We start from the raw sequence: 56738 nt of genomic DNA, 5'->3' as shown, positions 1-56738 counted from the left end.
ACTTTGATATGATCAAGATAATCCTCATTATCCTGTTCAGTTTTTATCTCTTTATCCCAAAGACGGCTCGGGGGGGTACCCGCACCTTGTCTTCAAGTGTCATTTTATAATACATGTAATCACCCGTCTATCCCCCCCGAATTATTTCGAGCCTCTTTTTCTCACGCAGATATATCACATCAATATGCCGGCTGAGCAGTTCTTTCCGGAGATGCCTGTCGTTCGTCACCACGACACAACGATGCTCTTCGGCATACCGGACAATCCGGTCATCCACCGCCAGATCCTGATGTGGGCTTCTCTCCACACAGCACCGCGCAGCGAGCGTGACACCCACCCGTGCCGCAGCCGCATCACGGCCACGACCACGGGAGAGTCCGGTAAGCTCATCTTTCACATCCTCCAGCGTCACCGGTTCAAAGGCACCGACGAGTTCCTCCACTCCGGTGAAGATATCCACACCGAACTGAACCGGGATCATCAGTGCATTTGCATCGAAGAGGACGAGCACTAAACCAGTGTCCCCCCCATCCCAATCAGCCGCCAGCGGCCGCCAACCTGACGTGATATTGCAATCTGTGATCCGACAGCTGCGCATACCTGACGTTTCAGGACGACTTCCACCACGTCTTTCTTTGTATTTACGACCACACCCACCGTCACTGCAGTACCAACCGAAAGCATCAGCGGTTCCTTATGGCGGAGTGGGTCAATGGTGAATTCATCATCCGAACCGACAACCCGCTCCATCAGCTTTACGGTAAATGCCAGTCTGTCCCACACCGGAGGAAGATGACCGATATGGCCTACCACCTGTCCGGAAAGGCGTCACTCTTCGTCAGCGCCGGATCCAGTTTCGTACCCACCCCCCCAAGCAGACCGCCGGGAGTTGCCTCCTGCACGCGTTTGGAACCGGCATTGATTGTGGTCACCTTTGTCTGAATGGGCTCCCATACTGTCTGGTTTTCTACCTGCAACTTCAGCCCGGGACGAATCTCAATTTCATCGCCGTCGTGAAAGAGCCCCCCCTGCGTCAGGGATCCTCCGATCACGCCACCCTTTACATCACGCCAGCTGCATCCTGGTTTATTGATATCAAAGGAACGGGCAACCAGAAGAAGAGGGTCATCATCAGGGTTACGGTTCGGTTCAGGTATATACTCATTGAGTGCCTGGACAAGTGCCCCCCCGAAATTTATTTTTTTCTGTGCCGAAACCGGGATAACCGGTGCGTTTTCAGCAATGGTTCCCTTTACAAACTCGCGAATCTGCCGATAATTCTTCATTGCATCGGCCTGCGAGACGACATCGATCTTATTCTGGACAATCACGATGTTTTTGATACCCACAAGCTCCAGCGCCATCAGGTGCTCTTTTGTTTGTGGCTGCGGGCACCGTTCATTTGCTGCAATAACAAGCATTGCACCATCCATCAGGGCAGACCCTGAGAGCATGGTTGCCATCAGTGTCTCATGTCCTGGTGCATCCACAAACGATATGGTACGGACAGGCTCGCCCTTTGCCCCCCCACATTCACATTTCTGTGACGTGGAATATGCCTCCGGGCCTTCACATGACGAACACCGGTAAAAAGTGGCATCCGCATATCCAAGCCTGATGGAGATCCCACGTTTGATCTCCTCACTGTGCCGGTCCGTCCACAGACCGGTAAGTGCTGAGACAAGCGTGGTCTTGCCATGGTCAACATGTCCGACTACACCGATGTTGACACTGGGAATCAATGGATCACTCAATGAACTTCAAACCTCACTATTAGTATACAACCGCCCTACTTATACCTACTCGGTGTGCAGTTCCCGTATCATCGGGATATTTAAACAGAACCGGTCACGGACCGGATCACTGCATTGCCTGACACCAGCAGGGACGAATAACACAGAGTAAGAGGAATATTAACCTTTGTAGTTAATAAGTACAACAGAGAATAACAACTTGTTTTTGAGGAACATACATGTCAAACGAATCAGACCTTTCACGAATCGGAATTTCCCTGCCAAAAAATCTTCTTGACAGATTTGATGAAATACTGGAATGTCGCGGGTATTCATCCCGTTCAGAGGGGGGGATACGCGACGCTATACGGAATTATATCACATATTATAAATGGATGTCAGATGTAACCGGTGAACGACAGGGAGTAATAACAATGGTCTATGATCATGAGCATCGTGGCCTGCTGCAGGTACTCACCGAAATACAGCATGACTATCTCAACGTGATCCAGTCATCCCTTCATTCCCACGTCAGCCATGACCGATGTGTTGAGATCATTCTCCTTCGCGGGGGGGATGGTAAGATAATCAAGGATATCGCCGAACGTCTGATGTCACAGAAAGGGGGGGTGGAATCAGTGAAACTTACCACCATCCCGATTGAAGAGTGACACCACTCTTCCGTCCCGGTTACCCGGCACCAACGCCGGTAACCTGATCATATTTTTCCTGCATGTCGTCTGATGATTCCGTCTCCCTGAGACGCTCATAATCGGTAATATCAGATGATTCATGCACTTTTTTCGGTTCTTCAACCTCTCCTTCAATGGGCACCAGCTGATCGGTCCTGTAGAGAAGCCCTGTTGTATCCATCTCAGCAAACATGTTGCCGCGTATCTCCTCAATTCGTACAACAGTGCCCGCCGTGCCGGTGCGCGGATAGCGTACCCGCATCCCCGGACGTATGGCCACGTCATCCATATACAAAAGAAAGGACGGGCCAAGATATAAAAAAACTGGATCGCAAATGGTAGAGATAATGAACCGGTTCGAAGTCAGCCGCCATGAATACGTCTCCACATCCGGGGGGGTCCCGCGCACCCGTACAGCCGAAAAAACATATGAGACAGCAGTTTCACTCACCGAAGAGACAGGAATTGGAGACTTCCTGGAAATTACCCAAAAAGACCACCTTGGGATTCCGGTCTGGTGTAGCGTCCGTCCGAGAGAACGACTGGGAAAAGTGACGGCAGGTGCAGGGATCACCGCAGCAGAAGCCAGATGCGCTGCGATGATGGGAACAATAGAACGTTGCAGTTCAACCTATTCCGGGGGGGGTTCCATGGATATCGCATCGTACGAAGAAGTGGGACTGACGCGTGCTGTTGATCCGGAAGAACTGATACTCCCGCGAAAACCTGAGATTGGAGAAAAATTCCACTGGGTGCCGGGACAGGACATTCTCTACGACGAACGGGTATACATCCCGGCAAATGCCGTGTATCATCCCTACGACCCTGTTGGTATGGCAAATCAGCTCTTCCGCAGTGATCCAAATGGTCTGGGAACAGGGAATGTCCCGGAAGAGGCAGTCATCCATGGCATCTACGAAATCATCGAACGGGACGCACTGAGCCGTGCAGAAAAGAACAAATCTCTGGGAATACGCCTTCTCCCGGAACCGGGAACGCCGGCGGCAACACTCATGGAGACATTTGCTGCTGAAGGCATTGAAGTCACCATGTGGCACTTAAATAACGCATATGGCATCCCCCACCGTTGCAGCGGTTGCCGATGACACGGTTACACAAGATCCCTTCATGATCATGATGGCCGCGTCCACGCATCCGGATCCCGGTGTGGCAGCTGCATGCACGCTGCTGAAACTGGCACGAAACCGCGCGTCACAGATCTTCACCGAAGAAATCGGCATCCATTCCGGACGTTCCGCAATGGTGGAAAAGGCCGGGTATGAACGCTACAAACGTATCAACCACATCTGGTTTGCTGATGCCCCCCCCGTAGTATCCGCAGCAGATATCCCGGCGACGCGCTACTCTGCAACGGATGAAGAACTCCATGCAGCAGTTGCGGCGGTCACCCCCCCCTATACGGACCGCATCTGTGTGGTCGATCTTACCCGAACTCCCCCCCTGCCGGTCTGGCGGGTTGTCATCCCCCCCGGGTTTGAGGTCTCATATATGGATCCGTCACGAACAAAAAAGAGAAGAAATTCTTTCCTGTCCTAAAAGGACAGAATGATATTATTTTTAGATCTGTTTTCCTGACTGAATGTCAGACTCGGTGACCATGAATGTCTGATCGGTTCCGGTAATGGTATACGGCCCGAGGGTGGTGATGCCAGACACCGAACCGTCTGTGGGATAGGGCACGACAAAGGAACCGTTTACACTCTCCTGACGGTAGGTGAACTCACGACCGGTATTGGTCTTCAGCGGAATTTCAATGATGCCGTCTCCTTTGATTACCGCCCCCCCAGGGACATACTCAAAGATCTTGACATACTTCAGGTCGCCAACCGCCTTATTTGCAAAGACATTGGTATCAGACTCATGAACCAGCCGGTAATGCTGCAGCGCGGCCACCGGTTTGAGCGGAGAGAGAGTCATATAGCTGTAGGTCTTTCCATTATTCTCAAAGTGATATGTCTCATCCGGTTCTGCCATTGAGCCGTCAAAATTATGCAGACGCGAGACCATGGTGTTGAAGTATTCCTCTGCGTATATGTAGCCCTCGTTTCCGCTCTGGTCACGGATTTTGTTCATATATGGGGCACCCCCCCCACATCAGGGTCATACCAGGTGGCCATCGCCCAGAATTTGCCGGTGTCCATCTCAATGTCGGTGATGATGTAGCGGGTGCCGACATTGTCCATTATGGTGTCTGCGTCTGCTTCATTTTCCTGCAAAAAGAATGCAGCAGCACCGTTCGGCCCGGCTACCCCATGCTGGAACGGATTGGCATTGGGAATCCGCTTTGATACAAAGGTGATGTAATGCCCGTAATCCCACCACGACATCACGCCATACGATTCAGGAGGATAGGTGAAGGTCTCTTTGTCATATATCCCATAGTAGTCAACTCCGGTGTCAGGAGAGTTTTCCCCGAACCATTCGAGGGATGAGTGCCAGTCCGGCTGCATGCCACCGTATGCCATGCTACGTCCGATATCAAAGTCAGTTGCAACCGAGGATGAGATAAAGAGCAGGGAAAAGATTACCCCGACAGCAAACGGGATGATGACCACAGATGACAGTGCCCCCTGTTTTGTCTCCTTCACATCTTTCTTTGGAGGCTGACGTTTTCCTTTCTTCACCTTTTCCGCAGGCAACGGAGCATCCTCCGTTGCTTTGTCCCCCTCAATACCTGTCATCTCCAGAAGCCGGCCCTGTGCTGCCGAAAGAGTCCGGTACATGAAGTAGGCAGCGAGGAGCACAATATTTACTGCAACATAGTATTCATACCGCACGTGCTGCATGGTTGAGAAGAGAATGATGACAGACCAGACCAGCACAAAGAGGTGTTCTGCACGCTCTTTCCGGATAAAATCCCAGATCAGTGCGGCAAACCCGCCGAACATCAGGATAAGACCAAAGCCGTATGAACTCCACGCATTTGCCGCTTCCCACGGGCGGGCTTCCTGAATGGTCATTACTGTTGCGGACTGACCGAAGAATGCAAAGAGGTTTCCAAGAAGCATCCGGGAAAACTCAGGTGCGACAACAGAGAGCACGATGTAGGCGGCTGCAATGGCACCGACAATGACGGCAGGGTAATACTGCCAGGGTCTATCCCTGAGAACGCGCTGGAGAGACCACAGGATAGCAGTGCCAATGATCAGCAGCAGGTAGGCAATCGCCTGTCCCGGAGAATACCGTGCCATGGAAAAACCTTCACTGTTAAACCCGATAACAAAAAGACCAGCAATCGCACAGAGAAATACCCCCGTGTTTACCAGAAATAGTCCATCACTATTCTGTTTTTTCCAGGAATCCCGTACAAACTGAAAGACCGTGAAGATTGCCACAATCATCGCAAAGAGGATCATGGTCGGCATGACAGCAAGACCAAGATAAAAGGCAACACCTGCCGCAAGAGCAAAGAGAGCCGGACGTTTTAGTGAATCCAGATCAGAGAATGATACCGGGTTCTTCCGGATCTCCATCAGGGCAAGAATATAACAGAGACAAAAGAGTGTCCCGAAAAGGGTCTCTGCAATATGGTGGTCCACAAATCCAAACAGAGAACGGTAGAAGTATTGTCCTGAAACAACCGCCCCGAATAAGGCAGCAAACAGACCGCACTTCCAGTCAGCAATCCGCTCACCTACGGCATAAAGCAGGGGGGGAACCATCGCCATACCCATGAGAGGAGGCACCCAGGCCGCCACATACATGATCTCAGGCCGGGTGGCAGCACCCGTAACTATTGCAAGGAGGGAGATGATCTGCACGAAAATCGGCCCCCAGTGAATAACATTCCCGGTAGGGAATTCTGTCATTGGATCAAACCAGAGATAATCAGGGAAATGGGCGACCGTCACCTCTACCTGGCGGAGATTATACCAGGGATCGTTTCCCAGCAGGTTTACCCCCAGTTCGGTGACCAGACCCTGCTCAGGGAGCATTCTGAGCCAGAGAGATAAAATAGAGAGTAAGGCAATGCCTGCCAGTATTCCATATATCCGATATTTTCGAAATGCCTCATATTTCATGTACTTCAGATAAGCATCATAACCTGAGAGTATTAATACCTTTTAATTTGCCTGATCTATAAATTTTCTTTGATTACCCTTCGAAATATCGATTCAAACTCTTCTGCCTTCTTCTTCCAGCTATATGCCCGCACATCAAGGTTGAATTCAGGAACTCCCGTGGAAAATCCCAGACAGAGATCAACAAACTCTTCATAGGTGGTGTACGGGAAGACATTTCCCTGTTGTATTCTCATCACATCGGGCACAGGGGGGGTGGAAAGAATCGGTTTTCCGCATGCAGAATATTCAAAAAACTTGTTGGGAAGAGAGTGGGAGACCCAGTCTTCATCCACATACGGGATACAGCAGACGTCCATTGCTGATATATAATGAGGCAGATGCGAATAGGGCACGGTTCCGGTAAACTTCACGACATCCTCCAGTCCCAGATCAATGACAAGCTGTTTAAGCTCAGCTTCATAATCAGTGAAGAGCCCGCCGCCGACGATCAGAAGGGTGGTATTCTCCTTCTGCACGACAATCTCTTTCATTGCAGAGATCACCTTGTCAAGAGCAAAAAACCGTTCAATGCTTCCCTCAAATCCTATCACGAACTGATCCTTCGGGATGCCCAGACGTTCGCGGCATTTCGCTCCGTCCATCGGCACAAAAATATCAGTATTTACCCCCCCATTGGTAATGAGGCGGGATTCAAATCCCCCCCGTTCTCTGAGGAGATCCACAAGCGAGGGGGAGACGGTGACAATCTCTGAAGAATGTTTCAGATTATATTTTGTAATCTCCCAGACACCTTTTCGGAGTACATCTTTCACCAGACCCGATTTGTAATATGCAGCAGCAGATTCAGGAAGCCAGTCCTTCAGGTCAAACACTACCGGCACATTATGCTTTTTTCCGCTCCGTATTGCTGCAGTACCTGCAAGGATATGCCCGGTGACGATGACGTCAATGTCATTATCCCGGACAATCTCTTCAATCACCTTAAAATGGGTAGGGCTGTTGAAGAGATAATGTTTCAGCGGAGATTTCGTGTAATATTTCGTCGCTTCGTGAACATGCAGACGGGTATCGCGTTCTTTTCCCTCACTCACATGAAAGTGAGGCACGTGAACCTCATGCGTCTTTGCAAGTTCTTCGAAGATATAGTGGTGCCGTGAAGGCACCGGATGGTGGATATAATCCTGTGTTGAAATAAGAAGAATATTCATATCATCAATTGTTCCGTTGTATCATCATTCAACCGTCACACTCTTTGCAAGGTTCCGGGGGGGTTTGTCAATATCCCGCCCAAGGGCAAGCGCCGTATAATATGCAATCCGCTGCATAATAACCGTCACCGCAGCCACCTGCGCATATGCGTCCCTTTGGGGGGGACCGGAATGCAGACATCGGCCACATCCTGCAGGTCAATGTCATCTCCATAGCCGATGCCGATGAGAGGAGTCCCCCGTGCCTTCATCTCCCGGAGGTTGCCGAGCATCGACTGATACCCGTCTCCGGGCAGGCAGACAGCGACAGCGGGCGTATCTTTTGAAAGAAGGGCAAAGGGGGGGCCGTGTTTTATCTCACCCGCCGCATACCCCTCGGCATGGATGTAGGAAATCTCCTTCATCTTGAGGGCTCCTTCCAGGGCAACCGGATAAAAGATACCCCTGCCGACATAGAAGAGGGTTGATGCCCCAACACAGAGACTGACCGCCTCATTCACATCCGTGAGAAGGGACTCCTCAATGGCCTGCCGGACGGAACGTTCCACAGCAGACATGTCAGAACAGCTCATCCCGGCAAGCAGGCCGACAAATGCTGCATACTGGCCCATATACGATTTTGTGGCAGCCACGCTGATCTCAGGCCCGGCCCCCCCGGTATAGATGGTATCATCTGCTGCACGAGTAATGGAACTCCCCCCCTGCACATTGGTAATTGCAATGGTTGCACAGTTTGAAGACGCCGCTTTTTTCAGGGCCGACAGGGTGTCGGCAGTCTCTCCCGACTGGGAGACCGCAATCACGATCTCATCACCCGGTGTGGAGAGATACCGGTACTCTGAGGCCAGATCCACCCGGACAGGCACACCACATTCTTTCTCGACAAAATACCGAAAGAGCAGAGCAGCATTATACGAGGTCCCACAGGCGATCACCGAGATTCCACGTGCACGGCTGAGGAGCATGCTGATGCCATGATGTTTACATGCCAGGCGGAATGACTGCTGGAAGACATCGGGCTGCTCAAAGATCTCCTTGAGCATGAAGTGTTCAAACCCGCCTTTCCGGGACGCTTCAACGTCATAGTCAATATACGTCGTTTCACGAACGACGGTCTCCCCCCCATTCTCCACCGCAACTGAACCACGCCGTATCACTGCCAGATCCCCCGTCTTCCATGACCAGAATATTCCGGGTATATGCGACAATGGGGGGGTTGCGTCAGAGCAGGCAAAGAATTCGTCGTCACCAAGACCTAACACCAGCGGACTGCGTTCCCGTGCGGCAACGACCTCATCAGTATCTGCACAGAGCGCAAGAATCGCATATGATCCTTCCAGAAGCGGAAGGACACCACGGACTGCAGCGGCAAAATCTCCCTCCCATGCCTCCTCAATGAGATGGGCAATCACCTCGCTGTCCGTATCAGAAGTAAACCGATGGCCACGCTCCTCCAGCCCCCGCCTGAGTTCAGCGTAGTTTTCAATAATACCATTGTGGACAATGGCAAACCGTCCGCTACAGTCGGTGTGTGGATGGGCGTTGCGGTCATCGGGCAGACCGTGGGTCGCCCACCGGGTATGACCAATCCCACGGGTGCATGGCAGCCCGATACGCAGTCCGCCTGTTCAGAGATACGTCCTTTCCGTTTGGCCACCATAAGACGGTCTGTTCCGGTGGCAACCCCCCCAAACGAGTCATACCCTCGGTACTCGAGACTTTTCAGCCCTTCGACAAGCATGGGTGCAGCGTCACGCCAGCCGATGTATCCGACAATCCCGCACATCTACATCACCACTCTCTGATCCGGAACATACCCGGTAATCGTCCGGCCAGCCGTCTCAACAACCACATTATTGCCGACAACAGCATTCTTCAGCACCGTAAAGGGTGCGGTCTGTACCCGGTCTCCCATAATCGTACCAAGCACACCGGAGACACATCGACCCGGACATCTGTGGCAAACTCTCCACAGACGGATACGGTATGGTCTGCAAGACTGCAACCTTCTCCAACCACACTCTCTCTGAGACTGGAATGCGACCCGACCGTCACATCATCCATCAGAATACTGCGAGAGATATGTGAAAAGGGGGGGCCACCGTCACGCCCGACCCGATTGCAGTCCCGGCTGATATACAGGCATTCGGGCCAATGATACAGTTCGAACCGATGACCGCAGGTCCGGTGATCACAGTGCCCGGGAGAATCTGTGTCCCGCGACCGATTGAGACCCGGCCTTCCACTGTGGCATGCCGTGAGATCGTTCCGGCTGAGAGGGAGACCGTCTTCTTCAGCAATAACCGGTTCAGGGTGAGCAAATCCCATGCAAAGACCGCATCAGACCAGCCCTCCGTGATACGGTGCGACCGGACACCAATGCCGTCGGCGATCATCCGGTTGATCATACCGGGGGGGAGTTCCAGCCCGGGTTCATGATAGCTGAATACCGAAGGGTCCAGTGAGAAGACACCGGTTGAAACCAGAAATGATTCGGCCACATCCGGCTTTTCGGTTATCTCCTCTACAAATCCCTCATGAGTCTGTACCACTCCAAAATCCGTCGGTTGGGAATGGGTGGTGGTGAGGAGAGCAGGACCACCGTCTCCACAGAGAGGGCGGAGGGCCGCCGCCCTGATGACATTGTCACCGGGAAGCAGAAGGAACCTGCCGGAGACATGATCCTTTGCTGCCATAAGGGCATCCGCCACCCCCCCCAGTTGTTTCTCCTGTACGATGACATTCACCGGCACCGGAAGGTTTGCAAGGCAGTGAATAACCTGCTCTTTGCGGTAGCCGACGACGACGGTAATATCCCGCACCCCCCCTACCTCCGTCAGCGCTTCGATGACATACTCGATAATGGGCCGGTTTGCCACCGGAATCAGTGCCTTCGGGCGGTTGCGGGTCAGCGGGCGCAGCCGTGACCCTTCCCCCCCTCCTGCAAGAACAACTGCCTGCATGGTATCAGTTCCTCCCAAGAACGGACTCATCGGCAATCGTACCGCTGACCACCGTGTGCGGGCCGACCCGGACATCCCTTCCGACAGAGGCTCCCACATTGATCGAACAGTTGATGCCAAAGAGGACGTTGTCACCAACAACGGCCCCCCCGAACTTCTTACGTCCGGTGGAGACACCCCCCCTACCTTCACCGGTTCCTTGTCATGACGAAGGTTGGCCACCTTTGTCCCGGCACCGAAATTACACCCGGAACCAATGACACTGTCACCGATATAACTGAAGTGCGGTATCTTTGTCCGGGGGGGAAAGATCACCGAATTTTTTAGTTCACTGGCATGGCCAACGTGGCAGTCGTCTCCGATGACCGTACTGCCCCGGATATAGACATGCGGGCCAATGGTGCACCCGGTCCCGATCATACAGGGCCCTTCAATATAGGTTCCGGAGCGGATGACGCTGCCCTCTGCAAGCACCACCGCACCTTTCAGGGTGACACCTCCTCCACTTCACCCCCCCGGATACCGGGAGCCATGCCGGAGAGTGCATCCTCATTTGCCTCTAAAAGATTCCACGGGGCACCGATATCACACCACGACACCAGCGGCACCGCATACAGTTCACTGCGGGATATGCAGGTAAGAGGGCATCGGTCAGTTCATATTCCCCCCCGCGGGGCGAAGGCACAAGGCGGTCCGCCTCTGCAAAGATATCATCATCAAAAAGATAGATTCCCGCATTGATCAGGTTGCCCGGCGGGTTCGACGATTTTTCATAGATGCCGGTGACCTTCCCTCCGGTCTCCGTGATCACCCCCCCGTACTGTTCCGGGTGCTCGCTCTCAACGACACCAACCGCCGGTGCAGAAGAAGCACAGATACGCCTGACATCGTCGGCAGTTACGATCATATCAGCGTTCATGAGCAGGAACCGTCCCTTCACCAGTCCCTTTGCTGCCCGGAGGGCGTCACCGGTGCCGCTCTGGGCTCTCTGGACCGTATAGCGAATTGAGACCCCCCCCACTTCTCACCATCACCAAAATAGTCACGGATCTCCTTCTCACGGAATCCGACAACGATAATAAACGTGTCGATGCCCGCATCACGCACTGCACAGATCAGGTGTTCAATCATCGGCCGGTTCGCGACAGGAAGCATCACTTTCGGGCGGGTTGCGGTGAGAGGAGCCATCCGTTTCCCCCCCTCGCCCGCTGCAAGCAGGACACACAGCATAGTCAATCAAATGATATTTGCCCTGTATTAATGTATAAGTTATCCCACACAGATGAGAGCTTCCCCCCCTTTCTGTGCCATTTTTTCCGCAGACACTGTATCGCGCCCTTCGGCGGTGACACGAACCTTTGGTTCCGTGCCGCTTGCCCGGATCAGACACCAGCCGTCCTCCTCTTCGATGCGGATGCCATCCGTCGGATTATCTGCACCCAGCGCGAGAAGCAGGGCACGTCCGTCTTCGCGACGGAATGAACGGCGTATGATGGGATAGTGGGGGGGATATTCTGCTATCTTCTCGGCGACGTCCCACTCTGCTGCCATCGCACAGTAGAGGGCCGCGGCATACGGCCCGTCCGGACAGAGAGAATGGGCAGGGAAGATCCAGCTTCCGGATGGTTCACCGCCAAAGTCCCCCCCCTGCCACCAGTGCTTCTGAGACAAACGAATCGCCGACCGGTGTTCTTCTGACGGTCGCCACCTCTTCTATGGCCATAGATGCATCAACAGTGGTCACCACCGTCTTTGCACCGGTCCATTCGGCAAAGAGCATGAGGAGATGGTCACCGCTGATATAATTTCCCTGATTGTCAAATGCCATGAACCGGTCAGCATCGCCATCGTGAATAAGGGCACCTGCGGCACCAGACTGTTTCACCATGGCGGGGATGTAGGGCAGATTTTCTTTCAGGGGGGGTTCGGACGGCCGGGCAAAAAAGCCCTGCACCGTGCAGTTAATGCCGGTATATTGTATGCCCGCACGCCGGAGAAGGGCCGGTGTGACACGGGACGCCGCACCGTTTCCACAGTCAAGCACGACATGCAGACCTTCCGGGAGAGAGATGGCATCCTGTATCACATCCAGATAGGGCCGGATAATATCTGTTTCAGCTGTCTCACCCTGTTTGTTCCAGTCGGTAATATGTGGCAGGGCATGGGTCTCCTCAATCTCCTGCTGGCGTGCCAGAGAGAAGGCGGAACCATCCGGGTTCACCAGTTTGAGCCCGTTGTATTCCTCAGGATTGTGGGAAGCAGTGATCATACAGCCGGCATCATGGTGCCGTGCGGCATATGCAACGGTGGGAGTAGGGGCAACACCCCCCCCGGAAATCACCCGGCATCCGGCCGCAGCGGCGCCAGCGGTAAACGCTGCTTCCAGCAGGGGGGGACCGGTCGTGCGTGCGTCACGACCAATGACAATGGAAGAACAGGAGGCGCCGACACAACCGCCGACCTCCCGTGCAGTTTTTATCAGTTCAGATCCGAACGGACGGCGTATGCCTGAAGAGCCAAAGAGCATACAGGTACCATGAAAAAGAGGAGTATTCAATCTATCTGTTTGCTGCCGCTCACCGGGCAAAGGGGGGGCACCAGTGTTCTTCGTTCAGGAATGTGGCAACACCTGCGGTAGCAGGACCGACAAAGATCATTTCTTTTTTCCCCCCGGTAGTGGTCTGTCAGTGCAAGACCTTCCTCTGAGAAGAGACCATCGCCGCCCACCGCGATCACGTCCGCGTCTTCCGGTGAGGAGACAGAACTCTTCCCCAGAAGACGGACAAGGTCGGGGGGGAGATTTCCGTTTACATAGATCTTTTTACCATCATAGACTGAACGGAAATTCGTGAAGCACGCATCATGATCTTCGGGGCCGCATGCCTGCGCCCTCCTGCAGAGACAGAGGAACCGTGCCACCACACTCAGTATCCCACAGGCAGCGGTCCGCTGTTCCGGTGATTCGAGTGGCGCACCGAACATAAACGGGATCCGGGTGACCGTCTCTAACGGATACTGCGTGACCACATCTGCCGCCGCACCGCCAAACCCGACCTTCAGGTTGACACCCCCCCGCACATATTGGCACATCGGTGCATCCGGCTGGCGTTCAATCTTTACATTACAGTCGTGGCACCCGGTGCCCCCCCGGGTTACCTTTTCCATCTCTTCTACGGCGTCAGTGATACAACTCATACATCCTCCTTTTGCACAATGACCCGGGCCGGTGCCCCGTCGCCATCAGTAATCTTCAGTGGCAGGGCGATCATATAATAGTCTCCCTCGCCGACCTCGCTGAGATCGAGGTATTCAATAACCGGGATGCCCGCCCCCAGAATCCGGCGGTGCACATCACCAGTCCCATCATAGGCCTCAATGGACGGGGGGGTATCAATGCCGATAACCCGGATACCTGATGCGGCGACAAGGTCTGCGGCATCCTGATCAAGATATGCATATGCAGGATCAAATGACGTTTTTTCTGAATACCCCGTCTTGATGATGATCCGCTCTGCATCCATCCCGGTACGAATATCCTCAGGATGGATGGCTGACCGCCGGTGGCCGAGATCAACGATCGTCACCGGGCCGATAAACGTCTCGGACGGGATTTGGTCAATGGTCAGCCCGTCTTCGATGTAATGGGCGGGCGCGTCGATGTGAGTCCCGCTGTGGCTGCCTGCCACCACTACTGAGACACGATAGCCGTCCCTCTGCACTCTGCGGCACTCCGGGACACAATCGCCGGGATACGTGCAGGCGGGTTCGGGAAAGGAACGGGTGAGGTCGATAAAGACCATACCCTTCAGAACCCGTCTTCTGCAGCGTCAATCGCGGCATCGATCTGCCGCTGGAGTGAATCCGGCAGGCCCTGTATCTTCACGTCAAGGAACCCGCGAATGATGGTTGCCGTTGCCTCTTCCTCATTCAGACCCCCCCGGGCCATCAGGTATTCAATCTCATCGCGGGCGATTTTTCCCACTGCCGCCTCATGGGAGAGTTCGGTATTGGTGAGCCGCCCCCCCTCGATCTCCGGGATTGCATGGATAATGCCGTCCTCAAGAATGAGACCCTTGCACTCGATATGGCCGCGGGTCTCCTCCGCCCCCCCGCCGATGATGTGGGCTCTCGCGATCACATTGCCGCCACGGGTGATCACCCGGGACAGGAGTTCGGCACTCGTACCCTTCGCTTCCAGAATGGCACGCTGGCCGAGGTCAAGTTCCGAACCCTCCGGTGCAAGCACAACCGAACTGAACCGGGCCACGGAATTCTCACCGCTTAACCGGGCTTCAGGGTACATCTGGACACGCTTCACCGGTTTCATGCTGATATAGTTGGAGAGGAACGTGCCGTTCTCCTCCACCCGTGCTGCACTCCGCGGGACGACCTCAACATCCTCACCCCCCCAGGTATGGATCATCGTCGTGCTGATGAGAGCATCCTTACCCACATAAAATTCCGTGATCCCATAGTGTTTTCCATGGCCCACGGAGTGGCTGGAGACACATCCGGTTATGAGGTGCAGTTCAGCCCCCCCTTCCTCGGCAACGATAATGTTGTGGACCGTCTGGATATCGTCCGTTGCCATGAACAGGCAGGTCTGGAGGGGGGGAAGATATTTTTGCTGCCCTTCTTTGCGATGATAGTATATCCGCGTGGCTCCTGCGCTGCAACATACCGGGTGTATTCGTCCTTGTCCTTATCAATAAGATTCCAGTAATAATCCTTGAGCCAGTCGTATTTTTTGAGTGCTTCTGCTGTCGGAAGCATCTCAATTCCTTCATATGTGCAGGACGTGTGTTTGACATCCTGGTCTGCCTGGAAGAAACTTCCGCACCGGTTCTCGGAGGAGAGCATCATCCCGGATTGTTCAAGACGTTCCTGATCCTCAGACGATAGGTCCTCAAATCCTTCTACAGCTTTGCGCATTCAATACACTCCTGATATCCGTGTTCCTGAATTACCTTCAGTATTTCCCGCGGGTTACCCCCCGGCACCGTATCTCACCATTACAGAGCATGTGCCCGGCATCCGCTTCCAGATAATCCATGATAAACCCGGTGTGGGTAATGATCAGACCGGATTTCTGGCGGTTTATGATATGCCGGTCCTTATCGACAAGCCGGGCAATCGCTCTCCCGATGAGTGCGATATTTTCGAGGTCCACACCGCTTTCCGGTTCATCAAGCATGACTAAATCAGGCTGCTGAACCATCAGCTGAAGCACTTCACTGCGTTTGATCTCACCGCCGGAAAAGTTTGCATTCAGGTCACGGTCCAGAAACGAACTCATGTTCATCATTTCAGCATATTCGTATGCCTTTGCAGGAGTGCCCCCAGACATCACATCCAGCAGTTTGCCGAGTTTGAGACCGGCAATCGTAGGCGGGCGCTGAAACATCATACCCATGCCATAGCGTGCCCGTTCGTGCAACGGCAGTTCGGTGACATCATGTCCCCGGAAGGTGATCCGTCCTTTGGTCACCGTATAATTACTAAATCCCATTATGGAACGCAGAAGGGTAGTCTTCCCGGACCCGTTCGGTCCCATCAGGACATGTGTCTCCCCCCCTTCCGGGATACGGAGGTCAACGCCGTGGATAACCTCTTTTCCTCCCACTTCAACGTGAAGATTTTCAACATTCAGCATATCATCAACTACATCTATATCTGACCGGATTTCATATATCGGTGTCGTCATTACCTAAAGGGAAACGGGATGCGGGAAACAGATCCGGGGGGGACATACTGTATACCGGGAAGATATCGTTCACTTTCGGCCTGCACACGGTCGGCACCTTATATATCCTGATACGATTCTGGAGTATGTCACAGACATTTCAGTTCATCGCAGCACGGGCAAAAGAATATCCCCCCCAGGTTATCCGGAGAAATCAAATGTCCAAACAGGCATTCCTCTCCGGGAGGACAAACAACGAGGAGGGAGGAGAATGTATCCATCGATCAAATCCACGGACACATCTCCCGATTATCTCCGCCTGACGGGGGGGACGGAGAGAATACATGGTTCAGGCAGCTTCGCGTTCCCAGGCAGTGACTGCCTCTGAAAGACCGGGACGGTCATAAAGATGGGTGGCGACATAATTGACAAATTCAACATCGGCGAGATAGGCTGCATAACAGGCGCGGTATTCCTCCAGCGCCTCGTTGTAGTCGGCAACATGAAGGTTATAACCTGAAACCGCAGCATTGTAGCCGGAGATATCACCGGAATTCTTCAGGTGCAGAAGGGTAGCATTCTCTTTGTTCAGTTCCGTATTTTTCAATACCAGATTCTCCTCCATCGTAACAAGGGAGACCTTCTCTTCCTCTGTGCGGACCCGTGCTTCGGCCGCTGCCCGGTCAATCCGTCGTGTCTCGTCTGCCTTCCCATACCCCATCGTGCCATTCCCGACAGGAATGACAAAGAGATCGGACGTGAGCGATGCACCGTTCTCAAATATTTCAGTGGGAATGCCAATCAGGCTCACATTGGTCGTTTCAATAAAGAGGTAGCCGCTGTCACGGTATCCGGGTTCATCTGTTGCAACCCCCCCACCGCCATGTGGGAATCATCGGGGAAGTAGAAGAGTGATACATTGTAGTCCTCCCTTGAGAGAAGACCTGCCAGAAGAACGCTCTTGTCATCGCAGTCGCCCGCCTTCTCAATAACCGTCTCAACCGGGAATTTCGGCCCGGTTTCATCCGGACTGGTATTGTATGCCAGTGACTGCACATAGACGGTCAGGAATTCAATATATTCATCACTGTTCTCTGCAGTATCCGGTACACCTGCCCTCAGGGCATCGGCGGTGGCAGCATATACCGAATCCATCTGTGGATCCGTAAGATACGAGAGGTAATACCGGTGGTCCAGTCGTCATCTTCCTCCCATTCACCTAAAAGAACCGCACGTTTATCGGCATCTGATGCCGCCTCATACAGGCCCTGCGGCACCGTCACCGATACCGATACGGACCTCCCCCCCTGAAAAGGAAATGTCAGAGATGATGTCGCAAGTCTGCCATCATCCTCATAGGGCCCAACCTCAGGATAGTCCGCCGAAGGTCCGGGATTGAAGATATATGCAATGCACCCGCATGCAGCAACAGAGATAACAAGGACTGCCACAGCAAGCAGACACACCCCCCCGTGAACCTGTTTCATCGGTATCGATTCTGTCAGACGTGTAGAAAAAGTTCACCCTCCTGTCACCACAGGATCACTTCACCGGCACGCATCCGCCATCCTGCATCCGGTACTCCATAAAGATCCGGCGGTTGATGATACGCCACGCAAGAATCAGTTCCATTGCCTCTGTCGCGGTCACATACTCTCGTCCCGCATAGAGGGAGACCGGCCCCACACCGGTCTCCTCTTCCACTGCTTCCTCAAGCCGGCGAATCACCTCATAGCGGAAATCCCCATCAAACCGTACGGCACCCATTGTTCTTCCGTAGATCTCTTCAGACTGGAACCCGATAAGAAAATCCCGTTCTGCAAGGGAGGTCATGGCAAAGAGATCCAGGGGGGGGATGACAATGTTTTTGACGGTATTTTCAAACCGTTCCTGCAGGAGGCTGACCGCATACATGCCCCGCGACCCGGATACATCAAAGACCGAGGGGGGGTGATCCTGATGATGGCATCGGCATACTGTCTCTGTGGGGGGGCCACATATGCTTCATAATCCGGTTTACGTGCACGAATTTCTGCATTTACCTGATCATGGGAATACCCTCTGTCCCCCCCGACATCGCGGGCCATCTTCCAGGCATACTTCACCTCTTCGGCAGGGTCAACATAACAGGTAAAATCAAACAACCGGCGCAGGTTTTCTGTTGAAAAAGGGTGCAGACCTTCCACAATAACAATCTTCTTCGGCGAAAACGGGCAGGTGCGTCAAAGCTGCCGGTCGTATGGTTATAGGATGGTTTTGGTATGGTCTGTCCCTGCTTCAGGAGAGAAAGATGTTCCTCAAAGAGGGAGAGATTGTTTGCATCCGGGTGCAGGGGGGGGTGATGCCCTGCTCTGCACGGGCATCCCTGTCAAGAAGATGGTAATCATCCATCGAAAAAGCACAGACCAGATCAGGCCCGAAGATTGCACGAAATGCCTGAGTAAAGGTGGTCTTCCCTGACCCTGAATCTCCTGCAACACCGATAATATAAATGCAGTCCGATGCCCGTATGGTATCTCTGAAGTTCCCGGTTTCCATCCATGATACTTTTCACCGGGAAATAAAAAGTGCACTGTCACGGAGTGATGATACAGACAAAGAAAACGGTCTGCACAGATGTATGGCCGCAAACCAGTATATTTTTACGTATCAAAGGCGAGCAAAAAGATAGTCAGGTGAATTATGGCCGAAATCAGAAGTATCAACATTTTTTCATGTGCAAAGATCTTTGCCGCGGTATCCCTCGTGCTTGGATTCATCGCGGCTGTGCTGGCAGTACTGGTCGCCCTCTTTGGTGTTGCTGCAGCCCCGTTTTTTCCATTGCCCGTTGGAGAGATGACGCTGGTCTGGGCAATCGTTGCCATTCTTGTGTTGACGGTCATCTATGCCATCATTGGGTTTATCGCAGGCGCTATCATCTCTGTCATCTACAACCTTGCTGCCGGTATATTCGGTGGACTGGAGATTGACCTGACAGATTCCGTTGCTCCGCCGGAGATGCCCGACAGCGACCATGACCGCAGCTATGAATAATTCTTGTTTTCATTCCTTTTTTAGAATCTTCCGCTTTCTGTTCGGTTCCCTGTGTTCAGCTCAGCAAAAAGTACACCACACCGGTTGAGACGAACGCAAAGAGCGTGATTATCAGAGCCACCGGCCAGACAATCCCGACGCTCCCCCCCGTGACGATGCCTGCAAGCTGGGTGATACGCTGGGAACCAAAGACCACCACATCCGCACAGTGTGCGGTCCCGCCTGCACACTCTGCAGGAGCTGCATCCTCACGTGCAGAGTCCACCGCCTCACGGACAAAGGGCAAAAAGAGGGCAAGCGGCACCTTCCACCCGACCGGATTTTTGCCGGACGCCATATTGACCACATGGGTGTCGCTGGTGCTGATTTCACATTCCTCACATTTTTCACATTCCTGCATGAGGAGATCACGGAGTTCCTCACGGATACCGACATGGAGATTGTTGCCGTCAAAGACGAGCCATACGGTCTCTCTGTTCTCCACCACGGTCACCATCGCCATCACCCCCCCAAGATCTCCAAACCCCCCCTCTTCATGCGTGAAGGGCAAATCTCGTTGGGAAAACCCGACGGAATACGGATACTGCGGCTCGCCGGCAAGGGTCTCACACGCAAGAGCTGCCGCCTCCCGATAATCCTCTCCGATGCGACTGCCAAGGAGGACAGGCGGAGGAAGGTCAATGAAGCTGTTATGGGCATCTGCGAGGACAACATGCCGGAACCAGCGTTTGCCCTCCTCAATGATGGCAAGACCGACTGCATATTCCACATCATCAGTGATATCCGGTGACCGCGTTGCGGCAATGAAGATGGTATCGCCAAATGCCTGGGCAAGGACCGAGACCGAACCTGCCTGATACCGCCGTGCATGGGTCGCGGTTGCGTGCCAGTCGGGATTTCCTGTCTGCACATCACGGATGGATGCTGCTATCGTCTCCACTTCAGATGCAGATACCGGGTTAAAGTCATGGGTGGCCATCCCGTGGAATACCAGTGCCCGACCGTTCAGACTTTCCGTGAGCAACCGGGGGGGCAGAGCCGAACCTCCGATCTCCCCGAGTGGTCCGGGGGGGTGCAGGTTTGGGGGGGCGGTCACCGTCATCATATCCCGTCCCTTACGCCGAAAGAGCAGTGTCCCGAAGATGACCGTCACACCATCTCCCATCTGCCGGAAGAAATCCTCCAGAGCTGTTGAACCATAGATCATATGGGCCATAAACGCATTGGCAAACCCAAGGGGGGGTGAGAGGCCGAGGGCCTGTTTCATCGGCCGTTCCAGAATCCAGATAAAGGCCCAGGCAGCCAGACCAAAGAAGATATGCAAAGGGATCACAAACAGAGCGAATGCATCCCCCCCCAGAAGCAGGTAGCCAAAGAGCGAGGCAATCGCCGTCTGTGTCAGGGCAGGGAGCAGAATATGCCGGAGATGATGATCCACAATCGCCCCCCCAGAAGGAGAATCCTGAGGAAGAAGACAATTCCCATCGATGCGGCAAAAAAGAGGACAACAAGGTCTGTTGCAAGGAGCAGCACGGGTGAGAAGGTGATGAGAATGGTCGCAATACAACCACCCAGCGCAATGAGGGCTGACCAGTCAGGAGTGATGTCATTCCCACCCCCCCAGCGTACCAGGGGGCCGGTCACGGCAGCGGCAAAAAGAGCAGGCACGGTGAATACCAGGATCCCGGTATACGCGACCAGTTCAGATTGTCTGATACCAGCAAGGAGAAGCATCAGCTCAATAGCACCTCCAAAGAGACAGATCAGGAGAACGGACCGGCGCCATGAGGGAGCCTGCATAATCAGTGCAGAGAGGCCCTCAAGCTGGGAAGAAGAGTCAGCAACCATAAAAGTATGCGAACGTAGCATTTATACCATAAAATAGGTTTCGAATTATAATTTATATTGAAAAATTCAGAAAAATCACACATACTATTAAGGGTGGTGAACAGTAAGACCTGCATGATATCCATGGAGGGACTATGGGCATATCTGGGAATAGTGGTTGTATGCATTGCAATCGGCTGGGCAGGGGGGGGTATTATGGCATCTCATTCCACTTTCAAAAACGATTTCTTTCCGTAGCAGATGAATGCAGTGACGCTGATTCAATCGAACCGTTGATCAATGAGCTGGAACGGCAGAGCTGAACGGAGGAACAAAAAAGATGATTGAATTATTTAATGCAGCACTTATCGGGGTAGTGTCACTCTGTTTTGGCCTCCTTGCAGGTACCCGGATCGCACAGATTCATTACTCCCGGCGGCTGGCAAAACTAGCCAAACGCAGCGTCTATTCAAAGACGATTGCACCGGTTCTGGTTGCAGCAAAAGAAGGACGTGCCGGACAGAAATAGAGACGTCCGAACGACAATACTTACAATAAAACAGCCTAATCCATGGCAGATACCGGATGGAACTACCTGCTACATCAGTTGTCTGTCCCGACCATCATCATCACACCAACGTTCATTTTTATGGAACACGTTTTGTATCAGATCTCCGGTGCCTGTACGCTGGCATGACTGCCAAAAGGAAGAAGACCCCCCCTGTGATGGCTGCAACGAAGAGACCGATAAGGACAAAGACCGCCTCCAGCCCGAAGGCATCGGCAACGAGACCACCCACGAGGGGGGGCGATGATGCCGCTTCCCCCCCCTGATGGAATTATAGATACCCATCGTTGACCCCCCCATGCCATATACCGGCCGGCCTCCACCATGGTGGCACTCACCGCAGGGAAGAAGAAGAGGGCCCCAACGGCATTGAGGAACGACACCAGCAAAAAAGCGACCAGCGTCGTGCAGAGAGGAAAGATCGCAAGGGAGACGGCAAAGATGAGGCGCCGGGAATGATCAGCGCACACCGGTTGTGTCTGTCACCGATACGGCCAAAGATCATCTGGAGAATACCCGCCACAAACACGTTCAGCGAGATGATCAGACCCGCACCTGCAGGCGATATCCCGAAGAGCGGGACAAATAAGGGGGGGATGAAGACAAGGATGCCGATCATACCGAATTCACTCGCAAACGAGATCAGCATGGTACCGCCATAGACTGGGTGAAAAAGAAGGCCACGAAGTGTTTGCCAGTTCCACTTATCTTTTGTTTCAGAGTCTGGATTGCCAGCATCCCCCCCTCCACCCGATACTGCTGCATCAGACAACGGCAGAGTCTGTTCTTCAGGAAGAAAGAGCACAACGATCAGGCACGCAAGGCGGAAAATGCCATGAGGGCATAGAAGGACGCGGAGAAGCCGAATAGGTCATAGATGACACCGCCCATTAGAGGTCCCGCACCAAACCCGAAGAGCATCGCTGCCTGAAACCGTGACATGACGCGGGCTTCCTCACCTTTGCCTGCAATACTGCCCAGATACGCCATTGCAACCGGGGGGGCGATCATCGCGGATGCAATACCATGCACAAACCGGACAATCGTGAGGAGAAAAACCGTGGGTGCGATGATGTAGCCGAGTGAGATGAGGGCATAGAAGAAGAGCCCTGCCGCCATCATATGCTTTTTTTCATACCGGTCTGCCATCCGGCCAAAGAACGGCATGCAGATGGTTCGTGATAAGGCGAATGCCGCAAATACCACCCCGATCCAGAACGACGAGGCCCCCCCGAGGGTATCGGCGTAGACCGAGAGAATCGGCACGACCATGCCAATACCGATGAGTGAGATAAAGACGGAAAGCGAGATGACAACGATGATACGGGTTTTTACATGCGGGGGGGTTACCGGACACAGCGGTGCAGATGTGGACGTTTTCACGGGAATATCTCTTTGATGAAATGCGTGATTATTTTTTGTTCCCAACTATGATAGCCATACTCTCCGCAGCATTGCTGCATACCGACATCATTCATGAGCAAATCCATTCAGCTACACCCCCCCTTCAACACGCAGATGGGAACATGTGAGAGACAACCGGAGCTATCCCTTCCCCCCCATTCCCGCACCGCAGGAACTATTCTGAATAATTGTCCATTTCCGGATTTTTAATGAAGAATCCAATGACGAAGATCAGGATATACAACGATGTCGCCCACTCCGATGCCATGATGAATGCCGCACCAATGACAACAAGGGATACCACAGACACCAGCAGGCCACGGCGAATCCCGTTCCGTATTGCCACATCAGATATATCAGCAGCAACCAGCCGATGGCCCCGTGTGGCATAGGTCCAGCTGATGGTATAGGACAGGCTGATCACCATGATATTTGCCGCATAAACAGCGACTGCCAGAGGGTATTCGGAAAAGTCAGAGTTCAGGTTTGTGGTGAACGGGACGAGCGTAATAAAAAAGAGACTCACCATGTTCAGCCAGATATAGACACCATCGACATGCGAAATGCTGTTCATCTGACGATGGTGCGCAATCCAGAAGATGGACAACAAAAAAATGAGAGTGCATAATTGAATATCTCGGGGGGGATTGCTTCATTGAGGGCAGGGTAAAACGTGCTGCTATCAACCGACCCGGAATAGAGGCCGGTTCCGATCATCAGAACGGAGAGGGTGAGCACAATCGCGTAGATACCATCAGTAAGGGCTTCAATACGGTTTTTCTCGAGAAGATTGGTAAATTTGCTGATGTCCGGTCTTTTCATATTTTGATTCCTTTCTTGTATGCCATTTTGTTAATCCTGCATGAAAAGAAATGTGACGGTTCAGTGCAGGGACTCTGATTCTGCATCCCGGATGCATCCACAGCCGGACAGCAGGTGCGCAGTTCTGCCTTGGATTTGTTTCCCACCATAGAGAGGAGAATACCCTTTAGTATCAGGATAGCAGAACACGAACGGTGGACTCATTCAGCCATGCCTTTATCATTGCCATCCCGCTGCTTCTCGCAGGGAATGCCGTCCTCGTCCCCCCCTTCGCAGTGATTGGTGCGGTGATCCCCCCCGATATCGACGGAGTGTTCTTTCTTTTCCCGGATGACGAACCGTCCCGGTATATCTTCACCCACGGCGGCATCACCCACAGTATTGCGGGGGGCTTCCCTTCTCTCCCTCGTGGCGTTCATCGGCCTGTACCTTCTCTCCGGCATATCATGGTTTTCCCGGTTCTTCCCGGAAGGGGTCACGATGATGGCAGGCCTTGCCATTCTCGCGGGTGCGATGCTGCACATCCTCATCGACTATCTCGCCTACCCTGGCATCCCGCTTTTCTGGCCGTTTTCAACAGAAAAATTCACACTCGGCATCTTTCCGGGGGGGCCATCTCTTATGATCCTTATTCTGAGCCTTGGCCTGCTCACTCTCATCCTGACCGGGCGGGCAGGGGGGGTCAGGCACTACAAGACATATCTGATCCTGTGTCTGGTAATTTTTTTCATATACGCAGGAATTGCCCTGTATGCCAACACGGAGACCGAAGGTAGGGCGATTCCCACCATGGACCCACCCGCTGGATCACCATCGTTGAGACAGACGAATGCTTTGTCGTCCGACCCTATGACATCCTGTACGGCAGAGGCGAGGAGATATCCTACCGCAAATACACGAATATCACACCGGATGAACTGGCAGGCATTGCCAGACTCCCACAGGTACAACGGCTCTGCTATCACTCATATATTGTCACCGCAGAACGCCGGGGGGGAGACACGGTTATCCTCCGCGACCCCCCCTCAGAGAAGAGAAGGTCTTCCGCTATCCGCTGGATCATTCATCTCTGGTGATTCCACTACAGGAGACCCGGTCCGGACCACTGCCAAAGAATACTGACCGGCCGTAACACACCCCCCTAAGGTACCAAAAAAGGGAGAAATATATCTGATGCCGATTATCCGTCGAGTACACTTCTGACCGTGACAAAGATCGGGCCGCGGACATCCGTCTTCTTGTTGTTGTCCGTGATCGTACGCATCACGTAGTTCTCAATCTTGAGATTCACGTCAGACGGAATCTTTGCCATCTTGACCTGCACCCGGATGCCTTCCCCCCCGGCACAGGCCGCTTCCTCAATGCGTGCGGCGGCAAGGTTTGCCACCGCTTCCAGATACGAGATACCTGCGGCGGCCCCCCCGTTCTCTCTCACCTTGGCAAACTTTTTGGTGTCGGGCACACCGAGAATTTTGCCGTCTTCGACATAGATATCATTAAAGACCGCCGGGCCGCAGAGGCGTGAATTTTCTTCATCCTCCTCGACAAAGACATGAATCTTCGTGCCGCAGCACTCCCCCCCGGTCCATGCCTCGAAGGAACAGGGACTCTCCTCCTTTGCATGAACGGTGGCAACCTTCTGGATTGCCTCTGCCATGAGAATGCCAGGTATCGTCTGCGGGGGGGCCTCCCGCAGGCCGATGCCCGCCGCAAGGTCCGAATCGGAAAAGACCGGCGAGAAGAACTGCGGATGCGTGAGCTGACGGACATCATTTGCCTGGTACTCAATCATCGCAAGGCGTTCCACCCCCCCGAGACCCAGGTTCATCACCGGGACACCAACCCCCCCGTATTCTGCGAGAGCAGAGGGCGAGTACATACCAAAGGTGGCGACCTCGACCCAGCCATGCACGGGATGGCGGGCATACACCTCGGTCTGGGTGTCGGGAATATAATACTTGGAGCGCTTCTCATCCGGTCGGAACTCAAAGTCCTCAAACCCGAATGCTTTCAGCAGGGCTGCCGCCACCGCCTTGCCGTCCTCCACGGTCACATGCTCGCCTGCGACAATACACGAGGCGGAGTGATAGGTCATCAGGCGGGTCGGCCCTTCCTCCTGTTCCCGCCGGAAACAGCGATCGATGGAGAACTGGCGGATGGGAAGGGGCATACGGTCCCACATCGCCCCCCCAGAGAAAGGAACCAGCCGGAGGTCATGTGCGAGCGCAGCGTGGTTCGTGAGGACTCCGGTACCAGTGCACGGAACTCAGGAAAGACCTCATCCATCATGCGCACGACAAGGGCGTCGTCACAGCCGAGCACCTTTGCCAGTTCATAGGTGAGTTCGTCACCGTCCACCTCCGCCTTCTTGTAGGCATGCAGGGTTTCACGGAGGTGCTCTTCTCCTTCCTCACCCAGACTTTTGCCGAGGATACCTTCGATCTGGAGAATCCGTTCCCTGCCGATGCCCACATTCGGGCGTGGCAGACCGCCGAGATAAAAGACCCGGTCAAGAACCGCAGATGCTTCCGGCCCGAACTGGCGGTAGACATCCTTCTCATCGATAAAAAGCGGCACCCGTGCCTCGTCAAACCCGAGAGAGAGATAGGCCTCCCGCAGACGTGCGGTGGTCTCTGCAATGGGGTGACGGCGGGCGGATTTGTATTGGTAGCGAGGGTATTTGTCGCCTGCTCCGACCGGATCGATTATTTCCGGCCCTTTGTTCCAGGCATGTTCAAAGTCAGTACGTGCTAATTCCCGGTATTCTTCTGGATTAAATTTCATTATTACCGCCGTGTGAGACAGACCACCCGGGATACCGGGCTATCATCGTAGACTTCGTAATCACAGTATTTCGTAATTTCGTTTGCAAACGCCGCCACATACTCGTGGGACGGCATATGCGCACGGGTGAGACGGTTGCGTGAGTAGCCAAGATACATATATCCTTTCACCTCGACGTAAAGGGGCCCGGCATCCTGAATCAGGCGGGCATATCCCTCCGGACTGATGTCATTGAGCCTTTTACGACAGTGATACGTATCGCAGACCGCCTGCTGCCCAGAAGGGAGAGACTCTCTTTCACTTGCTCCCATGAATCCTCCATCGGACGGCAGACACGCTTGTATGTCTCCTCGTCCGGACCGTCCAGGGAGACATAGGTCTGATACGGGCTGCATTTTTTGACCATCTCCGGCCGTGTGCCGTTTGTGACGAGGAATGTCGTAAACCCGGCATCGTTCAGAAGATCAAACAGACGCGGCAACTGTGAGTAGAGCGTGGGTTCGCCGGAAAGGGAGACTGCCGCCATATCCGGAGCAAGGGCCTCTTCCCAGAGTTTCGGCTCAATCTTACTGTTTGCAACCGGATTGTACCCGGCAAGGGCCTTCTTCTGGAGCGGGTGCAGACGGTTCATGATGACCTCCGGCGGGCACTCCTCCTCTTCGACCACCTCATACTCCATAGACCGCCAGCAGAAGAGACAGCGCTGGTTGCACTTCAGGGTCGGGGGGGTCATCTGGACACAGCGGTGGCTCTCTATGCCATAGAACTGTGCCTTGTAGCACATATCCCCCCCGCCAAGGAGCGTGCGTTTATTCCACATACATGGCTTGAGGGCCGCGGACGATCGGGGAGAGAAAAACTGATATCCCTGTTTTATCAGGGATCTACATGCTTCTGATTGCATCGATACCAAGGGTTTCGAGCACTTCGCTCAGGGTATTCTGTGCCGCCCGGACAAGGGTTAACCGGGCATCCCCGAACCCCCCCTGCCTCTGCCTTGAGAACCGGGTCGGTGTGGTAGAACGTATTGAAGAGATCCGCAAGGTCACGGGCATATATTGCAAGGTGATGCGGACGGAGTTCCTCCACCACGGTCTGCAGCACCACGGGGAAGAGACCGATGTGCTTGGCAAGGGCAATCTCGGATGCGGTAGTGAACTCATACGCGGGAGTGAATTCTCCTGCTTTTGCAAGGATGGAACAGGCCCGGGCATGGGAATACTGAATATACGGAGCACTCTGGCGTTCAAAGTCAAGTGCCTGCCGCCAGTCAAAGACCGTGCTCTTCTCCTGCGAGACCCGCACGATATCATAGCGAACCGCACCGATGGCAACCGATGCGGCAATGGCCCGGCGCTCCTCCTCGGGGAGTTCAGGCCGACGGGTGGTCACCTCTTCAAACGCCTTCTTGGTCACCTCGTCGATGAGTTCATCAGCGGAGATGAACTTCCCGGCACGGGTGCTCATCGAACCTTCCGGAAGGCTCACAAACTCAAAGAAGACGATCTCCGGCACCTTCTCACCAAGGAGTTCCATTGTCGCCTGCAACTGGGCACCGATCAGCTTGTGATCCGCTCCCAGCACATTGATGAGCCGGTCGAAGTGTTCCCCCCCCTTCCAGACATGGTAGGCAAGGTCACGGGCGGCATACACGCTTGTCCCGTCGGAACGCCGCAGCACGTACTCCTTCTCAAACCCGAATGCTGTGAGGTCGACGGCAAGGATATCATCGTGGGATGACTCGGGGAGGGCCTCCACCCGGTCGAGAATCTCCACCATCGAACCGTCCTGGACAAATCCTGACTCCCAGACAAACCGGTCATGAGGAGTATTGAGGCGGTTGAGGGTGACCTTGATGCCCTCCGCACAGAGAGAGACGGCACGGCGGAACTTCTCTACGATCTCGGTATCTCCCTGTTCAATGAGACCCATGCGCCGGTCGATCTCTTCTTTGATCGCGGGGGGGTCTGCCGTGAGGGCACGATTTGCCGCCACGTAGACACGGGCCACATAATGGTCGTCCTTCTCACCTTCATTCTGGGGGGGTATATCGAGATAATCAAATCCCCAGGATACAATGGCGATCTGACGGCCCATATCGTTCAGGTAGTACTGAACATCGATGTCATACCCTGCCTTCCGGAAGACCCGGGAGAGGGTGTCGCCAATGACAGAGTTTCTGATATGTCCCACATGCAGCGGACCGTTGGGATTTGCCGAGGTATGTTCAATACAGACCCGGCCCGGCACCGCAGCCAGACGTCCATAGCCCGGTTCCCCGGCTACTTTCACCACACCCGCGACGTACGCGGGCCCGAAGATAAAGTTGATGTAGGGACCGGTGGTGGAGACCGTGATACCGGCAGCAGCCAGTGTATCCGTTATTGCTGCCGTAATCTCCCCCCCTGCAATCACCACAGGGCTCTTCTTTTCGGTCTTTGCGAGGGCAAAGGCAATGGTTGACGCAAGGTCGGCATGCTCGCCGCCGTCGCCGAGGAGCACATCTGCTGCTCCTGTTGCGTCTTTCAGGGCTGTTTCAACAGCCCGGTATGTTTCCTGGTACATTAGTATCCTGTCCTGTATCGCAGTATTGCGGCAATCCCGCCAAACGCATTGTAAAGGATTGATCCTTCTTCAAAGTCATCGGAGATGATCATCACCGTGGTCGAAGTTGCATCAGCAAGTTCGGTCAGTTCATCAATGATGTCGGTCTCTTCTTCAAGATAAAGCGGCGCGGTGCATTCAGGACAATTTCCAAGGGGGGGAATGTCCCCCTGCAGACTTGCCCGGATCCACCTGCACGGTCTCTTCCTTTTCATAATCACAGCTCTGACACCGGATACAAAGTCGTGATTTACGGAGGGTCTCTGAGAGCAGAAGGGTATCAACCGCACCGATTTCAAGGTTCTTGCGCACCGATTCCTCTCCGTATGCAGAAGCGCTGTCGTCTTTGATCAGTTCCTTTAAGAACCGGTCCATCACCGACTTCTCCTTCATTATCCCGACGCCACGGAGGGCTTCCTGTGCATTGTCCACCAGTTCACTCAGGCCGGACTCATTCGTGTATGACACATCAAAGAGACCGATGATCCGTTTCTGCAGTTCGTGATGGAGGTAGCCGCCGCTGGCAAACTCATCTTTCGTGGGCGTGGGACCACCAATAAGGACTCCCTTGAACCGATTAAAGAAGTCCGGTTCCGCCATGAAGACATCGGTTGCCCGGTCAGCAACCTTCTTGTAGTATTCATTGATGGCAATCAGGCGGAGTCGCTGAAAACGCATCGCTGACTGTCCACCCTTTCGCTGTTTTCCGGGAACCGTGGATGTCACGCCGGAGACCGACTCAATACGGTTTCCCCCCCGCAGAAATCCGAGAAATGATTCACGGCGGTCGAGAACCAGAAGCCCGTAGACTTCCTTCTCCACCAGCATCTGCTCCATCGGCTCAAGTTCGAAACGCGAGGAACATCGGTACATATAGAGCGGCACGACATCAGGGGGTTCGATAATGGTGCAGTCAAGGTCCGTACGGTCACCGCCGATCTTCACTGCTCCGCAGAAGATGGCAAGGCCACTTTCGGGGGGGGTTTTTGTAATACTTCAGGCGCGAGAGAATCGAAGAGATGGCACTCTGAACATTCGAACGTGTCTGCTTACTCTTAATATTGGAACACTGCCCGAATTCGTCCCGCAGTTGGGCGGTGACGTCATAGATCTGCTTGTCGGGAGGTATGTATATTGTTATCAGTTCAGTTCCGCTGCCCTCTTTCTGCCTCAGCCGTTCAAGGGTCTTTTTAAACTCATAGCGCTTTCGGGCGCTGTCCATCTCCACATCTTCTGCCATGCTTGGGCTTGCCTCCGGGTGGCAAATTGTTAGTATAATTCTCTTTCAGGAGCATTAATAGGTGAGTATCGCACCGGTGATCCTGATATCGATCACAAGTGACCCCCAGGGATGCCATTGAATACTTCAGAATCCTTAGATCTGTCTTTTGCTACGTTGAAGAGGAGAGAGAGAGAGAGAGAGACGTGTCGTTACGGGATAATGCAGCATCGGTCGGGGGGGAGAGAGATGATCACACCGGATGAAAACGGGTCTTTGCTACCGATGTGCTCCGGGGGGGCGGTGCATCCCGCACCCGAAATGAATCATCGATCCCATACCAAATCACTCCGGTGACGGGGGATTCATACGTTCATACGTTCGTCTGGCCACGGAAGTGATGATAGGCAAGGCAGATGGTCTTTGCATCAATGATACGTCCGTCCCGGATCATCTCTTCCATCTCGTGAAGGGAGACCTTCACCACTTCAATCTGTTCGTCATCATCCATGCCGTATGCATCCGAAGGTGAGAGACCGCATGCCTCAAAGAGATATATCACCTCATCGGTGTATCCCGGTGACGGGTATATCTTCCCCCCCCGGGGAATCAGGGTCTCTGCTGCCATACCGGTCTCCTCAATGAGTTCACGGTATGCGGTCTCTTCCGGTGTTTCACCGGGGTCAATCGTACCCGCCGGGGCTTCATAGATCCATTCATCGACAGCAAAGCGGTACTGCCGTTCGAGATAACAGAAATCTCCTTCAACGGGCAGCATCGCAACCGCGTGGCCCGGATGGACGACCCGCCGCTCCTTTACCACGCCGGACGGCAATGTCACCGTCACCGTCTCCAGGGTGATCTTCTTTTTTCCGGGAACCGGTGTGTTGGTTGTCATTTTTGCACCTCATAGGGTATCGGGTCTTCACGCCCCACCTCGCGAAAGGCCGCCAGACGGTAATGACAGGAGTCACAGGTGCCGCAGGCCGGTGCACCGGACCGGTAACACGACCAGGTGTCCTCATACGGCACGCCGAGAGCAAAGCCCTGTTTCAGGATCTCGGTTTTGGACATCGTGACAAACGGGGGGGTCATCAGTTTGATATGCGTGGTATCAGCAGTCCCGGTATCAATTACCTGCTGGAATGCATCAATAAACTGCGGGCGGCAGTCCGGATACCCGGCATAATCCGCTGCCTGCACACCGATGAAGATGGCCTCTGCCCCCCCGCGGGCTTCCGCAAGCGAGGTGGCAATGGCAATGAGATTGGCATTCCGGAACGGCACATAGGTATTCGGGAGGCCTTCATTATCTCCGGTATGGTCCCCGATGGCCAGTGCATCATCGGTCAGGCTGGACCCGCCGATACGCCGGAGATAGTCCAGGTTCACGGTGAAAAACTCCTCCGCATCCAGGGATGCAGCAATCTTTCGGGCACAGTCATACTCCGCATCTTCGGTCGGCTGACCGTAGCGAAGGTGCAGGGCGATGATACGATATCCCATGTCCCGTGCCACATAGGCAAGGGTGGAGGAATCCATCCCCCCCCGAGAGCAGGCAGACCGCTTTCATCTTATTTCACCCCCCCGATGGATTTGTGCAGCTGCAGCTGAAAGCGTGCTTCCATGCCCTCATCCAGGATAAAATCTGCAATCTCCCGGTAATTTCCCCCCCAGACCGGGGGGGAGATGAAGACTGTGCCTGCAATATCATGGGACTCGATGACCTGTTGCGCATACAGACAGTCGGTGCGGTCCATCACGACAAACTTCACCGAATCCCCGGATTTGATATCGGCAAGCAGAGTGACATCAGACTCCTCACCGGAAGACGGGCACTTGATGTCCATACTTACCGTGGCATATTCCTGCACATCCGTGAACGGGAGGGTACCGTTCGTCTCAATCTCTATGCGATAACCTGCGTCCCGGAGCGCGGCAAGAAGTCCGGTTAATTCCTCTTTTTGCAACAGAGGTTCTCCCCCGGTGATGATGACATAGCGGGGGGGCATACCTGCAGAGACGGCAAGGACAATCTCCTCGATACTCATCTCCGTTCCGGCACCCTGTGACTCAGGGGTATCGCACCAGGCACAGTTGAGGTTGCACCCGGCACAGCGGATGAACGTGGCCGGAAGGCCCTGCATAAGGCCTTCACCGGACAGGGAAGAGAAGATCTCGATGATGTTCATACCGCATCAAAGGTGAGCTGGGCATAGCAGGATATGGATTCCCAGACACGTATCTTTGTTACCGAGGCAGGGATACCTTCTGCCGTGCAGGATTCATCGATCATCCCTGCAATAATGCGTGCAAGGTTCTCTGATGTCGGGTCTCCTTCTGTGGTGATGACTTCCTGGAAGGCAGAGAGACACTCAACCATCGGGTCCTTGCAGTTGAGAATGACCTCGTGATCAAACCGGTTCACCACCTGTTTGATACAGTTGTAGTCCACGAGAATCTGTGACTCGGCATCAACCTCTCCGGTGATCCAGACTTCAACGCGCCACTGGTGCCCGTGCAGGCGGTAGCACTTGCCGGTATAATTGAGAAGACGATGACTTGCCTCAAAATACGTCTCCTTGTATATTGTCATGCTCATGGTGATGAAACAGCATGGGTGAGGATACTATATGATGACTGCCGTAGGGGTACCATCCCCCCCATGGCAGACCGTCCGGCAGCATACTGCGCCTGACCCACATGGCGCGCATCCCCCCCGGAGCAGAAAAAACACGCACCCACACGACAGTATTTATTAGTTACCCTGTGTAAATATATAGGCAGAAATCTGGTATGTCAGGTGACAGCGGCGGAGATGGATGGGAGATCACCCAAATATCTCAGAAATCAAGAATTTCAGGGAATGCGGGCAGGGATTGATTCTACCCATCTCAGTCACAATAGAATATCAATTTCGAACACAAGCGTGAGCTATCAGGTCATACTGAGGCCCATGCTAAAAACCGAGGTAAATTTAAATGGGAAATGGAAAATTTGCAGCACGTAAATGTAAACGCGTTGCCAAGGAGAACAGGTGGCGCGACACCAACTATGCTCGTCGCCAGCTTGGTCTCGACATCAAGTCAGACCCACTCGAAGGTGCACCACAGGGCCGGGGGGGCATTGTTCTTGAGAAGGTCGGAGTGGAAGCAAAACAGCCGAACTCAGCTATCCGGAAATGTGTCCGTGTTCAGCTGATCAAAAACGGTCGCCAGGTCACTGCATTCGCAGTCGGCGACGGTGCTATCAACTTCATCGATGAACACGATGAAGTCACCATCGAGGGCATCGGCGGACGTCTCGGCCGTTCCAAGGGAGATATTCCTGGTGTCAGGTATCAGGTCATTGAAGTAAACAATGTCTGTCTCCGTGAAATGGTCATTGGAAAGAAGGAGAAACCGCGCAGGTGATCATCATGACAGAAGAAGAAATTCAGGCAGATGTTGCTGTCGAAGAAGCAGTTGTGGATGCACCAGTTGAAGAGACACCAATTGTCCCTGGACACCTGCTCTTCAACAAGTGGGATCTCTCAGAAGTCGAGATCAAAGACCCGGGTCTGGTTCGCTATATCAGCACCCAGTCCATGATTGTACCACACTCCTGTGGAAAGCTTGCAGGCACTCAGTTTGCGAAGAGTCACATGCTCATCGTCGAGCGTCTGATTAACAAGCTCATGCAGACCGAGAAAAATACCGGCAAGAAAGAACTCACCACCCGCATCGTCAAGGATGCATTCGACATTGTCTACCAGAAGACAAAGAAGAATCCGGTGCAGGTTCTCATTGACGCCCTGGCAAATGCAGGTCCCCGCGAGGAGACCGTCCGTCTGAAGTACGGTGGCATCAATGTCCCCAAGTCAGTCGATACCGCTCCGCAGCGCCGTGTTGACACCGGACTGATGTTCATTGCACGTGGCGTGAGCCAGGCATCCCACAAGAAGAAAAAACCGGCAGCAAATGTCCTTGCAGACGAACTCATTGCAGCAGCAAGCGGTGATGTCCGGTGCTACTCTGTCGGAAAGAAAGAAGAACGCGAACGTGTGGCAAAGTCTGCACGATAAACCCCCAATATTCTTTTAGAGAATCACTATGACGCGAAGGCGAAAAATGGTCGAGCGGGTCACAACACTGATGAGCCAGCCGGAACAGATCCGCAACATCGGTATTGTCGCACACATTGACCACGGGAAAACCACCCTCTCTGACAATCTTCTTGCCGGAGCAGGGATGATCAGTGAAGAAATTGCCGGAAAGGCATGCTGGATGGACTCCGATGAGGAGGAACAGGCACGCGGTATCACCATCGATTCCTCAAACGTTTCGATGGTGCACGAGTATGAGGGAAAAGAGTACCTCATCAACATGATTGATACCCCGGGTCACGTTGACTTCGGCGGTGACGTTACCCGTGCAATGCGTGCGGTTGACGGTGCTGTTGTGCTTGTAGACGCAGTTGAGGGCACGATGCCCCAGACAGAGACTGTCCTGCGCCAGGCCCTGAAGGAAGGAGTCAGACCCGTTCTCTTTGTCAACAAAGTGGATCGCCTGATCAACGAACTGCAGGTTGACGAAATCGAGATGCAGATCCGTCTCGGAAAGGTCATCGACAAAGTCAACAAGCTCATCAAGGGCATGAACGAAGAGGCCTACAAAAACGGCTGGAAACTCGATGCAGCAGAAGGTACTGTCGCATTCGGTTCCGCTCTCTACAACTGGGCAATCTCCATCCCGTTCATGAAGACAAGCGGTGTCTCATTCAAGGATGTGTACGACTGCTGTAAGGCAGAGGACATGAAGACGCTCGCAAAGTCAAGCCCTCTGTGCCAGGTTGTCCTTGATATGGTGGTAAACCATCTGCCTGACCCCCCCTCGATGCCCAGAAGCGTCGTGTACCAATCATCTGGCAGCACGGAGACAAGACGACCAAAGAAGGTCAGTCAATGCTCAACTGTGACCCCGAGTCCTGCATGTCTGATGGTGACGGATATCTCCTTTGACCCGCACGCAGGCGAAGTCGCCACCGGGCGTCTCTTCTCTGGAACCTGAAACGGGGGAACGAGTTGTATGTCATGGGTACTGCAAAGAACGTCAACCGCCTCACCCAGGTAGGTATTTTCATGGGTGCAGAGCGTATTGAGGTCGAGTCACTGAATGCCGGAAATATCGCCGCTGTCACCGGCCTCAAAGACGCTATTGTCGGTTCCACCGTCTCATCCCTCATGGAGATGCAGACCTTCGAGGATCTCAAGCACTACTCAGAACCGGTCATGACCGTTGCTGTGGAAGCAAAGAACATGAAGGATCTCCCGAAGCTGGTGACCGTACTTCGCCAGGTCGGAAAGGAAGACCCGACGGTTCAGGTAAACATCAACGAGGAGACCGGAGAACACCTGATCTCCGGTATGGGAGAACTTCACCTTGAGATCATCACCCACCGTATCCACCGGGACAAGGGTGTTGATATTGTGACCACTCCGCCGATTGTGGTATACCGTGAGACAATCACCGGTAGCATCGGTCCGGTCGAAGGAAAGTCACCAAACCGCCACAACCGGTTCTACCTCGAGTTCGAGCCTCTCTCAGAAGATATCGTCAAGAAACTCAAAGATGGAGATATCTCCATGAACCTCCCTGCAATGGAGCGCCGTGACGCACTCCTTGAAGCAGGCTTTGACAAGGACGAGGCAAAGAACCTGACCGCAATTCAGGGCACCAACATGTTCTTCGACATGACCAAGGGTATTCAGTATCTGAACGAGACCATGGAACTTGTCCTTGAAGCATGGCGTGAAGCACTCGCCGGTGGTCCTCTTGCAAATGAACAGGTTCAGAATACAAAGATCCGTCTTGTGGATGTAAAGCTCCACGAGGATGCCATTCACCGTGGCCCGGCACAGGTCATTCCTGCTGTCCGTGGCGCAGTGAAGGGTGGAATTCTGATGGCCGGCGTTTCCCTTCTCGAACCCATGCAGATTCTCCAGATCACCGTTCCTCAGGATCACATGGGTGCAGCAACAGCCCAGATTCAGGGACGTCGTGGTCAGGTATTTGACATGAAGTCCGAAGGTGACACAATGACCGTCATCGGAAAGGCACCGGTTGCAGAACTCTTCGGGTTCGCAGGCGATGTCAGGTCCGCAACAGAAGGACGTGCCATGTGGTCTACCGAATTCGCTGGATTCGAGACAGTGCCAGGTGGCATGCTCAAGGAAGTCGTAAAGGAAATCAGGAAGCGTAAAGGCCTCAAAGAGAATATTCCTGAACCTTCAGACTACCTCGCATAATCTTTTTTTTCTGCATTCACCCCCCCGGTAACGACGGGATTGTTCTGTTGTATCCATCCGTATCGGATTGGTTTTAGTATCTCGCACGCAGACGGTATATGGGAGACACATCCATGAACTACCAGTTTGCACGCAGACTTGACGCCGCACCGGAGTCATTCCTTGACCGGCTTTTTGCGGTATCACGCGACCCGGAAATCATCTCCTTTGCAGGCGGTCTGCCGATTACCTCCCTCATTGATGTGGCGGGTATCCGCGATGCCGCCGCAGCCGTCTTTGCAGACGAGGGAGAGGCGGCGCTCCAGTATACGACCACCGACGGCTACCTGCCCTGCGGGAATATATTGCGGGGGGGCGCTATCGTTCCCGTCTGGGCATTCCCGCCACTGCAGATGAGATACGCATCACGAACGGCTCCCAGCAGTGCCTGGATCTGACGGCAAAGATACTTGTTGACCCCCCCTGCACCGTGGTTGGGATGGAACGGCCCGGCTATCTCGGAGCGATTGAGGCCTTCAGTTACTACCAGCCCCCCCGTTTCAAAACGGTTGCGGTCACCGAAGACGGGCCGGACATGGCTGCCTTTCGCAGGCTCTGCCGGGAAGAAAGACCTGCATTCTTCTATGGCATACCCAATTTCCAGAACCCCCCCTCCGGGACAGCATACCCCCCCGATGCCGCCCGGAGGGAGTGTGCAAAGTGCTGCCGGGAGACGGATACCCTCTTCTACGAGGATGACGCCTTCGGTGAACTCGCGTTCGATGGCAGACCCCGGATGCCGGTAAAGGCCTATGCGCCGGAATGCGGGATAATGAGCGGATCGTTTTCAAAGACGGTATCCCCCCCCGGCATGCGCATCGGCTGGATCTATGCACCGGCCCCCCCGGTCATTGAAAAGTTTGATTCCGTCCGGCAGGCAGCAGACCTCCACCCGAATGCACTCTCACAGGCAGTGATCTACCGCTACCTCACCACCCATGACTATGAAGGCCATCTTGAAACGGTGCGTCAGGTATACAAAAAGAACTGCCAGCAGATGTGTGATCTCCTGGATGACCTGCTGCCGGACGTCACCCATACCACTCCGGAGGGGGGGATGTTCATGCTTGCCACCATGCCTGAAGGCAAGGACTCGATGGCCCTCTTCCAGGCATGCCTCAAAGAAAAGGTGGCAGTACTCCCCCCCGGCGTGCCATTTTATGCGGAAGGCGGCGGCCACAATACCTTCCGCCTGAACTTCTCTGCTGCGACAGAAGAGGAGATCGAAATCGGGATGAGACAACTGAAACAGGCATACCACTGCGGCACGGTATAGACACCCCGTTTTTTGAGCGGCTGAACGGATGATATAAAGATCATTTTCATATAGCACTGCCAACATCTATGGGAAAATCATGGCAACGTCCTACAGTATTCAGGAATTAATGCGGATGATCGCCTCTGCAGCGGGCTCTATTGCAGATACCACATCCGACAAGGAAGGACAGCAGTTTATGCAGGCACTTCTGACCGCACCCCGCATCTATGTCGCCGGAGCCGGGCGGTCCGGGCTGATTGCAAAGGCGTTTGCGATGCGGCTGATGCATATCGGTATGGAGAGTTATGTCGTCGGCGAGACTATTACCCCGGCGATGCAGAACGGTGACCTGCTTGTAGTTTTTTCCGGGTCTGGTGAGACACATTCCATCACCGACATCTGTAAGACCGCCAAGGCAGTGGGGGGGGCACTCTCACATTGATCACGTCACGCAGGGAATCTTCCATGGCAGCGACAGCCGACCTGACGGTGGTTCTCGACAGCCGCCAGTATGACGATCAAGGGCTCTCTTCTGACTTTGCCATCCGGCAAATAACCGGGGAACACCGGTCAGGTGTGGCCTACAACCCGAAGGCGCCCACAGGCTCGCTCTTTGAAACCGCGGCCATGATCTTCTCGGATGCCGTTATCCTGGAACTGATGGATCTGCGACATACTGCTATCAGTGACATTGAGGACAATTACTCTAATATTCAGTAATTTCAGGAATATTTCTTTTTTGAAAACGGTGGCCGCCTCCTCAGGCCGGGATCTACGGTTCCCGCGATTCCAGAATTAATTTCCGCACCGCTGAGCGGATAATCGTTAAATAACAGATCCTGGGCCCCTATGCCCCGGAAAAATACATCCACACAGAAGCCCGGAGCGGCCTGATCTCAGTCGAAACATGCCATACATCCTCTGAAAATATCTGCTAATACAGGCCCCTTAATAGTCCATGATACACCGTATTTTTCGCAAATAACAGGCATTCCTGCCGTCATTTTCCGACAGAAACAATGACCCGAAAATACGTATATTCTGCCCCCCCGATTCCCCCCCATAATGTGGATCAAAAAGGTGGGTGACGGGTGACTCACAACAGGGAAGAAAGAGAGGGAAGGAGCGTTTCCCATATTCAGCCGGTGTTCTTTCACCTTTTCACACGGTTTCTTTGGTTATCACTTTGGCTAAATATGGGTACATCTCCTGGTTAAGATCATTTACACGTCGTTTTGACGTGCATATCATATCCATCCCTTCGTTTTCACTCATCCCTGAATCACAGGGACACAGACTTGCCCCGGCAAAATAATCAGACGTGCTGAATGTTCCCCCCCAAACGGATGAAAATATCCCTTCCTATCTGTACATATATCTCTATATTGTACTTGTTGAGAAGAATTAACTCCAATACGGGATTTGACCAAAGCCCCTTTGTTTTCATTTTGCGGGTGAAAGTCGGGTGAATAGATGAAAAGTTCTCCGGGGGGGCGGGAAGAAAAAGATACAGAGATTTACCCCCCACCAGGGGATCCCTGAAACCAGGCAGACGGATGGGGAGTACTGTGAGGGGCCATTCCGTCTTAAAATCCGAAGATACCCACAGAATCGCTCTTCGAGACAGCGACCACAATCTTCTCGGATGCTGTCATCCATGAACTCGTGAATCTGTGGCACACCGTAACAGGCGAAGTTGAGGACGATTATTCAAATATTCAGTGAATCAATTTTGACTTTGTGAACTCTCACTCTCTAAAGAGATTATCACCAATCAGTAATCTTCTTCATAGGCGAATATTTTTCAGAACCATCAAAAATATCATCCCTATCAAAATCCATTACAATTGCCACGCTATATTTGGCTCTTGTTAAACCTACATACAATTTCGCACGCGCTGAATTTTTCAACGGATAGTTGTTATTTTTAACCCATTTGACCATAGCAGCAGTTGGATATATCAATACACGATCAAATGTCAAACCTTTCGATTCTCCAAGATTCATTACTGAATAGGCTTCATTACATTCGGTTGCAGAACTCCAACGTAACTGGATGGGGGGGTTATACTTTTTTAGATAGCCATTAACATCTGATTTTTTAACGAAGAAAATTCCCTCATGATCGGAAGAATATTTTCTACATTCAGGGCAGTCACAAGGTGATGGAGTTGGAAAATCTGGATACAGTTTACTGGAATATGCGCAAATAAATTGATTATTCCTGTGTGAAACATTTAGTAAATCTTCGTCAATTGAACACTGCATCTTTTTTCCAAGTTCTTTGGAAACAAATTCTTTAATATTCCCTTCAGAATATATCGCATATTTCGATGAATGATGTGTTAAGTATGTAACTTGTCGGGGGTCTCCAACGAGTAAGACACGATTGGGCAGCTTAAACATGAGTTTGATCAGTTCCAAATCATATCCCGCTAAATCCTGTACTTCATCAATAAAAATGTGATCAAAAATCATTCCGATTCGATTTATTACCTGATCATCAGATCTCTTGTTGCAATCAAAAACAAATTTAGATATTTTGTCTGAAAAAATTTTATTGGATTTTGTAAAATAATGTTTTTTGAAATCCTCTTTTCCCCAATAACAAGGCCGCCCTCTAACCATAACAGCATTACCATTTTGATCAATCCTTTTTCCAGACTTCTCACTCGTTAAAAAAAAGCCTATATCCTCACTGTGAATCTCCTTATCCAGTATGCTTTGAAATGGTCTTACACCATGTTGTAACAAAAAAGAGAACCAAGTTTGAATCGTGATATTTTGTGGAATATAGCCCTTAATTTCAATTATCTTTTTCTTAATCTGAGCTTCATTCGCCTCTGTATAAGTTGTTATAAGGACGGTTTCGGATGTGGTTTCAAGAGCCCTGTTAACCAAGAAGGTTGTTTTTCCGGAACCTGCTGCTGCAATAATGAGTTTGTTATTATCCATTGCACCACTCAACAGCATCTTTTATGTATTTAGGATATACAACTTCTGTATCAGATTCAAATACTCTCAAAGCCCAAGTCGTCTTGTTATTAGTCATATAACCAGTGATTTTTTCAGCTGTATCATATTTTGAATGATCAAGTTGAATAACTTCACAAAGAGATCCAAGATAATTTTGATTTGCATCAACAAATTGAGGTTCAAGAGTTTTTAATATCTCCCTCTTATCAGCAAAAATTTTAATATACTGGTGATTTTTGTAGGCCTCATATTTATTCTTAATTTTAATATCGTAGTCACCATCATTGTCTGTAATAACAGCTACTTCTTTATCGATTTTTGCTGCAATTTCAAGAAAACGCTTAAACGTAAGCTTTACTGAAATAACATCAATACCATCTTCAATCGGCAACTTACCATTATTCGCATTCATATACGCCTTTTGGAAGACCAATTCGTCTGAATCTCCTTCTACAAGCACTGCTTTTTTACAAAATATTATACGAAGTGTTTGGTATCCAGGAAGTTTCTTAAAGAAATTGTATGTATCTTCAGTTAAATCTGAAAATTTCGTCACATTTTGATCATTAATTAATAACAGATTCTCTAAACCAAGTTTATTTGCAATGAAACTACTGTGTGTTGTGATTATTATCTGCTTGTTGACACAACTTTCAATTATATTTTTCATCAGCATATTAAGCTTTGAGTGAGATAAGTGACTCTCGGGTTCTTCAAGTAAAATTAGATTTGCTTCCTGACTTTTATGATGTTCCAAAGCAAGGTTGGTTTTAACAATGCATTGCTCCCCCCCCGTACCTATCTGATGAAAGGGTACTTCATCGAGATAAGTCATCAAAGCTGTTTCCCATGAATTTTGTGTGGATAGGTCAACAGAAATTTTTAATTTTTTTTCTGTCAGCTTAGATTTAGATTGAATGCTCTCATTAATATTTTTTACAGAACTTTCTCGCATAAATGATTGCTTCATTTTCCTGTATGCCTGAGATAATTCAACTTTCTCTTGATCTTTAAGATCATCATTTATTATACGGGAAATGTAGATATCAGAACCATTTTGATACCTATTTGAAGTAGAATCAATAATTACAGATTTTATTGGAATACTCCGAGATGACACAGATTCACGTGCAAATGATTTCCATGTGATTTTATAATACTCAATGGGAATTGTAGTTATTTCATCAGGCAAAGTCATTAATTCATTATATTCACTCTGGTAATCATTGTCAAACTCAATTTTGAGAACAACCCCGCATTCTTTCTTTCGTTCACTATTACCATTCCCTTCAAAAAGAGGGACATCATTATCATTAAAGAATATTTCAATGGTAATACATGGGAGTGGAGGTTTTTTTCCAGATTTTATCCCTTCAAGATACTCAGCTACGACATGGGTGTTAAACAGGTACTGACTTAGATTATTCTTTAAATATCTACCCCCCCTGAGAATACCCGTAAGTGCAACGTTTACAGCTTCTAATATTGTTGACTTTCCAGATTCATTATTGCCAACAAGGATATTTACATTATTATTAAATTCTAATGTAAATTTTCCATAGAAACATTTATAATTCTCAATATTTACCTTTTTAATATTCATTATATCACACCACATTATTTATTATTATGATAGCAAAATATCCAAATTAGATATATTATGATATTTTTTTATTAAAGAAATAATTTATGGTTTGCATCAACATTTTTTCAATGAATTTGGTATTAAACCCATCCACACAGAAGCACGGAGCGGGCCGATCTCAGTCGAAACATGCCCATACATCCTCTGAAAATATCCATCAATACAATCCCCCCCTTAATAGTCTATGATACTCTGTATTTTTCGCAAATAACAGGCATTACTGCCGTCATTTTTCGGCAGAAACGATGACCCGAAAATACGTCTGTTATGCCCCCCCGATTCCCCCCCATACCGGGAGGCAGAAAGGGTGGGAAAAGGGTGATACACAACAGGGGGGAGAGTGAGCGAAGAGGGGAGCACCCGTTCCAATATTCAGCCGGTTGGTTTTGACAGCAACGCACGATATATCTGAGGAGAAAAGATGCGTGACACGCCACTCCCGAACGTCTCTTCTTCCCAGTCACAGATCTGCCTGCAAAGATTGGTCTCTGCAAAGTAGACCGCGTAATAATTGCGCCGCAGGAGGCGTTCGAGATCCCGGCCTCCGATCGGTTCATTGTCACGCGGGGGGGAATAGCGCAGGTTGAGGTCACGTAAAAGGATACAGATCAGGTCATGTCCCCCCCGGCAGATATGCCACGGTATTCAAAATAATACCCCCCCCGGAATCACGGACAATCCGGTCAAACGCTTCAATAAACTCCTCTCCCCCGTCCTGCATTCTTCTCACAAATCACTTTTTTCAGGGCTTCGACATCACATTCAAGCGTCTCCGCACTGACAAACCGCGAAAATATGTCACGTTTCTTGCAGTTGATGTGCTTAAACGTAATATTGAAACCGGCCTGGTTGTTCACCAGGACTGCCAGACCCAGATAGCGGGCTGCCCCTGCCAGTGCCACCCGCAGATCTCCCTCGCGCAGTGACCCATAGGCCTTCTGGGCAAATGTCTGCGGCAGGGAAATCTGCTCAACATGTTCAATGACATTCTCAAGGGCACCGGATGCAACGAGCATCGTCTCCAGATCATGAGTATCGGTCAGGAAGATATTCTCTCTCTCTTTCAATGAACAGTCAAAGAGGGAATAGTCCCGGTCAATGATACCGATGATACAGTGTTCCCCCCCCGGGTGCTGCAATGATCTTCCCCCCCGTCTGCGGTGGCCCGGGCACTCCCTGCACGTATCCCTTCCACAATATCACAGACATTCTCCTTTGAGTTTGCAATCCGGAGAATACAGGTATCAGTGTTAAAACAACGGTCATACACCTCCAGGTCGTACGGCCCTTCCGTGATCACAAAGACCTTCCCCCCCATACCCGGATAGGTCATCTCCATCGTCTCAATCATGCCTTGGATTTCATCAGGGTCGGCCCAGATATCTTCCAGGCGATACCCGGCAAACCGGCGGTTTTTACCCTTCATCCGGATAGTTCCCTGATAAGTCAATGGTCTTGTCCCAGTGCGTGTGAATCAGCTGCGGAGAATGGGTGGCGAGAATAAAATCCGAACCCGTGATATCGATGATACCCAGAATCGTGTCCAGAAACTGCCGCTGCCAGACCACATGCAGGGAAATTTCCGGTTCATCAATGAGTACCAGAGTGCCGGGGTCAGTCTTGAATATCAGGTCATAATACATAACCAGTTGATTCTGTTCGCCTGAAGAGAGTGCCTCCGGCGGTATGGGATCCCGGCCCATAAACTTCAAAAGAAAACCGCTCTCGATGTCAATGGTAAGATCGATATTTAAAAAGAGGGTATTGATAGTCTCCTCAAGGAGATCAATTTTCTGTTTCAGTCCCCCCCGAATATCTGGTATTTCTCTCGTGAATCTGCGATGTACAGATAAATCGCTGTCCTGACACCGGGGGGGTCATCCGCAATTTTGCCAGGTGTAATCATCACGTCCCCGTCATCAAGCCGGGTATACGGTAGAAATCCAAGTGTCTCAAACGATTCCCGTTCTTTTTGCAGGCAGATAAGATCGGTCTCAATCTCTGCTGCCGAGGGGGTCAGGCCACTATCTCCCAGTGCCTGTAGATACCGGGCAGGATAGGTAGCATCCAGCTCCTGTGCGATTGAGGCATAATCTGAGAGAAGTGCCTGAATTCGCCGGATCACATCGTCTGCATACGCAAGGATCGTGAGTTCGTATGCTCCCTCATGGTTACGGTCATACGAGGCCAGAAGATCACTGGAGTTGCCCTTCTTCCTATTCCGGTCATGCCAGAGACGTTGGGCGGAGATATACTTCACCGGCACCGGCGATGATGCCCGCAAGTTTTGTCGATACCTCTTCATTGTCATACTCTCCGTCCTTGAGCACGAACTGCCGTTTCTTTCCGTCCGCACCACGGGTGTAGGCAAACGTGATATCAATTCTCAGCGGGAACTGCGAACTCTGATGTTTTCCAATCAGAAGTGTGTCACGGACACTCGGCACCGGGCAGTCATCCCGGATAAACTCCAGTTCCGCAGAAACAAACGGCAGAGTCCGGAGCTCATCGACATTGCCCATAAAGACAGCCCGGAGTATCCGGAGAATAGTTGTCTTCCCGTAGCCGTTCGGTGCAGTGATAATAGAGAGGGAATCTTCTGGAAACAGGGAGATGTCATGGGTCAGTTCCCCGAAAAGTCCCCCCTACGTATCCGGGAGAGATGGATGATATTGCTGCGCAGCGGGGGGTCCCTCGCGTAAGGGAATCAACGAGATGGCCCAGCATCTCGCCCCCCCCGATGCGACATGCTCAAGAGGGACCTCCACCCAGCTGCCCGTAAAGGTCTGCCTGACAACATCGATGTATTTCCCGTAGTCCTCACGGTTGCCAAGGAATATGACGGAATCATACCCAAGAGTCCGTCATACTCAGCATTTTCACAGATGGTATCAAATTCGAGGCTGTATTCCCCAAATTCATCATTACGGTAATCGCGGACCTCGTCATCCGGCAGGAGATACCCAAAATTCGGCGAGAGAATCACCCAGTCCTTTGGGTAATGGATACGGGCATACTGGGCACACCGGCGGGCGAACCGACCGGTAAAGGCATCTGCCGCACGCAGAGTATCCGGTGGATTCCTGCCGGGAACATCCCAGACCTTCTCCTTTCCCGCGGGAGTAACGAGGAGTGTCTTGAGTGACATAGATACCGGATATTCAACCCGAGGAGATATTAGGTTGTGCCGGCAGGGCAAGGCGGGGGGGTAAACAGAGAAGAAGGCATCGGGCATCTCATCTGGGGGGGGAGGGAGATGCCCATTTTTGCCTGCCATGCGGGGGGGAACACCGGATCCCGGAGGGGGAAGCATGTTCCCCATCCCCCCCATCTGACTGTGCGATAAATTGGTACAATAATCCTAATAATGATGAAAAATTCAATTATACGTATGCACCTTCGCCACATATGGTCCGCTCTTCTGCTTGCAGGATTCCTTGCATGCATCATTCCTGCGGTATCAGCACTCTATACATTCGAGGGAATACCCCTCGAAGTGGCCGCACAGGGAGAAATTGAAGGGGGGGATCTCCTGACATTCGGCACATACGGACTCTCTGAACCACCGGCTGAAGTGACATTCACTCTCCCGTCAGATCCTGCCTGGGCACGGATCTACACCGCGGTGTGGGGGGGCGGGACAGAACAGTATTCCGGCTGGACGGAGATCTCGGCCAATAATATCAAAAAAACCCGGTACACCCTCTATGGAGATAAAGACGTGCAGGAGAATGTCTACTCTTCAAGCCACGGCACCTACCTCATCGCCTCTGATGCAGGGGACGTCCTGCGCGAGGGAAAGAATACGGTCCGTGTCACAACAAGCAGGGGGAGAAGAGGGTAACTCCCTTGACGGGCGGATATATGCGGTAATGGTCGTTGCAGCGGTTCCCACGGATGACGGCCATGTCACGCAGTACTGGGTCGCCGAAGGCAACGAGAACCTCCACGGCGAGGGCTGGGCGGGCACCAACCCGACACGAAAGGACGCGGCATCATCTGTATTTACCCACGCCCGTGCAGACGGAATTACCGCAGCCTCCCTCACCACCCTCATGCTTGCATCCAATGAGGGGCAGCCCGATTATATCACCTTCAACAGCGCTGACCTCGGCACTGCAGCATCACCGGATGCAGACTATCCGTCCATGCGCGATATCAGCAACGAACGGTCCTTTGACGCCACCGGTGGTGCAGGGACACCGTCACGCTATGTGGACTGTGAAATCTTTGATGTCACCGCAGACTTCGGCACCACAAACACCGTAACCTTTGAACGCGGGCGGGACCTCACCGGGGGGGACGGCATCATGGAGACAACCGGCGCGGTCATCGAGGCAGAGGATTATATCCATCCGGTCTGTGCCATCCTGACCGCAGAACGAGACGGTTCGTCCGACGGTCCAATCTATGTCGCAGAAGAACCGGTAACGGAAAACGCCTATGACGGGGGGGAAGAAGCAAAGGCACGGGTACTGATCAGGAATTATGGCGCATACGCAGCAGACCCGGTGCATGTCGTCTTCCTGCTCGACGGCGTTCCCATCGGTGATGAATTGGTATCCATCGGACAGGACGGAACGGGCGAGGCATCCGTATCCTGGACGGCCGCGTCCGGCAGCTACGCACTCTCAGTCTCCGTAGAAGGCACGGGCACGGCAGTCACCTCTCCGGTAAAATCGCTCACCATCGGAACCCTCCCCCCCGACCTCTCCATACAGATAGGAAAACCGGTCCGTGCGGATGCCGCCGGTGCGGCGCCCGAGGCGACCACCTCCCCCCCGGTGCCCCCCCTGCTGCCCGCTATTTTGGGCATTGCTGTTGCAGGCGGTGCCATCCTTCGGAGTAATAAGAGGAACACCCTTCTCTCTCTCCTCTGTATTGGATGCCTCCTCATGGTCCCTGCAGGGCAGTTTCTCATCTCCCCCCCTGCAGCAGCAGGAGGATTTGCCGAATACCGCCTGCCGGTCACCGTCACGAACAGCGGCGGGAGCGATGTGCAGGAGTGCATGGTAACGGTCTATCTTGACGGGGGGGAAAAAGCGGCAGTGCAACTGCTGGAGGAGGGCATCCCCGCATACGGAACCGTGACCACAGACATTCCGCTCTTCACCACACCCGGTACACACCAGGTGACCGTCACGGTCAATGAGGACAAATCCATAACAGAGTCCTCATATGCCGACAATCGGCAGGAGCTACGTTTGCCTTCCCGTAAGTGGATAATGACAGCAATCCTCTTTTTGACCCTGCTTTTTGCTTCGTCGGTCTCTGCAACCTATGCAGGCGACCGCCCGCTGGAGAATGTCTTTCATACGGATGTCACCGGCGGATATGTCTACACCACCGGGGGGGACAGTGTCTACAGTGGCACGCTCGCTCCGGGAGATACCTGGACCGCAGAGATACCGGTCACTCTGCCGGATGACGCCGCACCGCTCTACAGCAGACTCTACCTCTACTGGGCATGGAGCAAAGACGGCCAGAAGGCAGCATACCCGGCCCTTACCCCCGTAATGGAAGGGGGGGCCGCTCTTTCCAACGAATCGTTCTCCCGGTATACCGACACAAAGGGGGGGTTTGTCAGCAGAAATGACTTCTTCTCCGGCATGGACGCCTACAACATCTCCGGGCTGACCGGCGGAGATAACACCGTGACCCTCACCGTCACAAACACCCACCCCCCCAAGAACGCCACCTTTGTCATTCAGGGTGCAGGCATCCTCTCGGTCTATGAAAGCGAGACGGGTACGGAAGGCACCGTATGGGTGAACGAGGGATGCGACATGCTCTACAACAGCTACGGGGGGGTGACACCAGAGATGGCGACCGGCACGATCATCTTCCCCCCCGGCGAAGTCGGCACAGAGGACATCAGTCGGGCCACCCTCCACCTCGTGGCACCATCGGCCGGATATACCAGTGCCAACACCCCCCCGCAGAAGAATGCCATCAGGGTAAACCGGCCCACAGAAAACAGCCTTCCGGAATTCTTTGAGAGAATCCTTTCCATGCTCTTCCCCCCCGGCTATAACGGCTGGGAGTGGACGGACGGATTTTCTTCCGATGAGGTGCACCAGATAGGAGAGGACCTGCGGGACATCTCACCCTACCTGAGGACAGAGGACAATACCGTCACCGTGCGGGACAATGGCGATTATATGCTCCTGACAAACGGCATATTATGGATTGAAAGGGGAACAGACGAATGAAAGAGACAATACTTGAGACCGTCCGGCTTTCCCGGACCTACGGCGGCAGTGTGCAGGCCCTGAAGGATGTCTCCATACAGATAGGAAAAGGCGACTGCACGGCAATCGTCGGAAAGAGCGGGAGCGGAAAGAGCACACTCATGAATATACTGGGCTGTCTGGATACCCCGACCTCCGGGAAGGTGTGCATCCGTGGTGTGCCGGTCGATTATACCGACACGGCCCGGCTCATCAGCTTGAGGCGCAATGAAATTGGGTTTGTGTTCCAGCAGTTCAACCTGATTGCGCACCTGAGCGCCCGGGAGAACGTCGAGTACCCGTTGCTCTTCTCCTACCGGCCGGAAAAGGAGCGGCAGGAACGGGCATCCGCACTCCTCGCCCGTGTCGGGCTTGAGCACCGGGGGGGCGATCATTATCCCGGAGAACTCTCCGGCGGGGGGGAACAGCAGCGGGTCGCCATTGCGCGAGCACTGATCAATGCCCCTGCGGTCGTCCTCGCAGACGAACCCACGGGCAATCTTGATTCACGAACCAGTGATGATATCCTCGACCTCATCCGGGAGATCAACCGGGAAGAGAAGACCACCTTTCTGATCGTCACCCATGACGCCGACCTCGGGGGGGAACGGGCAGACCGGATGATCACCCTCCACGACGGTGAGGTGGTGAACTGATGGGGGGGCAGGGACTCGACTTTGCCCGTATCGCCGGCCGCCAGATTCTGCGGAGACGCACCCGTCTCCTCCTGACCATCCTGGGCATCGCGGTCGGCGTGGCCGCGGTGGTGGCAATCGTCTCCCTGGGCGAGGGCATCCGGGCGCATTCCATCGATATGATCAGTGAACAGTCAGACCTCACCCTCATCGAAGTGACCGGGGGGGATGTGCGGGACGGAACCATCATACCGCTCACCGCCGCAAAGGCCGCCGCCCTCCGGGGGGGCATCACCCATGTGACAGGGACGGCTCCCGTCATCACCGCAGACCTCGCGACACCGCACCAGACCTATGTGGGGGGGCCGCGGGGGGGATGGGATGGGAGGATTTCTCCACGGTCTTCGCCCCCGGAATTCAGCAAAGGCAGCGGCTATTCCGACAGTGGCAGCGATGCGATACTGGGAAGTGAGATCGCAGAATCCCTGCGCAAGTACGAAGGCATACGAACCGGTGACGATCTCACGATCCGCATCCGTGAGTATGACACATCCGGCGCACCCGTCGATACCGAAGTGGTCTTCAACGTCGCAGGCAGTCTCCGGCCCCGCGGGGGGGACATGTTTGATACCCTGCTGGTGACCGACAGCGCACGTCTGGAAGCGTGGCGCGAGGGCTACGGCGCCTATGATACCATCTACCTGCGGGTGGACGCCCCGGAGCACGTCCTCTCTGTCGCAGCGGATGTCCGGGAACTCGGTCTGCAGGCACAGGGCCCCCCTTTGAGGAGATCGAGGCGGTCAACCGGCTGATGGACGCAGTCATCATCATCCTCTCGTTCTTTACCGGGATATCCCTCTTCGTCGGTGCGCTGATGATCATCAACACCATGGTTGTCTCGGTCTATGAACGCACCCGTGAAATCGGCATCACAATGGCCCTCGGCGCATCACACCGCCATGTGCTTGCCTCATCCTCCTCGAATGCCTCTACATCGGCATACTCGGGGGCATCGCAGGTGATCTGCTGGGCATCCTTCTCTCGGTGGGTATCAACACCCTCGGCAAGTCATTCATTCTCGAACAACTGGGCCCCCCCGGTTTTGCCGGATTCGCCGGTGCCGATATCACGCTGGTGACACCGGCACTGCTCGCAGCGGGCCTCGGCATCGCCGTTGTCCTCTCCCTTCTGGCAGGGGGTTTACCCGGCAATGAAGCGGCCCGGCTCAACCCGGTGGACGCCATCCGGCGGGGGGATGTGACTTACACATCACCCGCAATCACCATACACAATAACAGAAATACATATTTTTGTATTACCAAACCCAATACCATAGGAACGATACCCGTGGTGCTATGAAGGAATATCCGGTCTCTTTTTTTGAAAAAATAATACGTGGAACGGTGGCATATCGGATTACGACAGCCATTCTCCTGACAGGTATGATGCTTATCCTCTTTCTGATACCGCTGTCGCCGCGGACAATTATGAAGGGGGGGCATCCCCCTTGAGGAAAGAGAGGAAGGGACCGTCTCCGGCGGCGTATGGATGGATTCCTACTACGGGATGAGCAGCCCGGCACCGGTGACGGTGGAGCAGAATTACCGCCTGCCGGATTACACCGCAATCCAATGGGCACGCCTGTATGTCACCGTTTACTCAGGAAATATGGAGAAAAACTATGCAGGCACCGCCACGGTGGAATTCGACGGAGGCAGCGGATATTCACAGATGGGCATGGAATCGCTCAATGTCCCCTACACCTTTCCGGGAAAAGACTACAACCCCCCGCGGGGGGGGAGTACGGGACCGGGCCGGTCTCGGTAAACGGCCACTGTGTGCGGGTCACGAGCGACTACCTGATGTGGTATGATGTGACCGGGAGAATCACCGGAGAAGAGGTGCGGGCACGGGTGAGCACGGCGCCCACTGATCCGCAGTTTGACGGCCGCATCAAGGCGGTCACCCTAGTAGTGGCATACGATGACGGAGACGGGGGGGACACCGTCAGATACTGGATCATGGACGGTCTTGACACGGACACCTACCACTCGGAAGAAAAACTCGGGGAGGACTATATCATCCGCACCAGCTTTCCCACTGGAGAACTTCCTCCCGAAGAGGAATGGGCCGGTGCACGGCTGCAGGTGGTACATCTCGCCAGTGATGACGCCACGTATACCCTGAATGAGGACGAACCGACGGATCTCATCGCATCCGGCAGGGGGGGCTACAGCGGATATAATGCATGGGATGTCACCGGGATCATCACCCCCCCGTGGGAGGATACCACCCTCTCATGCGACAGGACCGGCAATTTTTATAAGATATTCCTCGCCGCCCTCTCGGTCCGCTATCCGGAACAGGAGACGGGCACCCTCACGGTAACATCCACACCTCCCGGTGCCACCCTTCTTATTGATGGGGGGGAAGAGACGGAATACACCACCAATGTAACCATCCCCCGATATGCCGGTCGGGTCGTATGCAGTCAGTGTGGCGCATCCGCACTACGAGGAGGCAGAGGAAGAATGGGTTGATGTCACGGCAGACGAGACCACAACGGTTCATTTTGACCTCCAGCCGCTGACCGGCAGTCTCTCGGTGACATCTGACCCCCGCCGGTGCGCAGGTCTTTATTGACGGGGGGGAGGACACCGGAATGACAACGGATGCACTCCTGGATGATGTCATCATCGGTGAACACACCATCTCCGTTCGCCTCGCAGGCTACGGGGGGATGAGCAGCAGACCGTCACCGTTACCGAAGACGATACCGCTGAGGTGTCGTTTACTCTCACCCCCCCTGCGACAAACGGCGGGGGGGAGAGCGATGATGACGTGGAGAAGACCGGATACTCCGGAAAAGAGCTAACCCCTTCTGTGCGCACCTCGTTCCGGGGGGGAGATGTCGTCACAGCAGCCTTCGGCACCTACACCGGCCTCATCGAACCGGGAACCACCTCCCGGTTCACGATCAATGCTACCATTCCCAAAGGCGGTGAGCCGACACAGGCACGCCTCTTCCTGTATACCACCTGGGGGGGCCACAACACCGATACGAAGGCCGGAGCAGAGGTGCCGTTCAGCACGTCACTGGGCAGCAGCAAAATATCTCCTGATAGGATCTACTCAGACCGGAAAGGCGAGGGAGCATATGACTACGTCCTCTCCACCATCTGCTATAATGTAACAGACGTGATCCGGGAGAAGGGGGGGCCGGGAGAGTATGCACTCTCCGTCACCAACAGCGGGCGTCCGGGAGAGGTATCCGCCCTCTATGGGGGGGGACGCTGGTTATCATCTCAGAAAATGAGACCGCACCGCTCAAAACCGTCTGGCTGAACGAAGGCTGTGATGCCATCATCGCAGACGAGGTGGCGGGCATCACCGCAGAACAGGCAACGACCACAGTCCCGTTCCCCGGCAATATCAGCACGGCAGAGGTCACATCCGCCGACCTCACCATCATCAGCACGGCTGCCACCGGGAAGGGCGATGACGCCCACCGGGTCTTTTTCAATGACTGGGAGTTCTACAATGTGCTGACCGGCGGATCGTCGGGTATCAGCATATTTAGCAAAGCGGTGACACCATTCCTTGTCACAACGGCCAACTCTGCCAGGTGCAGAGTGCACTGATGGGGGGGACGACGGGGGGGACTACCTTGAGAATCGCAATGCTCTCCTGGTGGTCACCCACACCGACAGAACGGGAAATACGACCGGGGGGGAGACCGGTCTGTCCACCACTACGGACCCGACATCCGGAGCGCTCCGGGACAGGGAAGGAGACATTTACCCTCTCTTCAACGGGGGGGGCCGCCTGCACGCGACAGAACTAAAGACCGCTGACGGACGATGCACCCTCTATGTCAGGGAGGGAACACGGATACTCGATACCGGAGGATCACCGGTCAGCGTCGTCACGATACAACAGAAAGAGAGCCTCCCCGGAGGGAACCCCGAATGGACGTATACCATCGGCCGCAGGGGGGGCAACAACGGACATCCCTCTTCTTATGGAGATCACCGGCAGCGTCTGCACACCCGGAGCAGATTTCATGCTCACAGAGTATGACACCGATACCGGAAACTGGACTGAGTCGGGGGGGTGATGAACCACGGAGCTGGCACGTTGACAACAGGGATTAGCCGTCTGGGGACCTATACCGCAGTCTGCAACAAAGAGGGTGAATATACCGGAGACCGGGAGGAATCCGCAATATCCGGCGCAAAAAACTTCCTATATGCCATCCTGCGTTTCACAGGCATCCCGGACATTCTGAATCTCTCCGGCACAGCAGATACACCGGAAAAAAGGCCAGACCCGGCATTCAATGAATCATCCAAAGAAAAAAATCCTGTAATTCAGGCCCCCCGAGGAGACCTATATCGACTACCGGAACGGAACCTATGACCTTGTGATTCTCTCAAATCCGCCGGAGGCACTCATCACGCTGGATGGCACCTATACCGGCGAGACGACGCCATCCGTCCTCACGGATATCACGGGAGGCAGCCATACTCTCACCCTCTCAAGGGAAGGGTTCGGGGTATCCGAAAAGGAGATCCTTCTCACCGATGACAGTGAAATCCGATTCGATCTCTCGCCCGGCACATACGGACTCAATAAACTGAAATTCGAGGGCTATGTAAAGAACGGGTATGATGAAGGAATAGGCGGTGTTTATGTGACGTCATACCCGGAGGGGGGGCACGGGTATATCTGGACGGACGGAACACCGGCCTGACCACTCCGGAGGTTGTCGTAGGTCTCAAGGAGGGACGGCATACCATCAAGGTTCGCAACGAACAGGCAGAATATCCCACGGATATGAAGAGTATCTGGGTGTATCCGGGGGGCCGTCACCAAAATCTCCTTTGATCAGGCAAAAGTTATTACCCACACTATAGAACTCTCTTCCGACACATACCCGGACGCAGATTTCACGGTCAATGGCAGGTATCCCCCCCGGTATACATTTCCCAAAGAGGTGAAGGTGGGCGGCGTGCACCCCCCCCATATCACCCTGAGAGAAAATGAATCTTATATATCGGTTGAGGGACATCTCTGGCGGGAGGATAAACCCACATGGATCGGCCCGCAGGACGTGACATTCGGCTCTGCTTCCGTCACCTCCGAACCGGTGGGTGCGGATATTTTTGTGGACGGATTCCCCACCGGCCTGCATACTCCATATATCATTACCAACCTCTCAGCCGGCCCGCACACCGTCTTTGTCTCCCTTCCCGGCCACCTGCCGGATGAAAAAGAAATATACCTCGTCCCCGGAAACCATCCGGTTGACACCGAACTCTCGTTCCTCCTTGAACCCTATCCCTTCGGAAGTCTGAATATTTCAAGCGAGCCCGAAGGAGCGAAGATATACCTCTACAATAAATATTCGGGAAAGAAAACCCCCGGCGATATTCCGGTATATGGACATCGGCACCATCCCCCCCGTGCGGCTGGTCTCTTCACAGGGGGGGACGGTCACTATCGAAAATGCCGTTGTCTGCCCCCCCTATGAGACATCCGAATACCGGGTGGCCATCATCCCGTCGAAATAACAGAACCGGACGCAATCATTTTTTTGTATTTTTTTGACGATACAATCGTATTATTTAAAAAAATAATCTTAATACGTAATAACATTCAATCCATGAATAGTTCAACCCATGACCGGGCAGGCTGTTCGGTAGCGACGGTTTCGCCATGGGGAGGGAGCGGTAACTGAACGATAAAACAGGTGAAATGAATGAATCATACGGAAAAAGGAAAAAAAACGATTATATGGGGAGCATGTATGGCCCTGCTTCTGGCATTGACCATACCAGGAGTACACGCGGCAGGAGTGGACCTCACCACTGCAGAGACAGGAACCGTAAACGGCGATATTGCCATCCTTCCGGGCATCATGTGGAACACATCGTGGACGACTCCGGGCGGGGTCGTGGTGACGCAGGATTATGTGCTCCCGGCGTTTGATACAGTGCAATGGGCCCGCCTCTATGTCTCGGTATACTGCGGCAGCACCTCCGGGGGGGCACGCGAAACCTTCGTGAACATATCCCTTGACGGAGACGGGGGGGACGGCACCTACACCCCCTCTCGCCGACGAATATCTGAATTCAACCGATATGGATGTGCTCCCCGACAGACCGTACATCACCCGCGAGAGCAGCAATTATGTCATGTGGTATGATGTCACCGATGCGATCACGGCATCGACACCGTCTGTCCAGGTAAATACCACCGGTTCGTTCGACGGCCGCGTCAAGGCCGTGACCCTTGTGGTGGCATATAACGATGGCAGAGAGCAGACCGTGGACTATTGGGTAAACCAGGGACACTATAACGGGAATGACGGGAACACGGTCTTTGATGCCTCCGCCCTCACGGAAGAGTGGCTTGCAGCAGACGTCACCTGTCTCTTTCTCTCCAGTGACTCGTCCGACTGCACACGCTACACGCTCAATGACATCAATCTCACCGAAACAGACGGCGGGAAGGTAACCTACAGCGGTTACCGCATACTGGACGCAAAAGACGCGATGGAAACCGGGGCGAATACCTTTGCCTGGCCGGGTGCGGGGGGGAATTATTACCGTATACCCCCCCTTGCGGTGCTCGCCGTCACGAGCGGCCCGGCACCGGATCTGGAAGTGACCGCGGTCGTCACCAACTCTGACGAGTATTTCGCCCACGAACCGAACTGGATCAAAGCTGCCATCCTCAATAACGGCACCGCAGATGCAGGGGGGGCCTTTGATGTGGCATTCACCATCAATGATGCGGTGCAGACGGTCACGGTTCCCGGAGGTCTTCCGGCAGGCGACACCACGGTGGTGGAAGTGACCGATGCGACCGACTACATGCTGAATGATCGGGTAAACGTCACGGTGACCGCCGACCCCGATAATACGATTACAGAGTCGGATGAGACGGACAACCGTGCCGTCCTGAATGCAACGGTCGTCTACAACGGCTACAAGGGTAAGCGTTTCACCGACGGGGGGGAAGACATTGAGACCCGGATCTCGCATGATGGAACTATAAACTGCACCTGGTCTCGTGTCG

64 protein-coding genes and 13 pseudogenes are annotated in these 56738 nt (G+C 53.2%); 33 read left to right on the top strand and 44 right to left on the bottom strand.

All coding sequences use genetic code 11. The annotated features are described in order from the left end of the window. Positions 1 to 127 precede the first annotated feature (127 nt). Positions 128 to 511: a PIN domain-containing protein gene (locus tag JCM10550_RS10995; protein WP_157200187.1), complete on the bottom strand. Its 384-nt coding sequence runs from the start codon at positions 509 to 511 to the stop codon at positions 128 to 130. After that, positions 511 to 1754 (bottom strand): annotated as a pseudogene (locus JCM10550_RS10990) (translation initiation factor IF-2 subunit gamma). Before JCM10550_RS10990 ends, JCM10550_RS10995 begins: the two are co-directional and overlap by 1 nt. 218 nt (positions 1755 to 1972) lie before the next feature. On the opposite strand from JCM10550_RS10990, the gene nikR reads away from it, so the two are divergent. Then, positions 1973 to 2404, top strand: coding sequence for a nickel-responsive transcriptional regulator NikR (nikR, locus tag JCM10550_RS10985; protein ID WP_062399133.1), 432 nt, complete (start codon positions 1973 to 1975; stop codon positions 2402 to 2404). Positions 2405 to 2423: 19 nt separating this feature from the next. Here nikR and JCM10550_RS10980 read toward each other — a convergent pair whose 3' ends face one another. Beyond that, positions 2424 to 2714, bottom strand: coding sequence for a DUF2098 domain-containing protein (locus JCM10550_RS10980; RefSeq protein ID WP_062399131.1), 291 nt, complete (start codon positions 2712 to 2714; stop codon positions 2424 to 2426). A 58-nt stretch (positions 2715 to 2772) separates the two neighbouring features. Here JCM10550_RS10980 and JCM10550_RS10975 point away from each other — a divergent pair, with 58 nt between their 5' ends. Both JCM10550_RS10975 and JCM10550_RS10970 read left to right on the top strand, forming a co-directional pair. Then, the gene (locus JCM10550_RS10975) at positions 2773 to 3531 is read left to right on the top strand and encodes a YcaO-like family protein (protein ID WP_218185184.1); all 759 of its coding nucleotides are present in this window, start codon (positions 2773 to 2775) and stop codon (positions 3529 to 3531) included. Then, positions 3497 to 3982 (top strand): YcaO-like family protein, encoded by a 486-nt coding sequence (locus JCM10550_RS10970; RefSeq protein WP_062399127.1) that lies wholly within the window; start codon positions 3497 to 3499, stop codon positions 3980 to 3982. Before JCM10550_RS10975 ends, JCM10550_RS10970 begins: the two co-directional genes overlap by 35 nt. Before the next feature lie 21 nt (positions 3983 to 4003). On the opposite strand, the gene JCM10550_RS18880 is transcribed toward JCM10550_RS10970, so the two are convergent. From JCM10550_RS18880 to JCM10550_RS10915, 12 genes and pseudogenes are all read right to left on the bottom strand, one after another. After that, positions 4004 to 4519 (bottom strand): hypothetical protein, encoded by a 516-nt coding sequence (locus JCM10550_RS18880; protein ID WP_062399125.1) that lies wholly within the window; start codon positions 4517 to 4519, stop codon positions 4004 to 4006. After that, positions 4516 to 6381: an oligosaccharyl transferase, archaeosortase A system-associated gene (locus JCM10550_RS10960; RefSeq protein ID WP_172673861.1), complete on the bottom strand. Its 1866-nt coding sequence runs from the start codon at positions 6379 to 6381 to the stop codon at positions 4516 to 4518. The genes JCM10550_RS18880 and JCM10550_RS10960 overlap by 4 nt, the downstream gene beginning before the upstream one ends. A gap of 143 nt (positions 6382 to 6524) precedes the next feature. After that, positions 6525 to 7679 carry a glycosyltransferase family 4 protein gene (locus JCM10550_RS10955; protein WP_062399121.1) on the bottom strand — a complete coding sequence of 385 codons (1155 nt, stop codon included), beginning with the start codon at positions 7677 to 7679 and terminating at the stop codon, positions 6525 to 6527. Between the two features lie 24 nt (positions 7680 to 7703). Then, positions 7704 to 9465 (bottom strand): annotated as a pseudogene (glmS, locus tag JCM10550_RS10950) (glutamine--fructose-6-phosphate transaminase (isomerizing)). Continuing rightward, positions 9466 to 9594 carry a hypothetical protein gene (locus tag JCM10550_RS25080; protein WP_281175372.1) on the bottom strand — a complete coding sequence of 43 codons (129 nt, stop codon included), beginning with the start codon at positions 9592 to 9594 and terminating at the stop codon, positions 9466 to 9468. Positions 9595 to 9742: 148 nt separating this feature from the next. Further along, the gene (locus JCM10550_RS10945; protein ID WP_172673860.1) at positions 9743 to 10642 is read right to left on the bottom strand and encodes a sugar phosphate nucleotidyltransferase; all 900 of its coding nucleotides are present in this window, start codon (positions 10640 to 10642) and stop codon (positions 9743 to 9745) included. Positions 10643 to 10646: 4 nt separating this feature from the next. Beyond that, positions 10647 to 11872 (bottom strand): annotated as a pseudogene (locus JCM10550_RS10940) (sugar phosphate nucleotidyltransferase). A gap of 39 nt (positions 11873 to 11911) precedes the next feature. Next, a pseudogene (locus JCM10550_RS10935) lies at positions 11912 to 13169 on the bottom strand (phosphoglucomutase). A gap of 26 nt (positions 13170 to 13195) precedes the next feature. Next, the gene (locus JCM10550_RS10930) at positions 13196 to 13837 is read right to left on the bottom strand and encodes a hypothetical protein (RefSeq protein ID WP_062399117.1); all 642 of its coding nucleotides are present in this window, start codon (positions 13835 to 13837) and stop codon (positions 13196 to 13198) included. After that, positions 13834 to 14442, bottom strand: coding sequence for a cyclase family protein (locus JCM10550_RS10925; RefSeq protein WP_062399115.1), 609 nt, complete (start codon positions 14440 to 14442; stop codon positions 13834 to 13836). Before JCM10550_RS10925 ends, JCM10550_RS10930 begins: the two co-directional genes overlap by 4 nt. Before the next feature lie 5 nt (positions 14443 to 14447). Continuing rightward, positions 14448 to 15574 (bottom strand): annotated as a pseudogene (locus JCM10550_RS10920) (SufD family Fe-S cluster assembly protein). Beyond that, positions 15559 to 16295: pseudogene (locus JCM10550_RS10915) on the bottom strand (ABC transporter ATP-binding protein). Before JCM10550_RS10915 ends, JCM10550_RS10920 begins: the two co-directional pseudogenes overlap by 16 nt. Before the next feature lie 41 nt (positions 16296 to 16336). Here JCM10550_RS10915 and JCM10550_RS10910 point away from each other — a divergent pair. After that, entirely contained in the window at positions 16337 to 16648 is a 312-nt protein-coding gene (locus tag JCM10550_RS10910) for a hypothetical protein (RefSeq protein WP_062399113.1), read from the top strand. A 26-nt stretch (positions 16649 to 16674) separates the two neighbouring features. Here JCM10550_RS10910 and JCM10550_RS10905 read toward each other — a convergent pair whose 3' ends face one another. Genes JCM10550_RS10905 through JCM10550_RS25065 form a run of 7 tightly spaced genes read right to left on the bottom strand, consistent with a single transcriptional unit; the run spans position 16675 to position 18863 of the window. Next, on the bottom strand, positions 16675 to 17136 hold the full coding sequence (locus tag JCM10550_RS10905; protein WP_062399111.1) for a hypothetical protein: 462 nt from the start codon (positions 17134 to 17136) through the stop codon (positions 16675 to 16677). Beyond that, positions 17133 to 17480, bottom strand: coding sequence for a hypothetical protein (locus JCM10550_RS10900; RefSeq protein ID WP_062399109.1), 348 nt, complete (start codon positions 17478 to 17480; stop codon positions 17133 to 17135). The genes JCM10550_RS10905 and JCM10550_RS10900 overlap by 4 nt, the downstream gene beginning before the upstream one ends. Next, entirely contained in the window at positions 17444 to 17812 is a 369-nt protein-coding gene (locus tag JCM10550_RS10895) for a hypothetical protein (protein WP_062399107.1), read from the bottom strand. The genes JCM10550_RS10900 and JCM10550_RS10895 overlap by 37 nt, the downstream gene beginning before the upstream one ends. Before the next feature lie 55 nt (positions 17813 to 17867). Beyond that, positions 17868 to 18239, bottom strand: a complete 372-nt coding sequence (locus JCM10550_RS23040; RefSeq protein ID WP_245619073.1) for a hypothetical protein — start codon at positions 18237 to 18239, stop codon at positions 17868 to 17870. Further along, on the bottom strand, positions 18155 to 18511 hold the full coding sequence (locus JCM10550_RS25075) for a hypothetical protein (protein WP_281175371.1): 357 nt from the start codon (positions 18509 to 18511) through the stop codon (positions 18155 to 18157). Before JCM10550_RS25075 ends, JCM10550_RS23040 begins: the two co-directional genes overlap by 85 nt. Beyond that, complete coding sequence (locus JCM10550_RS25070; protein WP_281175375.1) at positions 18427 to 18606, bottom strand: hypothetical protein; 180 nt, start codon at positions 18604 to 18606, stop codon at positions 18427 to 18429. Before JCM10550_RS25070 ends, JCM10550_RS25075 begins: the two co-directional genes overlap by 85 nt. Then, entirely contained in the window at positions 18603 to 18863 is a 261-nt protein-coding gene (locus tag JCM10550_RS25065; RefSeq protein ID WP_281175370.1) for a hypothetical protein, read from the bottom strand. Before JCM10550_RS25065 ends, JCM10550_RS25070 begins: the two co-directional genes overlap by 4 nt. A gap of 144 nt (positions 18864 to 19007) precedes the next feature. Between JCM10550_RS25065 and JCM10550_RS10885 the strand changes: the two genes are divergently transcribed. Then, complete coding sequence (locus tag JCM10550_RS10885) at positions 19008 to 19358, top strand: DUF3566 domain-containing protein (RefSeq protein ID WP_062399104.1); 351 nt, start codon at positions 19008 to 19010, stop codon at positions 19356 to 19358. Positions 19359 to 19413: 55 nt separating this feature from the next. Here the strand turns inward: JCM10550_RS10885 and JCM10550_RS10880 are convergent, their stop codons facing one another. After that, positions 19414 to 20796: a DUF2070 family protein gene (locus JCM10550_RS10880; protein WP_062399102.1), complete on the bottom strand. Its 1383-nt coding sequence runs from the start codon at positions 20794 to 20796 to the stop codon at positions 19414 to 19416. Then, a complete protein-coding gene (locus JCM10550_RS25060) occupies positions 20757 to 21206 on the bottom strand; it encodes a DUF2070 family protein (RefSeq protein WP_062399100.1) in 450 nt (149 codons plus the stop codon). The genes JCM10550_RS10880 and JCM10550_RS25060 overlap by 40 nt, the downstream gene beginning before the upstream one ends. A 319-nt stretch (positions 21207 to 21525) precedes the next feature. Between JCM10550_RS25060 and JCM10550_RS10870 the strand changes: the two genes are divergently transcribed. Further along, positions 21526 to 21714, top strand: a complete 189-nt coding sequence (locus JCM10550_RS10870) for a hypothetical protein (protein ID WP_062399098.1) — start codon at positions 21526 to 21528, stop codon at positions 21712 to 21714. Between the two features lie 148 nt (positions 21715 to 21862). Continuing rightward, complete coding sequence (locus JCM10550_RS18875; RefSeq protein WP_157200185.1) at positions 21863 to 22000, top strand: hypothetical protein; 138 nt, start codon at positions 21863 to 21865, stop codon at positions 21998 to 22000. Between the two features lie 87 nt (positions 22001 to 22087). On the opposite strand, the gene JCM10550_RS18870 is transcribed toward JCM10550_RS18875, so the two are convergent. From JCM10550_RS18870 to JCM10550_RS18865, 4 genes and pseudogenes are all read right to left on the bottom strand, one after another. After that, entirely contained in the window at positions 22088 to 22558 is a 471-nt protein-coding gene (locus tag JCM10550_RS18870) for a hypothetical protein (protein WP_157200184.1), read from the bottom strand. Between the two features lie 5 nt (positions 22559 to 22563). Next, positions 22564 to 23136 carry an MFS transporter gene (locus JCM10550_RS10860; protein ID WP_062399094.1) on the bottom strand — a complete coding sequence of 191 codons (573 nt, stop codon included), beginning with the start codon at positions 23134 to 23136 and terminating at the stop codon, positions 22564 to 22566. A gap of 196 nt (positions 23137 to 23332) precedes the next feature. Continuing rightward, positions 23333 to 23874: pseudogene (locus tag JCM10550_RS10855) on the bottom strand (TMEM175 family protein). Between the two features lie 305 nt (positions 23875 to 24179). Continuing rightward, on the bottom strand, positions 24180 to 24398 hold the full coding sequence (locus JCM10550_RS18865; RefSeq protein WP_062399088.1) for a hypothetical protein: 219 nt from the start codon (positions 24396 to 24398) through the stop codon (positions 24180 to 24182). Between JCM10550_RS18865 and JCM10550_RS10840 the strand changes: the two genes are divergently transcribed. Continuing rightward, on the top strand, positions 24388 to 25101 hold the full coding sequence (locus JCM10550_RS10840) for a metal-dependent hydrolase (protein WP_062399086.1): 714 nt from the start codon (positions 24388 to 24390) through the stop codon (positions 25099 to 25101). The genes JCM10550_RS18865 and JCM10550_RS10840 overlap by 11 nt on opposite strands. 58 nt (positions 25102 to 25159) lie before the next feature. Here the strand turns inward: JCM10550_RS10840 and sepS are convergent. From sepS to JCM10550_RS10800, 8 genes and pseudogenes are all read right to left on the bottom strand, one after another. Beyond that, positions 25160 to 26763, bottom strand: a pseudogene (sepS, locus tag JCM10550_RS10835) (O-phosphoserine--tRNA ligase). A gap of 2 nt (positions 26764 to 26765) precedes the next feature. Then, positions 26766 to 27667 (bottom strand): annotated as a pseudogene (gene twy1 / locus JCM10550_RS10830) (4-demethylwyosine synthase TYW1). Continuing rightward, positions 27640 to 29328 (bottom strand): arginine--tRNA ligase, encoded by a 1689-nt coding sequence (gene argS, locus JCM10550_RS10825; RefSeq protein WP_245619071.1) that lies wholly within the window; start codon positions 29326 to 29328, stop codon positions 27640 to 27642. Before argS ends, twy1 begins: the two are co-directional and overlap by 28 nt. After that, positions 29328 to 30607 (bottom strand): annotated as a pseudogene (prf1, locus tag JCM10550_RS10820) (peptide chain release factor aRF-1). Before prf1 ends, argS begins: the two are co-directional and overlap by 1 nt. A gap of 352 nt (positions 30608 to 30959) precedes the next feature. Continuing rightward, on the bottom strand, positions 30960 to 31484 hold the full coding sequence (locus JCM10550_RS10815; protein WP_062399084.1) for an NUDIX hydrolase: 525 nt from the start codon (positions 31482 to 31484) through the stop codon (positions 30960 to 30962). Then, a pseudogene (queC, locus tag JCM10550_RS10810) lies at positions 31481 to 32159 on the bottom strand (7-cyano-7-deazaguanine synthase QueC). The gene JCM10550_RS10815 and the pseudogene queC overlap by 4 nt, the downstream one beginning before the upstream one ends. A gap of 1 nt (position 32160) precedes the next feature. After that, entirely contained in the window at positions 32161 to 32778 is a 618-nt protein-coding gene (locus JCM10550_RS10805; protein ID WP_062399080.1) for a radical SAM protein, read from the bottom strand. Then, entirely contained in the window at positions 32775 to 33188 is a 414-nt protein-coding gene (locus JCM10550_RS10800) for a 6-carboxytetrahydropterin synthase (RefSeq protein ID WP_062399078.1), read from the bottom strand. The genes JCM10550_RS10805 and JCM10550_RS10800 overlap by 4 nt, the downstream gene beginning before the upstream one ends. A 379-nt stretch (positions 33189 to 33567) precedes the next feature. Between JCM10550_RS10800 and JCM10550_RS10795 the strand changes: the two genes are divergently transcribed. The 6 genes and pseudogenes from JCM10550_RS10795 (at position 33568) to JCM10550_RS23030 (ending at position 38889) form a co-directional block, all read left to right on the top strand. After that, positions 33568 to 33999 (top strand): 30S ribosomal protein S12, encoded by a 432-nt coding sequence (locus JCM10550_RS10795; protein ID WP_062399076.1) that lies wholly within the window; start codon positions 33568 to 33570, stop codon positions 33997 to 33999. Between the two features lie 5 nt (positions 34000 to 34004). Next, complete coding sequence (locus JCM10550_RS10790; RefSeq protein ID WP_083475460.1) at positions 34005 to 34649, top strand: 30S ribosomal protein S7; 645 nt, start codon at positions 34005 to 34007, stop codon at positions 34647 to 34649. A 28-nt stretch (positions 34650 to 34677) separates the two neighbouring features. Further along, positions 34678 to 36872, top strand: a pseudogene (locus JCM10550_RS10785) (elongation factor EF-2). A 113-nt stretch (positions 36873 to 36985) separates the two neighbouring features. Continuing rightward, a pseudogene (locus tag JCM10550_RS10780) lies at positions 36986 to 38187 on the top strand (PLP-dependent aminotransferase family protein). A 79-nt stretch (positions 38188 to 38266) separates the two neighbouring features. Continuing rightward, a complete protein-coding gene (locus JCM10550_RS23035; protein WP_245619069.1) occupies positions 38267 to 38611 on the top strand; it encodes an SIS domain-containing protein in 345 nt (114 codons plus the stop codon). Positions 38612 to 38634: 23 nt separating this feature from the next. Continuing rightward, complete coding sequence (locus JCM10550_RS23030; RefSeq protein ID WP_062399072.1) at positions 38635 to 38889, top strand: hypothetical protein; 255 nt, start codon at positions 38635 to 38637, stop codon at positions 38887 to 38889. A gap of 1047 nt (positions 38890 to 39936) precedes the next feature. On the opposite strand, the gene JCM10550_RS10760 is transcribed toward JCM10550_RS23030, so the two are convergent. From JCM10550_RS10760 to JCM10550_RS10725, 8 genes are all read right to left on the bottom strand, one after another. Then, positions 39937 to 41136, bottom strand: coding sequence for a UvrD-helicase domain-containing protein (locus tag JCM10550_RS10760; protein ID WP_218185183.1), 1200 nt, complete (start codon positions 41134 to 41136; stop codon positions 39937 to 39939). Next, positions 41117 to 42748 carry an ATP-dependent endonuclease gene (locus JCM10550_RS10755; RefSeq protein ID WP_062399068.1) on the bottom strand — a complete coding sequence of 544 codons (1632 nt, stop codon included), beginning with the start codon at positions 42746 to 42748 and terminating at the stop codon, positions 41117 to 41119. Before JCM10550_RS10755 ends, JCM10550_RS10760 begins: the two co-directional genes overlap by 20 nt. A 734-nt stretch (positions 42749 to 43482) precedes the next feature. Continuing rightward, the gene (locus JCM10550_RS10750; protein WP_083475449.1) at positions 43483 to 43929 is read right to left on the bottom strand and encodes a DUF4435 domain-containing protein; all 447 of its coding nucleotides are present in this window, start codon (positions 43927 to 43929) and stop codon (positions 43483 to 43485) included. Then, positions 43854 to 44216, bottom strand: a complete 363-nt coding sequence (locus JCM10550_RS18860) for a hypothetical protein (protein ID WP_062399063.1) — start codon at positions 44214 to 44216, stop codon at positions 43854 to 43856. Before JCM10550_RS18860 ends, JCM10550_RS10750 begins: the two co-directional genes overlap by 76 nt. After that, the gene (locus JCM10550_RS10740) at positions 44206 to 44580 is read right to left on the bottom strand and encodes an AAA family ATPase (protein ID WP_245619080.1); all 375 of its coding nucleotides are present in this window, start codon (positions 44578 to 44580) and stop codon (positions 44206 to 44208) included. Before JCM10550_RS10740 ends, JCM10550_RS18860 begins: the two co-directional genes overlap by 11 nt. An 8-nt stretch (positions 44581 to 44588) precedes the next feature. Continuing rightward, a complete protein-coding gene (locus JCM10550_RS10735; protein WP_062399060.1) occupies positions 44589 to 45050 on the bottom strand; it encodes a hypothetical protein in 462 nt (153 codons plus the stop codon). Next, positions 45016 to 45399 (bottom strand): ATP-binding protein, encoded by a 384-nt coding sequence (locus JCM10550_RS10730; RefSeq protein ID WP_281175374.1) that lies wholly within the window; start codon positions 45397 to 45399, stop codon positions 45016 to 45018. Before JCM10550_RS10730 ends, JCM10550_RS10735 begins: the two co-directional genes overlap by 35 nt. A gap of 98 nt (positions 45400 to 45497) precedes the next feature. After that, positions 45498 to 46112 carry a hypothetical protein gene (locus tag JCM10550_RS10725; RefSeq protein ID WP_062399056.1) on the bottom strand — a complete coding sequence of 205 codons (615 nt, stop codon included), beginning with the start codon at positions 46110 to 46112 and terminating at the stop codon, positions 45498 to 45500. Between the two features lie 69 nt (positions 46113 to 46181). Here JCM10550_RS10725 and JCM10550_RS10720 point away from each other — a divergent pair, with 69 nt between their 5' ends. The 19 genes from JCM10550_RS10720 to JCM10550_RS25035 all read left to right on the top strand — a co-directional run. After that, positions 46182 to 46634, top strand: a complete 453-nt coding sequence (locus tag JCM10550_RS10720; RefSeq protein WP_172673858.1) for a DUF3344 domain-containing protein — start codon at positions 46182 to 46184, stop codon at positions 46632 to 46634. Beyond that, a complete protein-coding gene (locus tag JCM10550_RS10715) occupies positions 46603 to 49002 on the top strand; it encodes a DUF3344 domain-containing protein (RefSeq protein WP_062399052.1) in 2400 nt (799 codons plus the stop codon). The genes JCM10550_RS10720 and JCM10550_RS10715 overlap by 32 nt, the downstream gene beginning before the upstream one ends. Next, positions 48999 to 49676 (top strand): ABC transporter ATP-binding protein, encoded by a 678-nt coding sequence (locus JCM10550_RS10710; RefSeq protein ID WP_062399050.1) that lies wholly within the window; start codon positions 48999 to 49001, stop codon positions 49674 to 49676. The genes JCM10550_RS10715 and JCM10550_RS10710 overlap by 4 nt, the downstream gene beginning before the upstream one ends. Next, on the top strand, positions 49676 to 50467 hold the full coding sequence (locus tag JCM10550_RS23025) for an ABC transporter permease (protein WP_245619067.1): 792 nt from the start codon (positions 49676 to 49678) through the stop codon (positions 50465 to 50467). The genes JCM10550_RS10710 and JCM10550_RS23025 overlap by 1 nt, the downstream gene beginning before the upstream one ends. Then, positions 50467 to 50793, top strand: coding sequence for an ABC transporter permease (locus tag JCM10550_RS23020; RefSeq protein ID WP_245619065.1), 327 nt, complete (start codon positions 50467 to 50469; stop codon positions 50791 to 50793). The genes JCM10550_RS23025 and JCM10550_RS23020 overlap by 1 nt, the downstream gene beginning before the upstream one ends. Then, positions 50790 to 51014, top strand: a complete 225-nt coding sequence (locus tag JCM10550_RS23015; protein WP_245619063.1) for a hypothetical protein — start codon at positions 50790 to 50792, stop codon at positions 51012 to 51014. Before JCM10550_RS23020 ends, JCM10550_RS23015 begins: the two co-directional genes overlap by 4 nt. Beyond that, positions 51011 to 51166 carry a hypothetical protein gene (locus JCM10550_RS20650; RefSeq protein WP_157200179.1) on the top strand — a complete coding sequence of 52 codons (156 nt, stop codon included), beginning with the start codon at positions 51011 to 51013 and terminating at the stop codon, positions 51164 to 51166. Before JCM10550_RS23015 ends, JCM10550_RS20650 begins: the two co-directional genes overlap by 4 nt. A gap of 37 nt (positions 51167 to 51203) precedes the next feature. After that, a complete protein-coding gene (locus JCM10550_RS25055; protein ID WP_062399048.1) occupies positions 51204 to 51482 on the top strand; it encodes a DUF3344 domain-containing protein in 279 nt (92 codons plus the stop codon). Between the two features lie 11 nt (positions 51483 to 51493). Further along, entirely contained in the window at positions 51494 to 52195 is a 702-nt protein-coding gene (locus tag JCM10550_RS10695) for a DUF3344 domain-containing protein (RefSeq protein WP_062399046.1), read from the top strand. Then, positions 52152 to 52298, top strand: a complete 147-nt coding sequence (locus tag JCM10550_RS18850) for a hypothetical protein (RefSeq protein ID WP_172673857.1) — start codon at positions 52152 to 52154, stop codon at positions 52296 to 52298. Before JCM10550_RS10695 ends, JCM10550_RS18850 begins: the two co-directional genes overlap by 44 nt. Before the next feature lie 19 nt (positions 52299 to 52317). Beyond that, the gene (locus JCM10550_RS19710) at positions 52318 to 52530 is read left to right on the top strand and encodes a hypothetical protein (RefSeq protein ID WP_172673856.1); all 213 of its coding nucleotides are present in this window, start codon (positions 52318 to 52320) and stop codon (positions 52528 to 52530) included. After that, positions 52440 to 53000, top strand: a complete 561-nt coding sequence (locus JCM10550_RS25050; protein ID WP_062399044.1) for a DUF3344 domain-containing protein — start codon at positions 52440 to 52442, stop codon at positions 52998 to 53000. Before JCM10550_RS19710 ends, JCM10550_RS25050 begins: the two co-directional genes overlap by 91 nt. Beyond that, positions 52958 to 53296, top strand: coding sequence for a DUF3344 domain-containing protein (locus JCM10550_RS25045; RefSeq protein WP_281175373.1), 339 nt, complete (start codon positions 52958 to 52960; stop codon positions 53294 to 53296). The genes JCM10550_RS25050 and JCM10550_RS25045 overlap by 43 nt, the downstream gene beginning before the upstream one ends. Then, the gene (locus JCM10550_RS10680) at positions 53256 to 53735 is read left to right on the top strand and encodes a hypothetical protein (protein ID WP_157200176.1); all 480 of its coding nucleotides are present in this window, start codon (positions 53256 to 53258) and stop codon (positions 53733 to 53735) included. Before JCM10550_RS25045 ends, JCM10550_RS10680 begins: the two co-directional genes overlap by 41 nt. Positions 53736 to 53771: 36 nt before the next feature. Continuing rightward, positions 53772 to 54074, top strand: coding sequence for a hypothetical protein (locus JCM10550_RS10675; protein ID WP_062399039.1), 303 nt, complete (start codon positions 53772 to 53774; stop codon positions 54072 to 54074). Positions 54075 to 54078: 4 nt separating this feature from the next. Then, on the top strand, positions 54079 to 54408 hold the full coding sequence (locus JCM10550_RS10670) for a PEGA domain-containing protein (protein WP_062399038.1): 330 nt from the start codon (positions 54079 to 54081) through the stop codon (positions 54406 to 54408). A gap of 243 nt (positions 54409 to 54651) precedes the next feature. After that, positions 54652 to 55188: a PEGA domain-containing protein gene (locus JCM10550_RS10660; RefSeq protein ID WP_172673855.1), complete on the top strand. Its 537-nt coding sequence runs from the start codon at positions 54652 to 54654 to the stop codon at positions 55186 to 55188. Between the two features lie 276 nt (positions 55189 to 55464). Next, positions 55465 to 55863: a DUF3344 domain-containing protein gene (locus JCM10550_RS25040; protein ID WP_172673854.1), complete on the top strand. Its 399-nt coding sequence runs from the start codon at positions 55465 to 55467 to the stop codon at positions 55861 to 55863. Beyond that, on the top strand, positions 55799 to 56738 hold a 940-nt coding region (locus JCM10550_RS25035; protein WP_157200175.1), incomplete at its 3' end, for a DUF3344 domain-containing protein. The genes JCM10550_RS25040 and JCM10550_RS25035, both read left to right, overlap by 65 nt.

It is taken from the genome of Methanogenium cariaci JCM 10550 (genome assembly GCF_001315945.1).
Classification (GTDB): domain Archaea; phylum Halobacteriota; class Methanomicrobia; order Methanomicrobiales; family Methanomicrobiaceae; genus Methanogenium; species Methanogenium cariaci.
This window is presented reverse-complemented; position numbering and strand designations above follow the sequence as displayed.

Bases quoted from the DNA above. Each gene is read 5' to 3' on its own strand.
- JCM10550_RS10960 (WP_172673861.1), bottom strand. From the start codon at position 6,381: ATGCTCCCTGAGCAGGGTCTGGTCACCGAACTGGGGGTAAACCTGCTG.
- JCM10550_RS10725 (WP_062399056.1), bottom strand. From the start codon at position 46,112: ATGGGGAACATGCTTCCCCCTCCGGGATCCGGTGTTCCCCCCCGCATG.
- JCM10550_RS18880 (WP_062399125.1), bottom strand. From the start codon at position 4,519: ATGAACAAAATCCGTGACCAGAGCGGAAACGAGGGCTACATATACGCA.
- JCM10550_RS10885 (WP_062399104.1), top strand. From the start codon at position 19,008: ATGGCCGAAATCAGAAGTATCAACATTTTTTCATGTGCAAAGATCTTT.
- JCM10550_RS23040 (WP_245619073.1), bottom strand. From the start codon at position 18,239: ATGTATGCGGTCAGCCTCCTGCAGGAACGGTTTGAAAATACCGTCAAA.
- JCM10550_RS10980 (WP_062399131.1), bottom strand. From the start codon at position 2,714: ATGGATGACGTGGCCATACGTCCGGGGATGCGGGTACGCTATCCGCGC.
- JCM10550_RS10675 (WP_062399039.1), top strand. From the start codon at position 53,772: ATGAACCACGGAGCTGGCACGTTGACAACAGGGATTAGCCGTCTGGGG.
- nikR (WP_062399133.1), top strand. From the start codon at position 1,973: ATGTCAAACGAATCAGACCTTTCACGAATCGGAATTTCCCTGCCAAAA.
- JCM10550_RS10945 (WP_172673860.1), bottom strand. From the start codon at position 10,642: ATGCAGGCAGTTGTTCTTGCAGGAGGGGGGGAAGGGTCACGGCTGCGC.
- JCM10550_RS20650 (WP_157200179.1), top strand. From the start codon at position 51,011: ATGAAGGAATATCCGGTCTCTTTTTTTGAAAAAATAATACGTGGAACG.
- JCM10550_RS10925 (WP_062399115.1), bottom strand. From the start codon at position 14,442: ATGGTCTTTATCGACCTCACCCGTTCCTTTCCCGAACCCGCCTGCACG.
- argS (WP_245619071.1), bottom strand. From the start codon at position 29,328: ATGTACCAGGAAACATACCGGGCTGTTGAAACAGCCCTGAAAGACGCA.
- JCM10550_RS10870 (WP_062399098.1), top strand. From the start codon at position 21,526: ATGATTGAATTATTTAATGCAGCACTTATCGGGGTAGTGTCACTCTGT.
- JCM10550_RS25055 (WP_062399048.1), top strand. From the start codon at position 51,204: ATGGATTCCTACTACGGGATGAGCAGCCCGGCACCGGTGACGGTGGAG.
- JCM10550_RS10975 (WP_218185184.1), top strand. From the start codon at position 2,773: ATGAACCGGTTCGAAGTCAGCCGCCATGAATACGTCTCCACATCCGGG.
- JCM10550_RS10790 (WP_083475460.1), top strand. From the start codon at position 34,005: ATGACAGAAGAAGAAATTCAGGCAGATGTTGCTGTCGAAGAAGCAGTT.
- JCM10550_RS18865 (WP_062399088.1), bottom strand. From the start codon at position 24,398: ATGAACGCCACGAGGGAGAGAAGGGAAGCCCCCCGCAATACTGTGGGT.
- JCM10550_RS10930 (WP_062399117.1), bottom strand. From the start codon at position 13,837: ATGAGTTGTATCACTGACGCCGTAGAAGAGATGGAAAAGGTAACCCGG.
- JCM10550_RS23035 (WP_245619069.1), top strand. From the start codon at position 38,267: ATGGCAACGTCCTACAGTATTCAGGAATTAATGCGGATGATCGCCTCT.
- JCM10550_RS10710 (WP_062399050.1), top strand. From the start codon at position 48,999: ATGAAAGAGACAATACTTGAGACCGTCCGGCTTTCCCGGACCTACGGC.
- JCM10550_RS10970 (WP_062399127.1), top strand. From the start codon at position 3,497: ATGGCATCCCCCACCGTTGCAGCGGTTGCCGATGACACGGTTACACAA.
- JCM10550_RS10815 (WP_062399084.1), bottom strand. From the start codon at position 31,484: ATGACAACCAACACACCGGTTCCCGGAAAAAAGAAGATCACCCTGGAG.
- JCM10550_RS10800 (WP_062399078.1), bottom strand. From the start codon at position 33,188: ATGAGCATGACAATATACAAGGAGACGTATTTTGAGGCAAGTCATCGT.
- JCM10550_RS10755 (WP_062399068.1), bottom strand. From the start codon at position 42,748: ATGAATATTAAAAAGGTAAATATTGAGAATTATAAATGTTTCTATGGA.
- JCM10550_RS19710 (WP_172673856.1), top strand. From the start codon at position 52,318: ATGACAACGGATGCACTCCTGGATGATGTCATCATCGGTGAACACACC.
- JCM10550_RS10720 (WP_172673858.1), top strand. From the start codon at position 46,182: ATGCACCTTCGCCACATATGGTCCGCTCTTCTGCTTGCAGGATTCCTT.
- JCM10550_RS25065 (WP_281175370.1), bottom strand. From the start codon at position 18,863: ATGGAAACCGGGAACTTCAGAGATACCATACGGGCATCGGACTGCATT.
- JCM10550_RS25040 (WP_172673854.1), top strand. From the start codon at position 55,465: ATGGCCCTGCTTCTGGCATTGACCATACCAGGAGTACACGCGGCAGGA.
- JCM10550_RS10895 (WP_062399107.1), bottom strand. From the start codon at position 17,812: ATGAAACAGGTTCACGGGGGGGTGTGTCTGCTTGCTGTGGCAGTCCTT.
- JCM10550_RS10795 (WP_062399076.1), top strand. From the start codon at position 33,568: ATGGGAAATGGAAAATTTGCAGCACGTAAATGTAAACGCGTTGCCAAG.
- JCM10550_RS18860 (WP_062399063.1), bottom strand. From the start codon at position 44,216: ATGAAGGGTAAAAACCGCCGGTTTGCCGGGTATCGCCTGGAAGATATC.
- JCM10550_RS23025 (WP_245619067.1), top strand. From the start codon at position 49,676: ATGGGGGGGCAGGGACTCGACTTTGCCCGTATCGCCGGCCGCCAGATT.
- JCM10550_RS10900 (WP_062399109.1), bottom strand. From the start codon at position 17,480: ATGGATTCGGTATATGCTGCCACCGCCGATGCCCTGAGGGCAGGTGTA.
- JCM10550_RS10805 (WP_062399080.1), bottom strand. From the start codon at position 32,778: ATGAACATCATCGAGATCTTCTCTTCCCTGTCCGGTGAAGGCCTTATG.
- JCM10550_RS23030 (WP_062399072.1), top strand. From the start codon at position 38,635: ATGGCAGCGACAGCCGACCTGACGGTGGTTCTCGACAGCCGCCAGTAT.
- JCM10550_RS25080 (WP_281175372.1), bottom strand. From the start codon at position 9,594: ATGGGAGACCGGGTACAGACCGCACCCTTTACGGTGCTGAAGAATGCT.
- JCM10550_RS23020 (WP_245619065.1), top strand. From the start codon at position 50,467: ATGGACGCAGTCATCATCATCCTCTCGTTCTTTACCGGGATATCCCTC.
- JCM10550_RS10955 (WP_062399121.1), bottom strand. From the start codon at position 7,679: ATGAATATTCTTCTTATTTCAACACAGGATTATATCCACCATCCGGTG.
- JCM10550_RS25060 (WP_062399100.1), bottom strand. From the start codon at position 21,206: ATGGTTGCTGACTCTTCTTCCCAGCTTGAGGGCCTCTCTGCACTGATT.